Source organism: Elongatibacter sediminis, assembly GCF_037892215.1.
Taxonomy (GTDB): Bacteria; Pseudomonadota; Gammaproteobacteria; order Xanthomonadales; family SZUA-36; genus Elongatibacter; species Elongatibacter sediminis.
The window spans coordinates 57,672-112,687 of the sequence record NZ_JAZHOG010000004.1 but is presented as its reverse complement, the minus strand read 5'-3'; the positions used below and the strand labels follow the sequence as shown (position 1 = coordinate 112,687).

Sequence of the window (55,016 nt, the reverse complement as noted above, 5' to 3'; positions counted from 1 at the left end):
GCTGCTGGACGAAGGCATCTACGTGATCGGGTTTTTCTTTCCGGTAGTACCTCAGGGGGAGGCCCGAATCCGGGTGCAATTGTCGGCTGCGCATCAACGCGAGCATCTGGACCGGGCGGTCGAAGCGTTCACCCGGGTCGGGCAGGCACTGGGCGTTATCTGAACGGCCCGGTCAGCCCTGCAGTTCCTGTTTCACGGTATCCGCCAGTTCCCGGGCCAGCCGTTCGACTTCTCCGGAATCACTGCCTTCCAGTGTGACCCGGATCAGCGGCTCGGTCCCCGAAGGACGCAGGATGACCCGGCCCTTGCCATTCAGCCGCGCCTCGACATCCCGCACCGCGTCGCGAATCCGGCCGGACTCCTCGAAACGGCCCCGGGCTTCCGGCGCAACCGGTACGTTGATCATGGTCTGTGGAAACTTCTCGAAACCATCGGCCAGCTCCGCCAGCGATTTGCCACTGCGCACCATCACTTCCAGTACCTGTAGCGCACTGATGATCCCGTCACCGGTGCTGGTGCGATCCAGGCACAGGATGTGACCCGAGGCCTCACCACCCAGTTTCCAGCCATTTGCAGTCAAGGCGCGATGGATATGGCGATCGCCCACCGGCGTGCGCTCAAACGGAATACCGCACTCACGCAGAGCCAGCTCCAGTCCGAAATTCGACATCACCGTGCCGACCACTCCGCCGTCGAGCTGCCCCGCGTTCTGGCGCGCGACCGCCATGATGTACAGCAACTGATCACCATCGACCAGATTTCCGTCCGCATCGGCCATGACGACACGGTCACCGTCGCCGTCCAGCGCGATGCCGACATCCGCCCCGGTATCGCTGACGCCCTTGAGCATGGCGGCCGGATGGGTCGAGCCGCAATCGCGATTGATGTTCATGCCATCCGGGTCGTCGCCCAGAGTCCGGACATCGGCTCCGAGCTCTTCCAGCACGGCCGGCGCGACCCGGTAGGTGGCGCCGTTGGCGCAGTCCAGAACGATTCGCATGCCCCCGAGCGACGTACCGAACGGGGTCGTACCCTTGCAGAATTCAATGTAGCGCCCGGCCGCATCGTCCACCCGTGACGCCTTGCCGAGCCTGGATGACTCCACCGTCGTGAACGGACGTTCGAGTTCCTCCTCGATGGCCCGTTCCTGCTCGTCGGAGAATTTCTCGCCATCGGCCGAGAAAAACTTGATGCCGTTATCCTGATACGGGTTGTGCGAGGCTGAAATCACGATGCCCGCGCAGGCATACAGGGTGCGGGTCAGGTAGGCGATGGCCGGGGTGGGCATCGGACCCAGCAACAGGACATTCGCGCCTGCTGCCGCCAGCCCCGCTTCAAGCGCGGATTCGAACATGTAACCCGAAATTCGCGTGTCCTTGCCGATGACGACCGAGCGGCGCTCGTTGCGGGCGAGCACCACGCCAGCGGCCCGACCCAGGCGCAGCATGAAGTCGGCGGTGATCGGCGGCTCCCCAACCCTGCCGCGAACCCCGTCGGTGCCGAAATAGGTTCTGCTCATGGGGAGATTCTAACTCCAACTGGACCAAAACCGTTCATTGGGAGCCCGTGGCAGCGAGGAATTTGAGCGCGTCGACCGTCTCCGGCACGTCGTGTACGCGCACGATGGACGCACCGGCCTGTGCCGCGAGCACGGCGCCGGCGACCGATGCCGCCAGGCGGTCGCCCACGGCCCGGCCGGTGATCGCACCCAGCATGGATTTGCGTGAAATGCCGATCAACAGCGGGTAGCCGAGGCCGGACAGGCGGGGGATCGCCCGAAACAGTTCGATGTTGTGCTGCAGGGTCTTGCCGAAGCCGAATCCCGGATCGAGCACAATGCGCCCGGAGGGGATACCGGTGGATTCACATTCTCGTGCGCGGTCGAGCAGGAAGGACTCCACTTCGCCAACAACATCCTGATACCTTGGCTGCGTCTGCATGCTGCGCGGTTCCCCGAGCATGTGCATCAGACACACCGGCACACCCAGTCCGGCCGCCGCCCCGAGCGCACCCTCGTCACGCAGCCCGCGGACGTCATTGATCATGGATGCACCGGCGGCCACCGCCTCGCGCATCACTTCGGGTTTGCTGGTATCGATGGAAATCGGGGTGGGGACGCGGGCGCGAATCTGATCGATCAGCGGCACCACGCGTTGAAGTTCCTGGTCGTCGGACACGGGACCGGCCCCCGGACGCGTGGATTCACCCCCCAGATCGAGGATGTCCGCGCCGGCCGCCGCCATGGACAGCGCGTGATCCAGCGCCGTCGCCGGATTCGTCCACAAACCACCGTCGGAGAAGGAATCCGGAGTCAGGTTCAGAATACCCATGACCAGGGGCGGCCGGATTGGCCGGTCATTTCCCGGCAAGCCTGGAATGGCGATGCTCATGCGCGAACCTGACCTGCGATGCGAACGTACCGGCGTCCTCCGCCGGTACGGTCAGACCTGCTCGGCGGGCCCACCGATCGTTGAGCGCCCTTCCTCGTCATCGTCGACGTCCGGCTTGGTACCCGTGTCGGAATCGGTCCAGTCCTCGGGTGGATCGGGTTCCCGGCCTTCCATGATCTGGTCGATCTGCCGGCCGTCGATGGTTTCGTACTTCATCAGGGCGTCGGCCATCAGGTGCAGCTGGTCCATGTGGCTGTCGAGCAGTCTGTGGGCCAGATCGTGGGCATTCTCGACGATGCGGCGAACCTCTTCGTCGATCAGGCGGGCGGTTTCATCCGACATGTGCTTGTGCTGCGTTACCGAGCGGCCGAGGAACACCTCGTCCTCGTCCTCGGAATACGCCAGCGGGCCCAGCTTGTCCGTCAGCCCCCAGCGAGTCACCATGTTGCGCGCGATACTGGTGGCCCGCTCGATGTCGTTGGATGCGCCGGTGGTCACATTCTCCGGCCCGAAGATGATCTCCTCGGCGACGCGGCCACCGAACAGGCTGGCCAGCTGGCTTTCGAGCTGTTTGCGCGACACGCTGTACTTGTCCTGTTCGGGCAGGAACATCGTGACACCCAGCGCCCGACCGCGCGGAATGATGGAAACCTTGTAGACCGGATCGTGCTCCGGCACCAAACGACCGACGATGGCGTGCCCGGCTTCGTGGTAGGCGGTCAGACGCTTTTCCTTCTCCGACATCACCATCGAGCGACGCTCGGAGCCCATCATGATCTTGTCCTTGGCCCGGTCGAGGTGATCCATGGTCACCTGCCTGGCGTTGTCACGCGCCGCGAACAGGGCCGCCTCATTGACCAGGTTGGCCAGATCGGCACCGGAAAATCCGGGCGTGCCGCGGGCGATGACCTTGGCCTTGACGTCGTCACCCAGCGGTATCTTGCGCATGTGTACTTTGAGGATGGCTTCCCGGCCGCGAATGTCGGGCAGGGGCACCACCACCTGACGGTCGAAGCGGCCCGGACGCAACAACGCCGGATCGAGCACGTCTGGACGGTTGGTCGCGGCGATCACGATCACGCCCTCACCGCCCTCGAATCCGTCCATTTCCACCAGCAGCTGATTCAGGGTCTGCTCACGTTCATCGTGGCCGCCGCCGAGGCCGGCGCCGCGATGGCGGCCCACCGCGTCGATCTCGTCGATGAATATGATGCACGGAGCGTGCTTTTTGGCCTGCTCGAACATGTCGCGCACCCGGGACGCACCCACGCCGACGAACATCTCGACGAAGTCCGATCCGGAAATCGAAAAGAACGGCACCTTGGCTTCACCGGCAATGGCCTTGGCCAGCAGGGTTTTGCCGGTACCTGGCGAACCCACCATCAGCACACCGCGCGGTATATGGCCGCCCAGTTTCTGGAATTTGGAGGGGTTGCGCAGAAATTCGACCAGTTCGCTGACCTCTTCCTTGGCCTCTTCGACCCCGGCGACATCGGCGAATGTCACTTTCACCTGGTCCTCACCCTGCAGCTTGGCCCGGCTCTTGCCGAATGACATGGCGCCGCGGCCCGCGCCACCGCCCTGCATCTGGCGCATGAAATACACCCACACCCCGATCAGCAGCAGAATCGGCGCCACGCCCAGAATCAGATCCACCAGTACGGAACGCTCAGCCGGCGGCTCGGCGGTGATCTCCACCCGGTTCTCGACCAGGTCGTCGATCAATTTCGGATCGGGCGGGCCGAACGTACGGAAATCGTTGCCGTCGCTGGTTCGCCCGGAAATCTGGTTGCCGTTGAGGCTGCTCTCGATGTGCACCTCGGCCACCTGACCGTTACGCACATCGGCCAGGAACTCCGAATACGCCAACGAGTCCGGCACATTGCTGACGTTGGCGTAGTGATTGAATATGGACACCAGAACGATCGCGATAATCGCCCAGGTCAACAGGTTTTTGGCAAGATCGTTCAAATCCCGTTCCTCGTTTCAGCGGGCCTCGCTTCCCCGGACCCGTGCACCCCGCATACCGGCGTGCCTGCGTTCAATAACTGACCAATTTACTCGACCCGATGCCCCAGGGCCAGCAGGTACACTTCCCGGCTGCGCGGGCGTGAAGCTTCCGGCTTCCGCACGCTGACCTTGTCGAATGAGCCGCGAACGTCCCGCACGAAGGCATCGAAGCCCTCACCCTGAAACAGTTTGACCAGGAATCCGCCGCCCGTCTTGAGATGGTTGCGGGCGAAATCCAGCGCCAATTCAGCGAGGTACATCGACCGCGCCTGATCCGTTGCCGCCATACCGCTCATATTGGGGGCCATGTCCGACAAAACAAGATCGACGGAAGCGCTCTCCAGCGCTTCCTCCAGCGCCTGTAACGGCTCGTCTTCGGTAAAATCGCCCTGGATGAATCGAACCCCGTCCAGCGGCTCCATGGCCAGCAGGTCGAGCCCGATGACCTTCCCGTTGGATCCGACATCGGATAGCGCCACCTGGCACCATCCACCGGGCGCGCAGCCCAGGTCGACCACGGTCATGCCGGACCGGATGAAACCGTACTTTTCCTGCAACTGCAGTAACTTGAATGCCGATCGCGAACGCAAACCGAGTTGCTGCGATTTCTTGACGTACGGATCATCGAAATGTTCGGCCAGCCAACGCTTGCTGCTCTTGCTGCGGGACATCGTCAGATAGTGCCTCGTGTTAGAATGCGGCGCCTTGGCGGCGTACACGACCCATCGGGTCGCCTGCGCTGGTCAGTTTGCCACACACGGAACTTCCGCATGCCCCTCACCAACCCGCAAATCCGCTACCTTCGAGGCCTCAGTCACCCGCTGCAGCCGGTTGTCACGGTCGCGGCGAAAGGCCTCACTGAAAACGTGATGGCCGAACTCGACTCCGCATTGAGACACCACGAGCTCATCAAGGTTCGCCTGCGGGCGGCACGTGAGCAGCGCCAGAAATGGATCGGGGAGATCGAACAGGCCTGCGGGGCCGAAATCGTGCACACCATTGGCCAGGTCGCCTGCTATTTTCGCCGCAACCCCAAAAAACCCGTGATCGCGCTGCCGGAGGGCGGCGGTCGCTCCGCCTGATGGTGGACCTGACCCTCGAGCGGCCTGGCGACCACCTGTTTATCCGCTCCGTCGGCGAGGAGGGCATCCAGGTGGTCGATGACTGGCATACGCGCTCGATCGTGGTGGGCGTTCAGCGATTGATCGCAGACTGGGCTCCCGGTAGCGCGAGCGACATCGAGGCAGAGCACCTGGGGATCATCTTTGAACTCCAGCCCGAAGTCGTGATCGTCGGTACCGGACAGCGCCAGCATTTTCTCGCACCGGAGTTGCAGATGGCTTTTCTCGGTCGGGGCATCGGGGTGGAATTCATGGCCACCCGGGCCGCATGCCGTACCTTCAACATTCTGGTATCCGAGGGCCGCAACGCGGCCGCAGCACTGATCCCGCCCAACGCCTGAAGCTGAGTCCGGGCCGGCACGACAGCTGCTAGTCCATGAACGGCGTTTCCGCGAATCCCTCGCGATTCGAAATGTCACGCAACTGCTCCAACGCACCCATCTGGATCTGACGTACGCGCTCACGGGTCACACCCATAAGACGGCCGACTTCCTCCAGGGTGCGACGACCGTGCCCGTGCAATCCGTAGCGGTGTTCGACCACTTCCCTCTGTTGCTCGGTCAACTGCTCCAGCCAGTGATCGAGCAGCCGGCCGGCCGCCGTGTCGGAATACTGCACTTCGGGAGTGCGATAGCAATCGTCGGCAATCGAATCCAGCAACATGCGATCGGACCCCCGGCTCACCGGCTCATCGGCCGACGAGGTCGGTTCGTTGAGTTCCCACAGGGCCATTACAGTTTGAGGGTCAACGTCGAGTTCGGCCGCCATTTCATTCGGGGTGGGCTTGCGACTGAGCTTTTGCTCGAGGTTGCGCGACGCGCGCAGGTGCGTCGTCAACTCACGAATGACGTGAATGGGCAGGCGAACGGTACGGCATTGGTTCATGATCGCGCGCTCGACAGACTGTCGAATCCACCACGTGGCATAGGTGGAAAAACGGCAACCGCGTTCGGGGTCGAATTTCTCCACCGCGCGAATCAGACCGAGATTACCCTCCTCGATCAGATCCAGCAGCGGCAGTCCACGGTTGGTGTAGGCGCGGGCCACCTTGACCACCAACCGAAGATTGGATTCGATCATGCGCTGCCGGCTGGCCGCACAACCTTTCTGGGCAGCCGTCGACAGATCGATTTCTTCCTGCGCGGTCAGCAGGCGGGCGCGGCCAATCTCGCTGAGGTAGAGGTAGGTGACATCGCCATGGTGGCTGGCGGCGCGCGGCCGGGACCTGCCCTTGGACAGGGACTGCGGTTTCTTGCCGGCATCTTGCCGATCTAAAGCGGGAACGTCCTTGTGACCCGTGCGGGCCTCGCGCATCCCCCCCTCCCGGCGCCAAACGGCGCGCGACGATCGGACCACCCTGCCGAGCTTCCGTATTTCCGATCGCCGCAATGATCAGTCTGCGGCAGAGTGGACGTACCAAGGTATCACAACTTTTCCTGCGTGTCAGTGCCGTACTGACTCCGCCCCCCGGAACCGGAACATGGCTAACGCGACGGCAGATAGTCCAGCGGATCGCGGGGCGTGCCATTCACCCGGATTTCGAAATGCAACACTTCCTGGTTGCGATCGTTCGTTCCCATTTCCGCGATTTTGGCGCCGGCGGCCACCTGCTGCCCTTCGCTCACCAGCCTCCGGCTGTTGTGCGCGTATGCACTGAGCATGCGGTCACTGTGCTTGATGATGATCAATTCACCGTAGCCAATCAGTCCGCTGCCGCTGTACACCACCTGCCCTCCGGCCGCCGCGGTCACCGGCTGTCCCGCCTTGCCAGCGATGTCGATACCCTTGCGCGATGGATCACCCGCGATGAAACGGCCAAGCACCCGGCCTTCGGTGGGCCACAGCCATTGGCTCGGGTCCGCGCCGGAAACCGGGGCGGCCTGCGGCGGCGGTGGCCGGGTCTCGGTCCGGGTAGCCGTGCTCTGCGTCGCGGGCGGAGGCGGCTGCGCTGGTGCCTCGACCGCCTTCGGAGCGGTGTCGACGGTACTCGCTCTGGGTGTATCCAGTGCCCGCGTCGTTGCCCTGCCCGTGCCGGCGGCGGGCCGCGTCACCACACCTGAAGTCGATGCCTGACGGGTTTCGGACACGGTGGAAGCGGTGCTTCCCCGCTGTGGCGACAAGCGCAGAAGCTGATCGGGAAGTATCACGTAGGGCGCCCGGACCTGGTTCCAATGGGCCAGTTCACGCCAGTCCAGCCCGTACCGGAAGGCGATCGCATACAGGGTGTCGCCACGACGGACCCGGTAATGACCATCCGGAGTGGAGCCCGCGTATGACTGCCCGGCGCTGCGGTCCACGACCGGCGCTGGCGGCGGGCCTGCACAGGCCGAAACGATGAGTGCAATCAGAAAAGCGGAGACGATTCCGGTTCGGTTCATGCGGATCCCCCCAGTAGCTTCCATGCCAGCAACCCGATGACAGCCAGGGCCAGCGTCACCCAGCCGATGGTGTCGACCCAGTTACGCAGGCGGTCCGCTGCACCCGCACCGAGCGCCCGGATCAACCCGGCGACCAGAAAGAACCGGCCGCCCCGGCCCAGCGCGGAACCGAAAACAAAGGGCAGAAACGGCATCCCCACCACGCCGGCGCTGATGGTGAAAATCTTGTAGGGAATCGGTGTAAATCCAGCCAGCAGAATGTATGCAAACCCCCATTTGTCAAACGCGGCCACTGCCTGATTGAACAATTCCGCGTAGGGCGACGCAAGCAACCAGGGCTCGATGGCGGCAAACGCCCAGCGCCCTATCAGGTATCCGAACAGCCCCCCCAGTACCGAACTGACCGTGCAGATCAGCGCGAAACGAACTGATTGCACCGGGCGCGCCAGGCACATCGGTGCGAGCATCACATCCGGCGGCACAGGAAATACGCTGGACTCCGCGAAGCTCAACCCGGCCAGTATCGCCGGTGCCCGCGGGTGGGCGGACCAGCCCAGCACCCGGTCGTACAGTTTCCGCCAGGGCTGCCAGCCAGGCCGGGCTTCCGAAGCCGGGTCAGCGGACATGGCGAATTCCAATCCCTGGAAACCGGGGCTTCACGTGATCAGCTCAATCCGCCCAGCATGGGCACGAAAATGACACCACCGAGATTCTCCTCCTCGAAATCGTCCTCGGTCCGTCGGATGGACAGCAATTGCTGCATACCGTTCCGCTCCACCGGAACGATCATGACGGCCCCGACTTTGAGTTGGTGCAGCAACTCCTCTGGCACCGCGGAAGCCGCCGCGGTGACGATGATGCCATCGAACGGCGCCTGGCTGGGCCAGCCTTCATGGCCATCCGCGTGCCGCGTGTAAACATTATGCAGCCGCAAGCGGTGAAAGCGGCGACGGGCCTGCCGCAGCAGTTCCTCGATGCGCTCGACGGTAAACACCTGATCGACGAGTTGCGCGAGCACGGCTGCCTGATATCCGGAGCCGGTGCCGACTTCGAGGACTTTTTTGGGTTTGCCACCCTCCAGCAGCGCTTCGGTCATTCGCGCCACGATGTAGGGCTGGGAGATGGTCTGACTCTGGCCAATGGGCAACGCGGTATCTTCGTAAGCCCGGCTGGACAGCGCTTCATCGACGAATTCGTGCCTGGGCGTGGCTCCGATCACGCGCAGCACGCGCTCGTCACGTATTCCGTGCTCGCGCAGCCGCCGCACCAGGCGGTCCCGCGTTCGTTGGGATGTCATGCCGATGCCGCTGGGCTCGGGAGACGGTTTACGTTGCCGGATCACGACCCCGTATTCCTGCGGTCCGGTTCGCCCAGTTCGATATCCGCGACCCAGCCGGCGACCTGTTCGAGCGCCTGGTAACGAGTCAGGTCGATGTGAATCGGCGTGATCGAGACATACCCGCGGCGCACCGCATCGAAATCCGTGCCCGGCCCGGCGTCCTGTTCGGCGCCCGCCGGCCCGATCCAGTACATCGGGTTGCCGCGCGGATCCATCATGCGCACCGTCGGCTCGGCCCGGTGGCGGTGACCCAGCCGTGTGACTTCGAAGCCCTTGATGTCTTCCCAGGGAAGATCGGGCACGTTGATATTCAGAATGGTGTCCGCAGGCAGTGGGTCGCTTCGCAATCGCTCCACGACCCGTGCGACCGCGCGGCCGGCGGTTTCGTAATACGCCGGTTTCTCATTGAACACCAGCGATACCGCGATGGCCGGAAGCCCCAGGAAGCGGCCCTCCATCGCCGCCGCCACCGTACCCGAGTAAATCACGTCGTCGCCCAGATTGGCGCCCGCATTGATCCCCGAAACCACCATGTCGGGATCCTGCTCGAGCAAACCCGTCAACGCGATGTGCACACAATCGGTGGGTGTGCCACTGACCCGGTACATCCGGTCGCCGACTTCACGGATGCGTACCGGCGAATCCAGGGTCAGGGAGTTGCTCGCGCCGCTGCGATTCTGATCCGGCGCCACGATGGTGACGGCCCCCAGGTCCCGCATCCAGTCCGACAGGACTTGAATACCGGGTGCGGTAATCCCATCGTCATTGCTGATCAGAAATTGCATGCCCTGTATCGCTGCTGGCGCCAGCGTACCGACCCGGTGCGGCTTGCATTCCGGGCCCGAAACGGCGGCAAAGAAGAGCTGCTATTGTACGGGCTATCGCGGGGTACGGAAATGGAGTCGAAGAAAAAGCCCAGAACGGACAGGGAACTTTTCCGGGAAGCCATGTCGGATGTGCGCCCGTTGAAGCCCGACAACCGCCATGCAGCGCCGGTCAAGCGGCCGGCGCCGACACCGACTCAGCGCCGGCGCGACGAAGCGCGAGTGCTCGAAGAACTGCTCGATCCCGTCACCGACCCCGCCGATCTCGAAACCGGAGAAGAACTTCTGTTCCTGCGGGAGGGCTCGCCGCCCCGCCTGTTGCGGCGCTTACGCCGCGGCTACTTCAGCATCGAGGATTCCATCGATCTCCACCATATGGACCAGCAAACCGCACGCACTGTTCTGGCTCACTTCCTCACCGGCGCCCTGCGCCGGGGTCTGGGCTGTGTGCGGATCGTCCATGGCAAGGGATTGCGCTCGCGGGATTTGCCGGTGCTCAAACTCCTGACCGGCCGGATGCTGCGCAAGCACCCGGCGGTGGTGGCCTACGCCTCCTGCCGGCCCGCCGACGGCGGCACGGGCGCGGTCGCCGTCCTGCTCAACGGTCAACGGCGCGGGACCCGATGACCGGCCTGATCCTGCTGCTGCTCGCCCTGCTGGCCGGCACGGTCTGGTGGCAGTTTCTCAAGGGCCGTGAAATGGCACGGCGGGTCGCCGGACTGGCCTGCCGCGACCACGGATTGCTGTTGATGGACGACACGGTGATACTCGACGGCGTCAAACGGGACCGACGGGCCGGCCTGCCGCGTTTCGGCCTGCGTTATCGCTTCGACTACGCCCTGCAGGGCCGGTTGCATCGGGGGAGCAGCGTATTGATTACCCCGCAGGGACGGGCGACGGTTGTCATCGACACCGAGAGCGGCCAGGTCATCGAGGAATTCTGAGCCGGCCACCGCCGGATGCTAATGAGCCTACTTGACCAGCTTCAGGTGGGGGCGCTTCGATCCGTCGTCTTCCGGAGCCGGTCCGGGCCCGGAATCGGGATCCGTCGGCGGTGGGGTTTCGTCGTCCTGGGCGAACATCATGCCCTGACCGTTCTCCTTGGCGTAAATCGCCAGCACGGCCTCAACCGGAACGCTGACCTCATGGCTGCGTCCGGAAAAACGGGCGTTGAAGGACAGCCAGTCGTTGGCCAGGTTCAGGTCGCGGACGGCTGCGCCGTCAATGTTGAGAATGACCTTGCCCTTCTGCACCGCCTGCTCGGGAACGTTCACGCCTTCGACAGCCGCATCCACCAGGATGTGCGGAGTCATGTGGTTATCACTGATCCACTCGTACAGGGCCCTGAGCAGATAGGGACGGTTGGATGTCATGTCACCGGGCATGGCCGTGGTTCCTGACGGCCTCAACCGGCGTTGAGAAGCATGTCACGCTCGGCCTGGGTCAGGCTGGCCTTGAACGAATTGCGCGAAAACAGTCGCTGCGCATAGGCTTCGACAGCCGCCCCGGCCTTGCCGAGCTTGATCCCGTAGAACGGCAGGCGCCACATCAATGGAGCGAGCGTGCAATCGACCAGGGTCAATTCGGCGCTGAGGACGTAATCGTCCATTTTGAACAGCTCATTGCCGGCAATCAGGCTTTCGCGCAGTTGTTTGCGCGGTTTTTCCCCTTTCTTGCCGGACGTGGCTTCAACCTCATGCGCCAGTACGTACCAGTCACGCTGGACCCGGTGGTGCACCAGACGCAGTTGTGCGCGGGATACGGGGTCGACGGGCATCAATGGCGGATGCGGGTAGCGCTCATCGAGGTAGTCGTTGATAACGCCGGCGTCGTACAGCACCAGGTCACGATCGACCAGGGTTGGCGTTTCGTTGTAAGGATTGAGCTCGGCGAGGTCTTCAGCGGCCGACTCATCTTCGCTGACATTGACAATGTCGACGTTGATGCCCTTTTCCGCCAGGACAAACCTGACCCGGTGACATTCGATGCAGGTTTCGGACGAATAAAGCGCCATCGTGGAACGTCCGCGAGCTGAAATGGCCAATGTGTTCTCCCTGTAATCCGGTTTCGTGCGGGCGCGCCGGCCGAAGGTCGATGCGCAATCAGTGAACGTCGCGCCAGTATTCAGCCTTCAAGGCGTACGCCACGAGGGCGAAGGCCGCCAGGAACAGCATGACCCAGATGCCGATGCTCTTGCGCTGTAATTTCGCCGGCTCGCTCAGGTAATCCAGAAACGTGGCGATGTCCCGTGCAGTCTGCGCGTATTCCTCGGGTGTCTGCAAGCCGGGCGTGTCGACCACCAGGTGATCGACCACCGCCTCATCTCCGTGTTCAGCGTAGACGGGCTTCTGTATCCCCTGCAATTGCCACAGCACGTGCGGCATGGACGCATTGGGCAGCATCAGGTTGTTCCAGCCGCCGGATTCGTCCTGGTAAAAGGTCAGAAGATAGGTGTACAGCCAGTCGGTTCCGCGTGAGCGCGCACTCAGCGACAGATCCGGCGGCGCCTTGCCCAGCCAGGCTGTGGCCTGTTCCGGTCGCATGGCGATATCCATGGTTTCACCGATCTTGGCATCGGAGAAAACCAGGTTGTTCATCACCTGATCCTCGCTCAGGCCGAGATCTTCGACGAGGCGGTTGTACCGCATGTACTGGGCGCTGTGGCACGACAGGCAGTAGTTGACGAACCACTTGGCGCCGCGCTGAACGGCCGCCACGTCACGAGCATTGACGCCGGCGTGCTGGAGGTGGCCGCCACCTTCGCTCGCGGCCGAGGCCGTCTGGGCGATCAGGCCGACCGCGAGGGCGAAAACCGTAGTCGCAAGCTTCCTTTTCATCAGTGTGTCACCCGTTCGGGAACCGGCTTGGTTCGCTCTTTGGGGCTGAAAAAGTACAGCACCACGAAATAGCCGAAGTAGACGAAGGTCCAGATGCGCATTTCGATGGTCTGCGCCGGCGTGCCTTCGGACATGCCAAGAATTCCAAGCCGGATGAACGCGACCACGAACACACCGAGCAACAGCTTGAATTGCCAGCTGCGGTAGCGAATCGATTTCACCGGCGAGCGATCCACCCAGGGCATGAAGAAGAGAATCATCACCGAAGCCCCCATCAGCAACACGCCCATGAGCTTGTCCGGAACCGCTTTGAGAATGGCGTAGAACGGCGTGAAATACCAGACCGGCTTGATGTGGGTGGGTGTCACCAATGGATCGGCAGGAACAAAATTATCGTGCTCCAGGAACAATCCGCCCGCCTCCGGCCAGAAAAATATCACAAACGCGAATACCAGCAGGAACATCGCCACACCGAAAATGTCCTTGACGGTGTAGTAAGGGTGGAACGGTATGCCGTCTTTGGGAATACCGTTCTCGTCCTTGTTCTTCTTGATCTCGATGCCGTCGGGGTTGTTGGATCCGGTCTGGTGCAATGCGGCAAGGTGAAGCACGACCAGCACCAGCAGAGCCAACGGAATCGCGATGACGTGCAATGCGAAAAAGCGATTGAGCGTTGCGTCCGAGATGAAATAGTCACCGCGGATCCACTCGGTGAGCGGCTCGCCGATGGCGGGTATGGCTCCGAACAGGTTGATGATCACCTGCGCGCCCCAGTACGACATCTGGCCCCAGGGCAACACGTAGCCCATGAAGGCCTCGGCCATCAGGGCGACATAGATCAGCATGCCGAGAATCCACAGTAACTCGCGCGGCTGCCGGTGCGAGCCGTACAGCAGGGCGCGGAACATGTGCAGGTAGACGACGATGAAGAAGAACGATGCGCCGGTGGAGTGCATGTAGCGAATCAGCCAGCCCCATTCCACGTCGCGCATGATGTACTCGACCGATGCGAACGCTTCCTGGGCCGACGGCTTGTAGTTCATCGTCAGAAAGATGCCGGTGACGATCTGCATCACCAGTATCAGCAGGGCCAGCGAGCCCATGTAATACCAGAAATTGAAATTCTTCGGCGCGTAGTACTTCGCCAGGTGATCATTGTAGAACTGGGTGACGGGCAGACGCTCGTCGATCCAGTTCATGAATGCGGTCGCCCGCTTGGACATCGTGCTTGCAGGCTTGGCCATCAGGCGACTCCCTCCGGATTGACCCCGATCAGCAGGGTTCGGTCATCGACAAACCGGTACGGTGGAATTCTCAGGTTGGTCGGCGCCGGAACCCCTTTGTAAACCCGCCCGGACAGGTCGAACTTCGACTTGTGGCAGGGGCAGAAAAACCCGCCCTTCCAGTCGTCGTCGAAGGGCTGCGCGCCCACCGTCGGCACCATCTCAGGCACACAACCGAGGTGGGTACAATGCATATTGACCACGAGGTATTCCGGTTTCAGGGCACGGGGCTCGTTCTGGGCGAAACCGGGCTGCTCGGATTCCTGCGATTCGGGATCACGCAGGCGGTCATCGAGTTCGGAAAGTATGTTCAGGCTCGCCTCGGTTCGGCGTAAAACGCCGATGGTCTGTCCTCGCCACTGTACCTTGAGTAACTGGCCCGGCTCCAACGGCTCCAGGTCGACCTGGACCGGTGCGCCGATGGCCTTGGCCTTGGCACTGGGCTTCCACGATTCAATGAACGGCACGGCGGCGAAGCCGGCTCCGGTTGCTCCGACCACCGAAGTGGTGGCGATCAGAAACCGGCGTCGTCCATTGTTCACGCCATCGGTTGGCATCTGCGTCTCCAGCTGAAAGATGTCCCTGCGGGGTCAGTTTCGATTGTATTCCGGCCTGGCGGCGGGACCATGCCCGAACCGGGCAACTGCTCCCCATTCCGGCGCAACCCGATTTCCGGGGCGATCCGGTCAAGCCATTATCCTGCAAGCCGAAACGCCTATTTTATCCGAAACGCCACATGCGAAACAACGGATATGGCGATAGAATGGCGGATTCCGACCTGTGCCGGCGCCTTGCGTGCCGGCCAAGCGCAACGCCCGGACCGAACCCGATGAAAAATGCCAAGGAAATACTGGGTTTCCTCTTCCGTGCGCTGGTCGCCGGACTGGCCCTGGCCTTCGTCGCCGTGTACCTGTGGCCAGCCATCACCGAACCCGAGGCAGCCGACGCAGCACCCGTGGAAAACCCGGCCGCGCAGGCCAACGGGGGTGAGCTGTCGGGCCCGTTCAGTTACGCCGACGCGGTGGACCGCGCCGCGCCCGCGGTAGTCAGTATCTATACCATGTCCCTGGAGCCCCAGGGCCTGCCGCCATCGATCGAGCGTGAGACGGGGCGCCGGTTTCTGTACCGCATGCGCCGCGACATGGGTTCCGGCGTGCTGATCAGCGAGGACGGTTACATCCTCACCAACCACCACGTGATCAGCAAGGCGCAGAACATCCGGGTGGCGCTCTGGGACGGCCGGCTGGCTGGCGCCCAGGTGGTCGGTTCCGACCTGGAAACCGACCTCGCGGTGCTCAAGGTCAATCTGACCGGCCTGCCGACCGCGCCGATCGGCGAGGACACTTCGCCGCGGGTCGGTGACGTCGTTCTGGCCATCGGTAACGCATTGGGCCTGAGCCACACCGTCACCCTGGGCATCATCTCGGCGACCGGTCGCGAAACGGCAGGTTCATCGGTTTACGAGGGATTCCTGCAGACCGACGCCGCCATCAACGCCGGCAACAGCGGCGGCGCGCTGGTCAATGCACGCGGGGAACTGATCGGCATCAACACACGCAACCTGTCCGGCGTGACCGGCGCGCAGAACATCGGCTTCGCCATCCCCATCGCCACGGCGCGTGCGGTCATGCGTCAGATCATCGAATACGGCTCAGTGCGGCGCGGCTGGCTCGGCGCCCTGTTTTCGGATCTGCCACCCACCACTGCGGCCGACGGATCGTCGGTTCTGCGGGGCATCTTCGTGCGCGACGTGACCCGCAGCGGTCCCGCCTGGGAGGCGGGCATCCGCGACGGCGACCAGATCGTGACCCTCAACGGCGAACCGGTTGAGGACGTCGCATCCTTCAATCTGGAAATTGCATCCACCGCGCCGGGCACCCAGGTGGAACTGGAAGTGCGGCGGCGGGGTGAGGAATTTCAGACCTACGCGACCCTGATCCAGCAGCCCCCCATGCGCTGAGATCAACCGGCGCGGAACGAGTGTGATCCGGGTTCAGGCCCTGGGCAGCGTAACGCCGCGCTGGCCCTGGTACTTGCCCGCCCGGTCGGCATACGAAACTTCGCAGGCCTCGTCCGATTCGAAGAACAGAAATTGCGCCACGCCCTCGTTGGCGTAGATTTTCGCCGGCAGGGGTGTCGTGTTGGAAAACTCCAGGGTGACGTGCCCCTCCCACTCGGGCTCGAGCGGCGTGACATTGACGATGATGCCGCAGCGTGCGTACGTGGACTTGCCCAGACAGATGGTCAACACGTTTCGCGGAATGCGGAAATATTCCACGGTATGCGCCAGCGCGAAAGAATTGGGCGGGATGATGCAGACGTCGCCGGTGAAATCGACGAAGCTGTTGGCGTCGAAATGTTTGGGATCGACCACCGCGCTGTTGATGTTGGTGAAAATCTTGAATTCCCGGGCGCAACGGACGTCGTAACCGTAGCTGGATGTGCCGTGGGAAATCTGCTGTTCGCCTGACTCACCTCGGCGCACCTGGCCGGACTCGTACGGCTCGATCATGCCATGGCGCTCCGCCATGCGGCGGATCCAGCGATCGGACTTGATGCTCACTTTGAACTCCGTGTCGGGTAGGGGGCCGTCAGGCAGACCGTCTTCAGCGATTCTGCACCTGAATCTTCGGCAGATTCAGCTGCAGGCTGCGCGGCCGCCGGGCCAGGAGCGCCGCCGTGCGGCGGGCGAACTCGCGATAACTGGCCGCGATGTCCGACTCCGGATCCGCGTGCACGGTGGGGTCGCCCGCATCGAGGTCGGAACGTATGCGCAACGCCAGCGGCAGCTGACCCAGCAGGGGAATGTCATATTCCGAAGCCATGCGCGCTCCGCCGCCGGTACCGAAAATCGGCTCCTCGTGTCCGCATTGGCTGCACACGTGGGTACTCATGTTCTCGACCACCCCGAGGACGTGGGTGTCGACGCGCCGAAACATCTGCACCGCCTTGCGCGCGTCCAGCAGAGCGATGTCCTGTGGCGTGGTCACGATCACACAACCGCTGACCGGCACCTTCTGAGCCAGGGTCAGCTGGATGTCGCCGGTGCCGGGAGGCAGATCCACGATCAGGTAATCGAGATCATCCCAGTCCGATTCGCCCAGCAATTGCTGCAGTGCCGAGGTCACCATCGGGCCGCGCCAGATCATCGGCGTATCTTCCTCGACCAGGAAACCGATCGACATGACCTGCATGCCGTAGGCTTTCTTGGGCACGATCCGCTTGCCCGTCGTTTCCGGCCGGCCTGCGATATTCAGCATCCGCGGAATGCTCGGGCCGTAGATGTCGGCATCCAGCACGCCGACCCGGGCGCCGTCGGCCTGCAGCGCCATGGCCAGGTTGACAGCGGTGGCGGATTTGCCCACGCCACCCTTGCCGGAACCCACCGCGACGATGTTGCGCACCTGTTCCATGGGCTTGAGTTCACCCTGAACCTGGTGCGCGAATACACGCCAGTCCAGGGTCACTGTGGCCCGGCTGATGCCGGGATCGGCTTCGAGGCGGTCGCGAACGGCGGTAATCAGTGAGTCGCGCGTGCCGTCCACCGGATATCCGGCGCGCAGATCCACCGCGACGGCATCGCCGTCGACGCCGATGCCACGCACCCAGCCCAGCGAAACGATGTCATCGTCGCTGTACTCGTCTACGACCTCCGAGAGCAGGGTCTTGATGTGTTCTTCGTTGAGTGCAGTCATGTGCCTAGCGGATCAGATGGTCCGTCGTTCTGAAGTTAGCGGCATTGTATCGATTTCTCCGCGCCGCGACAGCCCGGGCAGTGCAGGGCATGGGGCGGCCGTGACATAATTCGCCCTTGCCGAATCACGATCACGAGTAATGACACAGAACAAGCGCCAGATACTGCTCACCAGCGCCCTGCCCTATGCCAACGGCGCCATCCATATCGGGCACATGCTCGAATACGTTCAGACCGATATCTGGGCCCGGTTCCAGCGGTCGCGGGGACACGAATGCTATTTCGCCTGGGCAGACGATGCCCACGGCACTCCGGTGATGCTGTGGGCCCGCTCCGAAGGAAAAAGCCCCGAAGAGCTGATCGACCGGATGAACGAAGAACACCGGCAGGACTTCCGTGACTTCGGCGTCAGTTTCGATAATTACTCGTCCACCCACAGCGACGCCAACCGGGAACTGGTCGAGCGCATCTACACGGCGCTGGACCAGGCCGGACACATCGAACGGCGGACAATCGAACAGCTGTACGACGAAAAAGAAGGCATGTTCCTGCCCGACCGGTTCATTCGCGGCACCTGTCCCAAGTGCGGCACCGAGGACCAGTACGGCGACAGCTGCGAGTCCTGTGGCAGCACCTACGCCCCAACCGACCTGGTCAATCCGAAATCCGCGGTCAGTGGTTCGGTCCCGGTGATGAAACAGTCGGAGCACTTCTTCTTCCGTCTGTCCGACTTCGAGAAGCCGCTGCGCAAGTGGATGGCCTCGGGTTCCCTGCAACCCGAAGTCGCCAACAAACTCAAGGAATGGTTCGAGGACGGCCTGCGCGACTGGGACATCACCCGGGATGCCCCGTACTTCGGCTTCTGCGTTCCCGGAACCACCGACAAGTATTTTTACGTGTGGGTCGATGCACCGATCGGCTACATGGCCAGCTTCAAGGAACTGTGCGACCGCGAGGGGCTGGATTTCGACGCCTGGTGGGGCCCCGATTCCACGGCCGAGGTCCACCACTTCATCGGCAAGGACATCGTTTATTTCCACACGCTGTTCTGGCCTGCGATGCTGATGGGCTCCGGGTTTCGCACGCCCACCGCGGTACACGCGCACGGATTCCTCACCGTCGACGGCGCCAAGATGTCCAAGTCACGCGGCACCTTCATACGTGCGCGCACCTATCTCGACCACCTGGCCCCGGACTACCTGCGCTATTACTTCGCCGCCAAGCTCGGATCCGGCATGGCCGACATCGACCTGAACCTGGACGATTTCGTCCAGCGGGTCAATTCCGACGTGGTCGGCAAGGTCGTCAACATCGCCAGCCGCTGCGCCGGCTTCATTCAGAAGCGATTCGACAACCGCCTGGCCGATTCGCTGCCGGAACCCGACCTGTATCAATCCTTCGTGGACGCCGGCGACGCCATCGCCACGGATTTCGAGCAACGCAATTACCAGTCCGCCATCCGCCGCATCATGGCGCTGGCCGACGAGGCCAACCGGTATATCGACGAGCACAAGCCGTGGCAACTGGCCAAGCAGGAAGGTACGGAAGCCGCCGTGCACGGCATCTGCACCCAGGGCATCAACCTGTTTCGCGTGCTCATCACCTGGCTCGCTCCGGTGATGCCCTTCACCGCGCAGCGAGCCGGCGACTTCCTCGGCGTGGATGTCACCCGCTGGGACGCGATTGCCGAACCGCTGTGCGGATGCGAGGTGAACACCTTCCAGGCCCTGCTGACCCGGATCGATCCGGAACGGGTCGAGGCCATGGTCGAGGACTCGCGGCAGACCCTGGCCGAATCCGCCCCGGACGCCGGCGCAGACGAATCCGCCGGGCAATCCGACATCGAACCCGTCGCCGAGACCATTGGCATCGATACCTTTTCCCGGGTGGATCTGCGCATCGCCGCCATCGTCGAAGCGCGCGAGGTTCCCGGGGCCGACAAACTGCTGCAGCTGACACTCGACATCGGGGACGGGACCCGCACGGTGTTTGCCGGCATCAAGTCCGCTTACCGGCCGGAGGATCTGAATGGCCGCCTGACCGTCATGGTCGCCAACCTGCAGCCGCGCAAGATGCGATTCGGAGTTTCGGAAGGCATGGTTCTCGCCGCCGGCCCGGGTGGCGATGATTTGTTCCTGCTCGCTCCCGACAGCGGTGCGCGCCCCGGCATGCGGGTGACATGAAGCCGTCGGCCACACGATGAGTGACTACCTGCTGATCCTGGTCAGCACGGTACTGGCCAACAATTTCGTCCTGGTCCGCTTCCTCGGGCTGTGCCCGTTCATGGGCGTATCGAACAAGCTGGAGGGCGCCATCGGCATGGCGGTCGCGACCTTGTTCGTACTCACCCTGTCGTCGGTCGCCAGTTACCTGCTCAGTCGTTATCTGCTGCAGCCGCTCGGCCTGGAATACCTGTCGACCCTGAGTTTCATCCTGGTGATTGCCGTCACGGTGCAACTCACCGAGATGATCATGCGCAAGTCGAGTCCCCTGCTGTACCGGATTCTCGGCATTTTCCTGCCGTTGATCACAACCAATTGCGCCGTGCTCGGCGTGGCCCTGCTCAACGTCCAGGAACAGCATGACCTGCTGCAATCCGCGCTGTACGGATTCGGCGCGGCGGCCGGGTTCGGCATCGTGCTCGTGACTTTTTCCGCGGTGCGTGAGCGGCTCGCGCTGGCGGATGTGCCCGTGCATTTCCGCGGCGCCCCGATCGGCCTGATCACGGCCGGGCTCATGGCGCTCGCCTTCATGGGCTTCACCGGCCTGGCCCGGCTCTGACGGAGCGGGCGGCATGCTCTGGGCCATCGTCTCCATCACCCTGCTGGGTCTCGCCTTCGGTTTTGGCCTCGGCTGGGCCGCCCGCATCTTCCGGGTCGAATCGGACCCGGTGGTGGATCAAATCGACGCCATTCTCCCGCAAACCCAGTGTGGCCAGTGTAATTTTCCGGGCTGTCGGCCGTATGCCGAAGCCATCGCCGCGGGCGAGGCGGAGATCAACCAGTGCCCCCCGGGTGGCGAAGCCGGCGTGCGCGCACTGGCCGACCTGCTTGGTACCGAGGTCCTGCCGCTCAATCCGGAGAACGGAGCCGAAGCGCCGCCGGAAGTAGCCGTCATCGACGAGGCGCGCTGCATCGGTTGCACGCTGTGCATCCAGGCCTGTCCGGTGGATGCGATTCTGGGTGCGGCCAAGCGCATGCACACGGTGATCGGTCCGGAGTGTACAGGTTGTGAGCTTTGCCTCCCCCCCTGCCCGGTGGACTGCATCGACATGGTGCCGGCGCCACCGCTGACGTCGTGGCGCAGACCTCGCCCGGGCACCTCTCGCGAAGCATCGGCTTTCGGCCCGGCCGGAATCCCTGCGACCGGCGGCCGCTGATGCACACCGACCCCATGGAACGTGCCCGTAATGCGGGCAACACCCTGCACCCGTTTTACGGCGGGCTGAGATTACGTCATCACAAGCGCATCTCGTGCACGCTGCCGCTGGCGCATGCGCGCCTTCCCACGCGCCTGTTCGTGCCGTTGCAGCAACATGCCGGACCGCCGGCGGAAGCCCTGGTCGTTCCCGGACAGAAAGTCCTCAAGGGCGAACCCATCGGGCGTCACGAACAACCCTCTCGCGGATGGGTGCATGCACCCACCTCGGGCACGGTCACCGCACTCGCGCGCCGTCCGGTCACGAATCCCTCCGGCGATGACGGTCCCTGCGTGCTGCTCAGGCCCGACCGGTTGGATACCTGGACCGATCTCCATCCGATCGACGACTGGGAGACCGCGACGCCGGAACGGCTGCGCCGCGCCATCGGCGAAGCCGGCATCGTCGGCCTGGGCGGCGCCACGTTCCAGACCAGCCACAAGGTGGCGGACGCCCGGCAGCAGACCGTCCATACGGTGATACTCAACGGCGCGGAATGCGAACCCTATATCAGCTGCGACGAAATCCTGATGCGCATGCAGCCGGAACGGGTGATTGCCGGCGCCCGCGTACTGCAGCGCGCGACCGGCGCCGAACGCACGGTCATCGCCATCGAGGACCAGATGGGCGCCGTCGAAGGCGCACTGCGCGATGCACTGTCGCGCAGCGGTGCAACGGAGGCCGGCGAAGTCATCGATATCGTCAAGGTCACCACCCTCTATCCCGAGGGCGGTGAGCGTCAGTTGATCCAGGTCCTGACCGGCCTGGAAGTACCGCGTGGTGGCCGGCCGACCGATATCGGCCTGTTGTGCCAGAACGTCGGCACGGCCGCTGCCGCGGCGGACGCGGTCATCGAGGGGAAACCCCTGATCGAGCGCATCGTCACCGTGACCGGTGGCGGTGTCCGGACCCCGCGAAATCTCATCGCGCTGCTCGGCACGCCGGTGGCCGATCTGATTGACCAGAGCGGTGGCTACACCGCCCAGGCGGCACGGCTCGTGATCGGAGGTCCGTTGATGGGCTACGCGGTCCGCTCCGACGACAACCCCGTGGTCAAAGGCGTCAATTGCGTCCTTGTTCTGACCGGGGACGACGTCCGTCCCGAACAGCCGGAAATGCCCTGCATTCGATGTGGGGAATGCGCCCGGGTCTGCCCGGCGCGATTGCTGCCGCAGCAGCTGCATGCGCAGGTGTGTCACGACCTGTTGGACGAAGCCGCCGATTTCGGGCTGGACGCGTGCATCGAATGTGGCTGCTGTGACTATGTCTGCCCCAGTCACATTCCGCTGTCGGAGTGGTTCCGCTTTGGCAAGAGCGAGTGGCGGCTGCTGCAGAAAGAGCGGGCACGTGCCGACGCGGCCCGCCAACGCTTCGAGGCCCGTGAGTCGCGACTGGCGAGAATCAGGGACGAGCGGCAAAGGCGCATGGACGAGAAAAAGCAGGCCTTGCGCGACGACGCCCGCCGCAAACGGCGTATCGCCGATGCCGTGGAGCGGGTGAAATCACGCCAAACGGCTCCGGGCGGCGATTCGTGACCCGTCGATTCGCCACCGGGCCCGCCCCGCACCTGCCGGCGCCGCCAACGGTCGGCCGGGTGATGCGCGATGTCTTGCTGGCCCTGATCCCCGGCCTGCTGGCGCACGCGTGGTTTTTCGGTCCCGGCATTGTCGTGCAGGTTGTGCTGGCCACCGCCTTCGCGGTCGGCTTTGAGAGCGCCATGCTGTATCTGCGTGGCAAGCCCCAGGCACTGTACCTCGGTGACGGCAGCGCCGTCGTCACCGCCGTGCTGTTCGCGTTGTGCATTCCACCCCTGGCCCCGTGGTGGATTGCCGCCGTCGGCATGGGGTTCGCCATCGTACTGGCCAAGCACCTCTATGGCGGGCTGGGCTACAACGTGTTCAATCCGGCGATGGTGGGTTACGTCGTCGTGTTGATCAGTTTTCCGGCCGAACTCACACGCTGGCTGCCACCGGGCGCCATTGCCGAAATCCGGCCGGATCTGACCGCAAGCCTGCACGCCATATTTCTGGGTTCGCTGCCAGCCGACCTGGGCTGGGATGCGATTACCCAGGCCACACCCCTGGACTCCGTGCGCACCGGAATCGCGGAAGGCAGGACCGTCGCGGAAATCCGCAGTCAGGACGTCTTCGGCGACTTCGGCGGGCTCGGCTGGGAGTGGATCGCCAACTGGTTCGCGATCGGTGGTCTGTGGTTGTTGTGGCGCCGGGTCATCTCCTGGCATGTGCCGGTGGCCATGATCGGAACCATCGCCGCGTTGGGGTTGGCGGGCTACCTGATCGATCCCGGCAGCAATCCGTCGCCGCTGCAGCACGTGTTTTCCGGCGCGATCATGCTGGGCGCCTTTTTCATCGCCACCGATCCGGTCAGCGGCTGCACCAGTACCCGCGGGCGGCTGATTTTCGGCGCCGGGGTCGGGATCTTCACCCTGGTGATCCGGCGCTGGGGTGGCTATCCCGACGGGGTCGCCTTCGCCGTGTTGCTGATGAACATGGCCGCACCCCTGATCGATGTCTACACGCGACCTCGTTTCTATGGCGAATAAACCCTCACAACCGCCGTCACCGGGACCGGATAACGGGACCGGAATCTGGCGCAGCGCGGCCGCGTTGGGCCTGATTGCCGTACTCGGCACCGGCGTGCTGGCACTGGTGCATGAAGTAACCCGGGAACGCATCGCCGAACAGGAACAGCGTACGATGTCTCGCCAGCTCAATGAAATCCTCGACCGGCGAAGCTACGACAACTCCTTGCACGAGGACGTCGTCACCGTGCGCGACGCCACGGCTTTTCCCGGCGGACAGACCGTGCGGGTGTACCGCGCCCGGCGTGACGGTGAACCGGTCGCAGCCGTCCTGTGGCTGGGCGCGCCGGACGGTTACAACGGCTGGATCGACTTGCTGGTGGGCGTAACCTGGGACGGCGTGGTCACCGGCGTTCGCGTGACCTGGCATAACGAAACGCCCGGCCTGGGCGACGGCATCGAAACCGCCAGGAGCGACTGGGTGCACGCGTTCGCCGGACGGTCACTTTCCGATCCGCCACCCGCACGCTGGAAAGTGCGCAAGGAGGGCGGCGACTTCGACCAGTTCACCGGTGCTACCATCACCCCACGCGCGGTCGTCAATGCCGTGGCTCGCGCACTGGCCTGGTTCGGGGAGCACCGGGACACGCTGTTCGCCCGCCCGGCCGAGGAATCCGCGGAATCCGCATCATGAACGGAACGTCACTGCAGAATATTTTCCTGGACGGTGTCTGGCGCCAGAACACCGGTCTGGTCGTTCTGCTCGGCCTGTGCCCGTTGCTGGCGGTCACCAACACGGTGATCAACGGCCTGGGTCTCGGGCTGGCCACGATACTCACCCTGGTTTGTTCCAACCTGGCGGTGTCACTTTCACGCGGGATACTGCGGCCGGAAATCCGCATACCGGCCTACGTGATCATCATCGCTTCGGTCGTGACCGTGATCCAGATGACGATGCAGGCCTGGTGGCACGACCTGTACCTCGCTCTGGGCATATTCATTCCGCTGATTGTGACCAACTGCGCCATCATCGGCCGTGCGGAGGCATTCGCCGCGCGCAACCCGCCCCTGGCGTCGATGGTCGACGGACTGGCGACCGGTCTCGGCTTCTGTCTCACCCTGGTCGCGCTGGGCGCGCTGCGAGAGTTGGCCGGCCGCGGCACCCTGATGAGCCAGGCATCGCTGTTGTTTGGCGATGCCGCCGAACACTGGCGCATCGATGTGATTCCAGGACACCCCGGTTTTCTGCTCGCGCTGCTTCCCCCCGGCGCGTTTATCGGACTCGGCCTGCTGGTTGCTGCGCGCAACGCACTGAACGGCCGGCTCGAACGACGTGGAGCCCGGACAGCCTCGCCAGACGCCCTGTCGACCATGCCGGGAGAGTCCGCTTGAACCGCGCGAACCGGGAGGAGTTCTTCCGCCGGCTGCAATCGGTCAACCCGGAGCCGCGGACCGAACTGGAATACGACAGTCCCTTCGAACTGCTGGTGGCGGTGATCCTGTCCGCCCAGGCGACGGACGTGGGTGTCAACAAGGCCACGCGAAGACTGTATCCGGTGGCCAATACGCCACAGGCAATTCTGGAACTCGGCGAAGAGGGCCTGAAACGGCACATCCGCACGATCGGCCTGTTCAATTCCAAGGCCCACAACATTATTCTGACCTGCCGCAAATTGCTGGAGGAGCACGGTGGTGAAGTGCCCGCCAACCGCGCGGCACTGGAAGCCCTGCCCGGCGTCGGCCGCAAGACGGCCAATGTGGTGCTCAACACCGCCTTCGGCGAACCCACCATTGCCGTCGACACCCATATTTTCCGGGTGGCGAACCGAACCGGGCTGGCGCACGGCAAGACACCGCTGGAGGTCGAACGAAAACTGCTGAAGGCCGTTCCCGAGCCTTTTCGCAAGGACGCCCACCACTGGCTGATACTGCACGGCCGGTACACCTGCAAGGCGCGCAAACCGGACTGTCCGCGGTGCATCGTTCGCGACCTGTGCGCATACCGGAACAAGACCGAAGCCGAGTGATTTCGGCTTCGTTGCGCCGTATTCGGCGTTCGCTGCGGCGCGAATGTCCCCATCGATGTCAAACGACTTGCAATAATCCGCGACGGTTACCGGTCTTCTGCCCCGAAATCCGCAGTAACGCATTTTTTGCAATTGATTGCGCTGCTGCTAGGCTTTTCAGATCGCTTCGGAGCGCGGACTACCATCCGGTGCCGGGAAGTGAGTCCGAAGGTTTCAGCGTTTCCCGACGCATCGGGATTGCTGGATGATACGTGGGTCACGCGACCCCAATAAATCTATCGTGGAGGTTTTATCCTATGTCCGACAAGAACATGATCATCAAGCCCGTTGCCGCCGCTGTTGGCGTGGCATTCATTTCATCCGTTGCGTTCTCGACGACGGCTGTTGCCGCCGACAATCCGTTCGCGGCCGCCGACCTGGACAGCGGTTACCTGCTGGCCGGCGGTGACGGCGAAGAAGGCAAATGCGGTGAAGGCAAGTGCGGCGACGACAAAGGCGACGACGGCAAGTGCGGTGAAGGCAAGTGCGGCGAAGGCAAGTGCGGCGACGACAAAGGCGAGGAAGGGTCGTGCGGCGAAGACAAAGGTGACGAAGGCAAGTGTGGCGAAGGCAAGTGCGGTGGCAGCGTTTAATACGCCACTGAACGCTGAACCGACCACAGCAAATGTCTGAAGCATTGACACACCCCTACCCGGTCGACGGTGCCGGACTGGGATTGAGGCGGGCCCTGCTGGGCCCGCTTCGCTCCCATGCCATGGATGAAGTCTCGTTCATGGAAGTGGCTCCCGAAAACTGGATCAATGTCGGCGGCCGGCTGGGCCGCGACTTTCGCAGCTTCACCGAGCGCTTCCCCTTCGTCACTCATGGCCTGTCCCTGTCGCTGGGTGGACCCTCACCGCTCGATGAGCCCTTCCTGCGCCGGGTGCGCCAGTTTCTCGACGAGCATGAAATCCGTTCGTACAGCGAACATCTCAGCTACTGCAGCGACGACGGGCACCTGTATGACCTGATGCCGATTCCGTTCACCGCCGAAGCCGTGCACTACGTGGCCGGACGCATCCGGCACGTCCAGGACGTGCTCGACCGGCGTATCGCCATCGAAAACGTGTCCTACTATGCCGCGCCAGGCGCCGAACTGAGCGAAATCGAGTTCATCAACGCGGTCATCAGCGAGGCGGATTGTGACCTGTTGCTGGACATCAACAATATCTATGTCAACAGCGTGAATCACGGCTACGACCCGGTGGAGTTTCTGCACGGCCTGCCCGGCGATCGAATTGCCTACGGTCATATCGCCGGCCACTACAACGAAGCGGAAGACCTGATCATCGATACCCATGGCGCCGGGGTCATCCCGGATGTCTGGAAACTGCTCGAAGAGGCTTACCGCGTCTACGGCGTGTTTCCCACCCTGCTCGAACGGGATTTCAATTTTCCTCCCGTCGACGAACTGATGGCTGAAGTCGGGCGCATCACCACCATCCAGAACCGCTTTCGGGACGAGGACCGGCCGGATGAACTCCGACAGCGCGCCTGAACGCCTGGCCCGGCTGCAATCCGGATTCGCGGGACATATCCGTGATCCGGAGGGCGTCGCAGCGCCAGCGGACATCGAAGACCGGCGTATGGAGGTCTATCGCGACCTGTTCTTCAGGAACATATCCGGCCTGCTGGCCAGCAACTTCCCGGTCACCCGGAAGCTGTACGATGATGATGGATGGAAGCGGCTGGTCCGCGAATTTTTCATCGAACATCGGGCACATACTCCGTTGTTTCCGGAACTGCCAAAGGAATTTCTGCGCTACCTGCAGGATTTCCGTAACGCGAAGGACGGCGATCCGCCCTTCCTTCTCGAGCTGGCACACTACGAATGGATCGAACTGGCGCTGTCGCTGGATACGCGGGAACTGGACGAAGTCACCGCCGACCCGCAGGGTGACCTGATCGCGGGTGTACCGGTACTCTCGCCGTTGGCCTGGCCACTCAGTTACCGATATCCGGTGCATCGTATCGCCCCAGATTTCCGTCCTGACAGGCCGGGCGATCAGATCACGCAGTTACTGGTCTACCGCAATCGCCGGGACCAGGTGCGCTTCATGCAGCTCAATGACGTCACTCAACTGCTGCTGCACCTGATGTCCGAAGACCCGCAACGCACGGGCCACGAATTACTGCTGCAGGTCGCCGAACGCATCGCACACCCGGACCCTGCAGCCCTGGTGGGGCATGGAAAAAGTCTGCTCGACGACCTCAAAACACGGGACGTGATACTCGGCACCCAGCCGGTCCCGAATTCGGATTGAATCCGCAAACCCGCTGCGGCTTGCCCAGGAGAATCCCCAATGTTCGATATCTATGACTCGCTGACCGCCCGGCTGCGCGCATCCGGCGACTACGTCTGGCCGCTGGCGCTACGCGCCATCATGTTCTGGGAGTTCTGGGAATCGGGAATCACCAAGCTGAACGGCTCGAACTGGTTCGCCGACATCCCCTGGGCCGACTGGCAAAAGGGTTTTCCATGGCCGTTCAGTACGCTTTCACAGGAACTCAACTGGCTTGCCGCCACCTGGGGGGAACTGGCGTTCGCGGTGCTGATCCTGTTCGGCCTGTTCACGCGATTCGCGGCCGTATCCCTGATCGTCATCACGGCTGTCGCCACCGCGGCGGTGCACTGGCCCGCGCAGTGGGACAGCTTCGAAACCCTGTGGAACGGTTACGTCATCACTTCCAAGGGGGCTGGCAATTTCAAACTGCCGTTGCTGTTCATCCTGATCCTGCTGCCGCTGGTATTCCACGGTGGAGGGCGACTGAGCCTGGACCATCTGCTGCTGAAACTGAGCGGGCGGGAAGCTGGCGTCGACGACAGGCTGGGTGATGCCAACGCGGCCGCCCTGGCGTTCCTGGTGTTGGGTGTGACCACCGTATTCCTGGAACCCTCGTGGGGTATCGTGTTCTTCGTACTGGCGCTGGCGACCAGCCTCATCCCCCGCCTGCTGCGGTAACCGGCGCGGGGGATTCCGCAACAAACGGACTCGGCAGCGCATCCAGCCGGTAGCCCGCGGCCCGCAACAGAGCGATCAGCCCCTGCTCGCCGGGCAGGTGGAGTGCCCCGACGGCAACAAATACCCGTGACTCCCCCAACAGGGGGTCCAGGTTTTCCATCATCCGCTGGTTGCGCGCGTCGATCCCCTGCGTGGTGAAATAGGCCCGAACAGGTTCCTCCAACTGTTCGAATTGCTGATCCGAGAGCGATTCGAGCCGCTCCAGGCTGCCGGTCAGATAGGCATCGACCATCATGCGATGAATCTCGCCCACATCGTGGTACTCAGCCAGCGCCTGATCCAGTAACCGGATCTGAAAATCCAGCGGCATGTTTTCGAGAAAAGACAGCTGCTCATCCAGGGTTTCCAGTCCGGTCACCCGCATGCCGGAGCCGGCGGCACGCAGCGACAGCGACAGGTCCATGAAAAACCCGGTCTGTGGCGGTGGCACGCTCAAGGTGAGCAGCACCGCCCAGGCCTTCATCCGGGCTTTCCACGGGTCCGGCACCTGATACCCGCTGAGCGCCTGCATCACCCGCGCATAACGTTCCGCGCCGAGCTGGTCTTCCAGCACACCTGTCTCGGCGTGATGCATGTAATCGGTGAGCCGGCTCAGGGTGGGCAGATCCGGCACCATCTCCATCGCGAATACCTCGCACGAGGTCAGCTGCTTCACCAGGCTTTCGGGAAAGTCGACCACACGGGCATCTTCGCTGTGAATGGTGCCGAGCAGGTAACCGGCCAGACCCCGTTCCGTGCTGATGCGCCAGTACACCGAGTCGGCATTCCCCTGCTCCGGTGCCGCCCCGGCTGGCGCATTGGCACCCAACAGCATCATGACCAGCAGAACGAGTCCCGGCGCGCGGCGCCAGCGGGCCACGGTCCGCGGCCGCACCGGCCGCTGATGGGTCCGGTTCGGGGTACGTTCCACAGGCTTCAAGACGCGCATGGCAATTCCCTAGTCAATCCCGTATCCTCGGCGGTTCGTTTGCCAGGGTTCAACACCCGGAGTTGATCACATTATGCCGCGCATTGCAGATCGGTTCAGGGGCTTTCTGCCCGTGGTCATCGATGTCGAGACGGGGGGGTTCAATTCCCGGACCGACGCGCTGCTCGAAATCGCCGCCTGCATCCTGCGCATGGATGACTTCGGCCGCATCAACATCGCCGAAACGATCTCGACCCATGTCGAACCGTTCCAGGGTTCGAACATCGACCCGAAGTCGCTGGAAATCACCGGGATCAAACTCGATAGCCCGCTGCGAAACGCCCTGCCCGAAAAAGAGGCCTTGCGCCGCATTGCGCAACCCGTTCGCAAGGAACTGCGGGCCACCGGGTGTCAGCGAGCCATCCTGGTCGGGCACAACTCGTTTTTCGACCTGTCGTTTCTGAATGCGGCCATTGAGCGTACGAATTTCAAACGCAGCCCTTTCCACCCGTTCAGTTCGTTCGACACCGCGACCCTGGCCGGTCTCGCCTTCGGACAGACCGTGCTGTCGCGCGCGGTGCAATCCGCCGGGCTCGACTGGAACGAGGCGGAGGCACATTCGGCGGTGTACGACACCGAACGCACGGCCGCGCTGTTCTGCGCGATCGTCAACCGCTGGAAAATCCTGACCGGGTTCTGACCCGTGCCGGTTCGGCTATCGCGCAACCCATTGAACGGCAGCCACGGAGAACCGGACAGCCCACGCGCCCGCATTCCTGGCAAAAACCCTCTTCCACATGATTCTGACTGACTGGGATACACGATCGAAATGAGCGAACACCTGATGAACACCTATGCCCGCATGCCGGTGGCCATGGAGCGGGGCGAAGGCGCCTGGTTGTGGGACAGCGAAGGCAATCGCTACCTGGATGCGGTCAGCGGACTGGGCGTGACCGCCCTGGGCCATGCGCACCCCCGGGTCACGGAAACCATCGCGGACCAGGCCGGAAAACTCATCCACACCGCCAACCTGTTTCAAATCCCTTGGCAGGAAGCCCTGGCCGACCGGCTGGCGGACGTCAGTGGACTGGACCGTGCTTTCGTCTGCAATTCCGGCACGGAGGCAGTGGAATGCGCGTTGAAAATCATTCGTCTCGCCGGGCACGAACGCGGTATCGACACACCGGGCGTCATCGTGATGGACGGCAGTTTTCACGGCCGTACGCTGGCGGCACTGTCCGCGACGGGAAGCCGCAAGGCCCAGGCCGGCTTCGAACCGCTGGTCAGCGGCTTCGTTCGCGTTCCATTCAACGATATCGATGCCATCGAGAAAGTCGCCGACCGTGATCCGTCCATCACGGCGGTGCTGGTGGAACCCATCCAGGGCGAGGCAGGGATCCAGGTTCCGGATGCCGATTACCTGGGCCGGCTACGGTCCATCTGCAATCGCCGTGGCTGGCTGCTCGCCTGCGATGAGATTCAGAGCGGGCTGTGCCGCAGCGGGCACTGGTACGCGCACCAGCACGAAGACGTGGTGCCGGATATCCTCACCACGGCCAAGGCGCTGGCCAACGGACTGCCGATTGGCGCCTGCCTGGCGCGCGGCGCGGCCGCGGAATTGCTCAGCCCGGGCCGCCACGGATCGACCTTCGGCGGCAATCCACTGGTTTGTCGCACGGCATGCACGGTGCTGGACGTCATGCGGGAGGAGGGTCTGGCTGACCGCGCGGCCCAATTGGGCGAGCGGATCCTGACCGGATTCCGGGAAGCCCTCGGCGGACTCCCGCTGGTAACCGACATTCGAGGCCGCGGCCTGATGATCGGCATCGAACTGGACCGACCGGCCACCGCGCTGAAGGATCAGGCGCTGGAACAAGGCCTGGTGATCAATGTGACCCGGGAAAAAGTGATTCGGCTTCTGCCGCCGCTGATCCTGGAAGAGCCGGAGGCCGACCGCATTGTCGAAACCGTTTCCGGGCTGGTGCGCGGACTCGCGGACTGACCGGACGGCTGTCCGAAGACCGCGGCGCTCAGTCGCCAGCCAGGCGGCCGCGGGCCGTGCTGAACCGGCTCCAGCGATCCGGCCAGGCGCCTCCGAGACGGGCGGCCAGCGCTTGAGCCTGTTTGCCGAGTTGCTGCTCATCCGGCAGAACCAGGGTCGCGTGTCCGACCTTGCGCCCGGGGCGGGCCTTCTTCCCGTAATCATGCCAGTGCAGACCTTCGAGCCCGAGTAATTCACCCGCATCCGGCATCGCGCCAATCCAGTTGAACATGACCGATGGCCGGTCCAGCGCGGTGCTGCCCAGCGGCAGCCCGCTGATCGCCCGCAGGTGGTTTTCGAACTGCGATGTCACCGCGCCGTCGATGGTCCAGTGGCCGGAATTGTGCACTCGTGGCGCAATCTCGTTCACCGACAGGCGGCCGTCGGTCACGAAAAATTCCACCGCGATCACGCCCACATAATCGAAGTGCTCGATGAGCCGGTTGCCGATGTCCTCGGCCTGAGCCTGCAAATCACCACCCGCAATGCACGCCTCGCTGAGTACCAGCATGCCGGCGTCATGCAGATTGTGGGACAGGGGCCAGAAACCGGTGCGGCCATCACGGGCGCGCACGGCAATCAGCGAACACTCGGCATCGAACGCGACGAAGGCTTCGGCGATCAACGGGTGGTCTCCCAGCTCCTGCCAGGCGTGCTCCAGATCCTCCGGCCCGCGCAGCACGGCCTGGCCCTTGCCGTCGTATCCAAAACGCCGGGTTTTCAGCACGCACGGATAGCCGAACCGGTCGACGGCCTCCAGCAGATCGGTGCGCCCATCGACGGCGTGAAAAGGTGGGACCGGAATACCGAGCCGGGTCAGCAGATTCTTCTCGGCCAGCCGGTCCTGGCAGGCATCGAGCGCCGTGACACACGGGTGGAACGAAACCCGCCCGGCCGCGGCACCAGCCGTGGTCGCCGGTACGTTTTCGAAATCGTAGGTCATGACATCGACCTGACCGGCCAGTTCGGCGGCCGCGTCCGCGTCATCGAAACCCGCGCGGACAAGACGGCCCGCAGCCCCGGCGCAAGCGTCTTCAGCCGGATCCAGGATGTCGAAGTGAAAACCCAGCGGCACGCCAGCCAGCGCCATCATGCGCGCGAGCTGCCCCCCACCGAGAATGCCGATGCGCCGGACGGGGTGCCCGGGGCCGGAATCGCTCATCGCCTTACTCCGCCGCCGGGTCAGGCCGCGCAAGCACGGCCTCGCGGCGCTTTTCCCGATAGCGGACCAGGGTTTCGGTCAACGCCGGCCGGCCGGCCGCCAGAATGGAAGCGGCCAGCAACGCCGCATTGGTCGCACCGGCCTTGCCGATGGCCAGCGTCCCGACCGGCACTCCGGCCGGCATCTGCACGATGGACAGCAGGGAATCCATGCCGCTCAACGCCTGCGAACGCACGGGCACGCCCAGCACGGGAAGGACGCACTTGGCGGCGACCATTCCCGGCAGGTGGGCCGCGCCGCCAGCGCCCGCGATGATCACGCGGATACCGCGTTCAGCCGCGGTTTCGGCGTATTCGAACATGCGGTCCGGCGTGCGGTGCGCGGACACCACCCGGGTTTCGTGTGCTATCCCCAGTTGTTCCAGGGTTTCGGCGGCATGCCGCATCGTTTCCCAGTCCGACTGGGAGCCCATGATGATTCCGACTTCAGGGTTGTTGTCCATGACTCTTCAGGCCGTCGCGACGCGGCGTCAGCAAAGCGGCGTATTGTAACAGCCCCGACCCCCAATCGGGTCACACCGGGGTCACTCCCGGGGCCGCTACTCGGTTAGAATGGAGCGTCGCCAACAGCGGAACGAAACATGACGGTCGACGGTAAGCTTCTGGAAATTCTCTGCTGCCCGGTCAGCAAAGTGCCCCTGGCCCGGCTGGAGAAGTCACGCCTGAAAAAACTGAACGCGGCGATCGACGCCGGCGCGGTGGATTATGTCAGCGGCGAGCGCGTCGCCGAGCCGCTGACGGATGCGCTGATCACCGAGGACGGCAAAGTCATCTACGCCGTGGCCGACGGCATTCCCATTTTGCTGGGGAACCAGGGGATCGGCACCACCCAACTGCAGGACTTCTGAAACACCACCTCAGCCGTCGTTGGGAAACAACTTGCCTGGATTGAGAATTCCAGCCGGATCGAACACCCGTTTGATCGCCCGCATGGCCTCGATCTCCGCTGCCGAACGGGCGCGGCCCAGCCAGGGACTCTTCAGCAGCCCCAGGCCGTGTTCGGCCGAGATACTGCCACCCATTTCCTCGGTGAGCGCATAGGTGCGGTTGCTGATTTCATGGCAACGCGCCTCGAACTCGTCCGGCCCCAGTCCTTCGGGACCGATGATGTTCATGTGCAGGTTGCCATCACCAATGTGGCCGTACCACACGACTTCGTAATCGGATGCGATTTCCGCCACCAGCGCATCCATGCGTTGGAGAAATTCGGGTACCCGGGAGATGCGTACCGAGAGATCATTCTTGTACGGCCTCAGCGCGGTGATCGATTCCGATATCCCCTCGCGGTAACGCCACAACTCCGCGTTCTGCGCCGCGCTCTGGGCGATGATGCCATCCGCCAGCCAACCCCGTTCCACGCCACGTTCAAAGCTCGCCAGAGCCGCTTCCTCCGCCTCGTCGCCCGGACAGTCGAATTCGGCGACCACGTATAGCGGACACTCGGTTTCCAGCGGCCGGGACAGTTCGTGGCCGGCGCAGACGTGGGCCAGTGCCTTGTCGGTGAGAAACTCGAATGCCGACAGCGCCACGGTGCGGCGCAGATCGGAAAATACGTTCATCAACGCATCGAGGCCGGTCAGACCGAGCAGCATGACCTTGCCCGGCGGAGGCCGGCGTTCCAGCCGCAGGGTCGCCTCGACGATGAGCCCAAGCGTTCCCTCGCTGCCGATGAACAAGTGCCTGAGGTCGTAACCGCTGGCGTTCTTGATCAGGCCGCGGTTGCACTCGAGCACCGCACCGGTGCCGGTCACGACCTTCAGACCGGTGACCCGCTCCCGGGTCAGGCCGTGACGCAGCACGCGGATTCCCCCCGCATTGGTCGCGATGTTTCCGCCAATCTGGCTGGTGCCTTCGGAAGCGAATGAAACCGGGTAGTAAAGGTCATTCGCCGCCGCGAATTCCTGCACCGCACCCGTCGTCATCCCCGCCTCCACGCGGATCGATGCATCGACGGGGTCGAATTCGAGCATTTGGCGCATCCGGTCGAATGACACGACCAGTTCGCCACCCGCCGCCACCGCACCGCCGGACAAGCCGGTTCGCCCGCCCGACGGCACGATCGCCAGGCCGGCACCGCAAGCGTGCCGCACCAGGGCCTGCACGTCTTCGAGCTTACGCGGGAACGCCACCGCGAGCGGCGCCGGGTCGCGGAAGCGGGTCCAGTCCAGACCGTGGGATTCGAGCACTGCAGGCTCGGTCGAAATTTCGACATCGGGGCAGGCCGACTGCAATTCGCGCAGAGCGCCAGGGGCGTTACGGGTGTTCATTTCAACTCCTGGTTGCGCGGACCGGCCGGATTCCTCAGAATGCGGCCTTCGCGCGGGTTCCTGGTGGATAGGCAATGACGACGGAAGCGAGAAACTACTCCCTCGACAAGGACAAAATCAAGTTCGTATTGCTGGAGGGGATTCACCCCATGGCCGCCGAGGTGATCCGGCAGCATGGCTATTCGCGGATCGAAACGCTGGATCACGCGCTGACGGGGGCCGAACTCGCGGCAAAACTCGCCGGCGTTCATTTCGTCGGCATTCGTTCACGTACCCAGCTCGATACCGAAGCAATCGCGGCTGCGGACCGCTTGACGGCGGTTGGCTGCTTCTGCATCGGCACCAACCAGGTGGATACGGAAAGCGCCCAGTTGCGGGGCGTCCCGGTGTTCAACGCCCCCTTTTCCAATACGCGCAGCGTGGCCGAACTCGCACTGGCCGAAGTGATCATGCTGATGCGCGGGATTCCACAACGCAATGCCGCCGCCCATCGCGGCGAATGGCTCAAGTCGGCGTCCCGCGCCCACGAGATTCGAGGCAAGACCCTGGGCATCGTCGGCTACGGTCACATCGGCACGCAACTGGGGATTCTGGCCGAGGGACTCGGCATGCGCGTGCTCTACTACGACATCGAACACAAACTGCCGCTGGGCAATGCAGTGATGCGTGCCGGGCTCGAAGAGCTGCTCGGCGAAGCACATGTGGTGAGCCTGCACGTCCCGGAAACGGCGCAGACACGGCGCATGGTCGATGCGGCATTCCTGCGCGCCATGCGCCCCGGCGCCTTCCTGATCAACGCCAGCCGCGGGACCGTGGTCGATATCGAGGCGCTGGCCGGGGCCTTGCGTGAGAATCACCTCGGTGGCGCCGCCATCGACGTTTTTCCCACTGAACCGGGTTCCAACAGCGAACCTTTCGAGTCGCCACTGCGAGAATTCGACAACGTCCTGCTCACCCCCCACATCGGTGGCAGCACCATGGAAGCGCAGGAGAACATCGCCGTGGAAGTCGCTGGCAAGCTGGTACGTTACAGCGATAACGGCTCCACCGTCTCGGCAGTCAATTTTCCGCAGGTTTCCCTGCCCGACCACGCGAGTGCGAGCCGGATCCTGCACATACACCGCAATGAACCCGGAGTTCTGCAGCGCATCAACCGTGTGTTTTCCGATAACGACGTGAACATCGCATCCCAGTATCTGGACACCCACGGCGGGATTGGCTACGTGGTGATGGATCTGGAGACCGGTGACCCTTCAGGCCTCCTGAAAGCGCTTCGGGCCATACCCTCCACCATCCGGGCACGCATCCTGCACTGAAACAACCGGCTTCCGCGCAGTTCCCCGGACCGGCGCCAACGGACGGGAGGCCGGGCTGTACCGGCCGGCGGATGACTATAATGGGGTGAACGCCGCAGGAGTCCGCCCATGCCTTCTTCAAGTGCAGCACCACGCCGACACGGGACCCGCTCGTCCCCTCTGCCGGTGCGCCTGATCATCGCCCTCTTTCTGCTGTTCATCGGTTTCCACGCCTCCGCGCAGGAGGAAACCCAACCCGCTGGCGACGCCAAGCCGCTGAAGTTGTTCGAGTCCGAAACCGAACTCGCGCTTGAAATCGAAGCACCCTGGAGGCGCCTGATCCGCGACCGCAGCAACGAGGATCCCTACCCTGCCACCCTGACCTGGACCGACGAAACGGGCCGCACGCAATCCGTACCCGCCACCGTCGAACGGCGCGGACTGACGCGCCAGCGAGTCTGCGACTTTCCGCCAATCCGGCTGCGCATCGACAAGACCGACGTCAAGGGCACGACGTTCCGCGGCCAGAAATCCCTGAAAATGGTCACGCACTGCGATAAGGGCAAACGCTGGGAACAGTACTACGTCAAGGAATATCTGGCCTACGTGTTGTACAACCAGGTCACTGATTTGAGCTTCCGGGCGCGCCCGCTGGAGGTACGCTACGTCGAAGCCGAGGGCGGATCCAGCCAATCGGGAAAATTCGCATTCCTGATCGAGGACGACAGCGATGTCGCCAAGCGGAACGACCTGAAGAAAATCGACCTGTTCGAAATCGACCCGGAACAGCTCGAGCCCGTCACGGCGAGCGAATACGCCCTGTTTCAGTTAATGATCGGCAATGTCGACTGGTCCAGCCTCGGCGGACCGGGATCGGAGAAGTGCTGCCACAACGCCAAGCTGATCGGCACCGACACGCAGGCTGATCTCGTCGCGATCCCGTACGACTTCGATTCCTCGGGCATCGTGGATGCACATTACGCGGCCCCCAACGATAATCTGCCGATCCGTTACGTGACGCAGCGGCTGTTTCGTGGCTTCTGCGTGCACAATCCGACCCTGCCGGCCGCGCGGGAAAAATTCCTCGGCCTGGAGACGCAGATGTTGGAAGCCGTGCAGAACCTGCCGCAACTCAGTGGCCGCAGCGTCAAGGTCGTGAGCCGCTATCTCGAAGACTTTTTCGATATCCTCAAGAACGATCGGAGTTTCGAAAAGAACGTTATTCGTAAATGCCGCAAGTAGGCTGTTCGGACTCCGTCACCGACGCGGGGGCGCCCACGGCCGCGGCGCTGGTTTCAGTCGCCGCGGACTCCGCATCCGGGACCGATTCCCCATCCGCACCGGACTCCACCGCGGGTGCCTGCAACCTGGCGAGCCGCTGCTGCAAGTGGGGGTTGTCCGGCGCCAGGGCGATCACTTTCTGCAGGTAGGCGATGCGCTCATCATCGGTCCCCGGCAGCGGGACGCGGCCCCCGGGATAACCCGCAAACAGTCCTTCCGGTGTCACTTCCAGGTAAGCCACATAGCCACCGTAAGCGGCGGCGATCCCCGTATCGATCTGGATAACCCGGGCGTCGTAACGCGGCCAGATGACGCCACTGGTCGGCGTGTGGCCAACCACGATGTGTCGCGCGCCGTGGTGGTCCAGGATGGCCTGAACGACCTCCTCGGTCGCTTCGGGGGGATGACCCGACAGCCCGCGGTACCACAACGGTCCGAACTCGTCTTCCAGCGGCCCCGTGTCCGCCGGATTGAATTCGCGCAGGTGCCCGACCACCTCTTCGGTCAGTGAAGCCAACGAATTGCGGCAATAGCGATGGCTGATCCCGCCGTGCACGAACAGCAGATCGTTGATCTGGACGGCGACCTTGAGGCCCAGCGCGCGTTTGGCGAATTCGCCTTCGGGATTCCAGCGCGGGTCCCAGGCCTGCCGGTGTTCCACCCAGCCCAGCGGATGCTCCTGGTCCCATTGCACGCGGTAATTTTCCGGCAGATTGGCGAAAGCCTCGGGATCGCGCTGCTGCAGGTCGCGCATGACGACCTCGAAATAGCGGTCACGCAACTTTGATGAATTGCGGTCCACGAATGCCTCGTACTCACCGGGCGACACATAGCGCAAATCGCCGTAGACGTTCATGGCCTCGTGGTTTCCGATCAGGCGGTGCACGGCGCCCCCTTTGCGCCGGGCGGCACGAACCAGGCCGTCGAGATGCTCCATGATGCGCTGCGTGTCGGGTCCGCGATCCGGGATGTCCCCGGTCTGCACCAGATGCGTGGCACCGCCCGACCAGCGATCCCTGCGATTGATCAAACCGGCGGCCCGCAGGGTGGCGAGGTAGTTCTCGTAATCTCCGTGCAGGTCACCAATCGCGATAATCCGCTCCACGCCGGTCCAGTGAAAATCATCGACCTGCGCGGGATCGGCACTGACCAGGGATGTCCAGGCCAGCAGCCCCACCATCAATTTGTGTACCGGTAACCGCGTCATCATCGCTCACTCCTGTCATTTGGACCGCGGCATGCGCGCTGGATTCCCTGCCGGATTTGAAAGGTACACACTGGCCCCGTCGCGCTGTCCGGTATGTTCTGGTGCCCGGCCATCAAATCAGATGGCCGGACGAAGTGTCAACGTCGCCCGCCGGATTTCCGGGACCCGGGACCCGGCACCCGACCCCGACGCATGAACCCGGCCGGCGGGACAGGAACTAATCCGCGAGTTCAACGTCTATCCGTAGCAGGTGGCCTGGCAGGGAGCTATCCTGTTCACGTCCGGCCCCTCATTTTTCACACCCATAACCCGCGGGAGTACTGAATGAACAGTCTGATTCGCACACTGATGGTCGCCACCATGATCACTGGTTCAGCTTCGATTTGGGCGGAAGACGCCGCCAGCGGCATCGTCGTGACCTCTGATGATCAATCCCAACGCTGCATCCTTCCGCTCGTGGTCACCGCGGTCGATGGCCAGGAAGTCGAAGACGGTGCACCGACGGACCGCTTCGAATTCGAAGCCGGTACGCATTCCATCAGTGGCTACGGAGCCGGTGATCCCGCCCTGTGCAAGACCTTCGCCGCCGAAGGCGGACTGCCGGTGCCTGAAGGGCCCATTGGACAAAGCACTCTGAAGTTCAACGTGGAGGCCGGCAAGGCTTATTACCTGGGCGTCGATGTGCGTTCGGACAACACCGACCGCTGGAAAATCGTCACGTGGAAAATCAAGCATTGATGGCGTAAACCCTGCCGCGCCGGGGCCGAATTGCCCTCCCGGCAGACGAACGGCAGGTTTTGGCCGACGAACGGTCATGGCCCGGCACCCGTTACGGGGGTCGGGCCATATATACTGATGAAGCCGGTTTAAGCGCGGTCCGCAAGGGGCGGTTCCGCCACCGGCAGGACGAAAAAGGGGCCCGTACGAAACGCATCCGCCAGGCGGGTGTGAGGTACGGAATCAGAACGTTTTGCGAATGCCTGCATTCAAGTTGGATGCGAAAAGCATCCGCTCCCACCCCGACCCTCGTCCTGCTGCCCGCACGTAACGGCAGCACTGCGAATTCAATTGCGCAAAGGACGCGCTCAACGATGACTCCGCTCGCCGGGCTCACGTTTACGGACAGGGACGATCCCAGGGGACGGTCGGCGAAGAGCCGGCCGGATCGAATCAGTTCAGATCAGGAGCGGTTACAGTATGCATCGTCCAGCCAGCGCACCGCAGGACCGTCGCGGACAGCGACCCGAACGATTTCAAGCCATGACCCGTCAGGCCGGCATCACCGTGCTGGAGGTGCTGATCGCAGTCGGCTTGCTCGCGGTTCTCATTTCCTTCGCTTCACCGTCACTGAGCGGCGCCGCGGCCCGGGCGGAATTCAAGGCGTCCGTCGAGCACATGGATCTCAATCTGCGCATCGCGCGCAATACGGCTCGACAGAACAACACGACGGTCACCATGCACCTGAACAACGCCGACCAGCAGGCTCACCATTCGGTCACCTACTCGATGGAAGGCCAGGCCGAGGATTCCGCGGAAGCCTCCGCCCTGTTGGCCTACGAGTTTCCGGAAAGCGTACGCATCGTTTCCAGTGCACCTGAAGTGCGGTTCGATTTTAGGGGCGTCGCCGAGGATTCGGTACAACTCGAACTGGTTTCACTGCACGATGACGATCTCAACCACCGCTTTCTGATCGACTGAGCCGGGCGGCCGCAACACCGCGGCCATCAGGGCCCCGTGCCGGCGACAACGGTCCCGGCACTACGACGGTTTCAGTTCCCGCAGCTTCGCTTCCAGGTAGTCCAGCAACTGTTCCTTGTTGTCTTCGCGGGCATGTGTCAGGTAGCTGATGGCCATACCCTCCATCAGTTGCTGGGTAAGGTTCAGGGCCAGATCGAAGGCCTTCGGATCGGATTGCCATTCGGGAAACAGGTCACGCGCCGTGACATACCACTCCTGATCGAATGCGCGCTGCGCCGGACGCAGGATTTCGCGCAGTTCCGGATCGGTACGCGCGGCCACCGACAGTTCGAAGAAGGCCACGTAGATCGGATGATTGACGTGCGCCCAGTAAGACTGGACCGCGAGGCGGACCCGGTCGGCATCCGCTGGGAGTTCACGAATCGAGCGCCGAAACGCCTGCAGCCGCTTTTCGTGAAGGTAATCGACCGCCGCGCGAATGATGTCCATTTTCGACGGGAAGTGATGCAGCGTCGCTCCGCGGGACAAACCGGCCTTTGCAGCGATTTTCATGGTCGTCGTCTTCGAATAACTCGACTCGACGATGCAGCGGATGGCCGCCGAGATGATCTGATCCCGGGTGGCCGCACTTTTGCGGGCCTGCCAGCCACTTTCCCCAGGCCCTTGTGGTTCCGTGGCGGATTCAGAGGCCGAAACGGAAGATTTCACGGATTTCTTGTTGGCGGTCATGGTTATCATCCCGGCGGACCGGTCTCCTGATCGCTGCACTACCCAGGGCTGAATGTACGCAGTGTACCGCACTGCGGTATAAAAAAATCAGGCTTGATTGTAACAAGCATGGGTGCTTGTTAGGATGTCGCGACTTCGTTTTCGAGGAACAAGCCATGGGCCGCGTCACCGGTAAAGTCGTCGTCATCACGGGGGCCGCTTCCGGTCTGGGCAAGGCTGATGCACTGCGCCTGGCCAAGGAAGGCGCCACGGTCATACTGACCGACGTCGACGACGCCGGTCGCGAGGTTGCCGCCGATATCGCCCGCGCCACGGGCGGGCAGACGCGATTCGAACATCACGACGTCACCGACGAGGCGGCCTGGGGAGATATCATCGCCCGGGTCGAAAAGGATTTCGGCGGACTGGATGTTTTGGTCAACAATGCGGGAATCGTCGTCGTGGCCAACCCGGAAGAGACCACGCTCGAGCAGTTCCGGCGCGCCAATGCGGTCATGAGCGAAGGCGTGTTCCTGGGCTGCCAGGCCGCCATACCCGTCATGAAGCGGCGCGGCGGCGGGTCCATCATCAATATGTCGTCCGTGGCCTCCCACCTGGGCTACCCGGTGTTTTTCGCCTACACCGCAGCCAAGGGTGCCGTGCGCAGCATGACCAAGTCACTGGCGGTGCATTGCCAGATGAATGGCTACAACATCCGCTGCAATTCCATCCACGCGGGCGCCATCGACACCCCGATGGTGCGCACGTCGTTCGCCCAGCTCGGCATGGATGTCCCCGAGCCGGGCACCAGCAACCCGCAAGACCCCATCGGCATCGGCCGGCCGGAGGACGTGGCCAATCTCGTGCTGTACCTCGCCAGCGACGAATCGCACTTCATGAACGGCGCCGAGCTGCTGCTCGACAACGCACTCACCATTCAGTGACGGCGAACGGGTGCCCTATTCTTCGGGCGCCAGGGTGACCTTGAGTCCGTCATGTTTTTCGCGCAGTTCCAGCTGACAGCTCAATCTTGAATTCGGCTTGAAGTGGTCGAGAAATTCAAGCAACTCCTCCTCGTCCATCTCGCGTTGCGGGAAAGTCTCGAGCCATTCGTCCTCCACGAAGATGTGACAGGTCGCGCACGAACACATGCCACCGCAGATGGCGGCCACGCCCCAGTCGAACTCGCGCAGCACTTCCATCAACTTGTCGTTGGGTTGACCTTCCACGGTATGGGTTTGACCTTCACGGTCGGTAACGTTAATCGAAATCAAAGCAGTTCCTTCAGATTGAAATGGTGATCGGCAAGCGGAGCATCCTGCACTGTTGTGCGGTTGGAAATCAACTGTCGCCCGACCATGTAGTCACGTGGAGAATCGATACACTGCACCGCGGACACGTAATCACCGGCGACGCAGAACACGCTCATGCCCCCTGTGTCGGGGTTTGCGCGGAATACGTGACGGTCGGAAGTGCGTGGAATACCCGCCATCTGCAGCCGGCTGTCGTACTGCTCCGACCAGAACCACGGAACCTCGCTGTAGGTTTCGTCCCGGCCGAGCATGTTGGCCGCGACGATTTTGCCCTGGCTGACCGCGTTCTGAACCGATTCCAGCACGTGCCAGCCATCGAGCAGAGGGTGCGCCGATTCCGCCACGTCTCCCGCCGCGAAAACATTTTCGACATTGGTACGGCAGCCACCGTCAACGCGCACCCCGCGCGCGGTCTCCACACCACTGCCCTCGACCAGCCGCAAGTCGGGCCGCACCCCCACGCCCACCATCACCACGTCGGCCGGAATCTGCCGACCGTCCTCGAGTTCCACTGCTTCGACCCTGCCATCTCCCACGATGTGGCTGACCCTGGCGCCCATGACGAAGCTCACACCGGCATCCTCGTGCCGGCGCCGCAGGAAGGCCGCGATTTCTGGTAGCGCCGAACGCTGCATCACCTGGTCGAGCGCTTCGATCACGGTGACATCAGCGCCGAGTCCGCGTGCCGCCGCGGCCACCTCGAGACCGATGTAGCCACCGCCGATCACCACCAGCCGGCTATCGGGCTGCAGTCGGCCTGAAAGGTCCAGCGCGTCGTCCACTGTCCGCAGGTATCGCACTTCCGGCAGGTCCCCGCCGTCCATGTTGAGCCGATTCAGACGGCTGCCCGTGCACAAGGCCAGCGCGTCGTAATGCCAGACACTGCCGTCATCGAGTTCCAGGTTGCTACCGCCGGTGTCGAGCCGGGTTGCACGCGTGCCCTGCAGCAATTCGATGTCGTGGTCCTGGTAGAACTCCAGGTGCCGCAACTGGCAGCGTTCGGCTGCCCACTCCTTTTTGAGCACCTGCTTGGACAGTGGCGGGCGCTGATACGGCACGTGCGTCTCCGCACCCACCATGACGATTTCCTCGTCGAACCCTCCCTGCCTCAGGCTGACCGCCACCTGCACGCCGGCCTGTCCGGTTCCGACAATCATGATTCTCTTGCTCATCCGCTTACGTTTCTCCACCGTTCCCAAATCCGATTATGATCCCCGCCAGAAGCTATAAAAAAACAATCATGACTGTTTTTTTAGAGAAGGGCATGAAGTATACTCGCTGATATCAATCAATCCGCCCATTGTGCAATACGGGCAGCCGGAAATCAGCAGGAGTCGGGCAACATGGATCTGGGTCTGAAGGGTCGCAAGGCGGTCATCACGGGTTCGACACGCGGCATCGGACGCGCCATCGCCGAACAACTGGCCGCCGAAGGTGCGGACATCGCGGTGGGCGCACGGGACGACGAGGCGACCGCCAAGGCTGGCAAGGCTCTGCGGGAGGAATACGGTGTCAACGTGTTCGCGGAGCCGGTCAACGTCAAGGATGCGGACGCCTACAAGGCCTGGCTCGAGTCAGCCGCCGACTCCCTGGGCGGTGTCGACATCTTCGTACCCAATGTCAGCGGCGGCGGCGGAATGGATTCGGAGAAGAACTGGTGGCGCAATTTCGAGATCGATGTTCTGCACACCGTGAGGGGAGCCGAAACGCTGCTGCCCCTGCTGAAGAAATCCGATGCGGGTTCGATCGTCATCATCGGGTCGACCAACGCCGTCGAGACGTTCATGGGACCGATGGCTTACAACGCGATGAAGGCGGCGCTGATCACCTACGGCAAACAGCTCTCGCAGTTCGTGGCCAAACGGGGCGTACGCGTCAATGTCGTGTCCCCGGGACCCATTTATTTCGAGGGCGGCGCCTGGGAAATGATCAAGGGCGCGGTTCCAAAAATGTACGAAAGCACCATGGAGCAGATTCCGGCCGGCCGCATGGGCACCCCCGAAGAAGTCGCGCGCGTCGTTACATTTCTGGCCAGCCCGGCGGCAAGCCTGGTGACCGGCATCAATCTCGTGGCGGACAATGGGTTCACCAAGCGCGTGCAGTTCTGACGCCCGCATGATGGGTTGATGCAGGGCACGGCGCGCAAGGACGTTCATTTCGTCTGTGGTGGCCGCTACCACGACTTCGACTTCGCACGGCTGGAAGTTCTCAAGCTGCTGGCCGAACTGCCGCACGTGCGCGCGACGGTCGCCAGCGACTACCGCGACCAGGACAATCTGCACCACGCCAACGCCCTGATCACGTACACCAGTGACGTGGTTCCGGCCGAAGCCGAGATCGACAGCCTGGCGCAGTTTTTGCGCGAGGGCGGCCGCTGGTTCGCCCTGCACGGCACCAACTCGAGCCTGCGCTACAACCGGGAAACGCGGTTGTGGGAAGCCCCCCGGACGGCTCCGCGGTTCTTCGACATGTTGGGCAGCCAGTTCGAAGCCCATCCGCCGATCCGCCCGTTCACGGTCAGGCCGTCCCGAACGCACCCGCTGGTCGACGGTATCGAGCCATTCGAGGCGGACGATGAACTCTATCTGAGCCGGTTCACCGGAGCCTGCGAGTGCCTGCTCGAAACGGAATTTGACGGAACGGCGCCCGGGTTCGCGCGTCACGACTGGCGCGGCACCGGCCGGGTTCCGGTCATGTATCTGCACCCCTGGGAAGACGCCGAAATCCTGTATCTGAACCTGGGGCACGCCCGCGGCCCGCTGGACATGCAGCCGCTGATGGAGCATTACCCGGACATCGAGCGCGGCAGCTGGAAACAGCCGGCGTTTTACGAGTTGATGCGCCGCGGCATCCGCTGGGCACTGAGCGAACTGGAATGAGCACCATGCTTGACGAAACAACCGAAAACGCGCGCATGACGCCGCTGGACAAGGCGCCGGACCCGGATATTCCGGATACCATCATTGCGAAGGAACGTTACACGGACCCGGATTTCATGCGCCTGGAATGGGACCGCCTCTGGAGCCGGGTCTGGCTGCTGGGGTGCATGGAACAGGACCTGCCGGAGCCCGGCGATTACGTGGTGACCGAGATCGGGCGCGAGTCCATTCTGATCGTCCGACAGCCCGACCGCGGGCTGCGTGCCTTCTACAATGTCTGTCAGCACCGCGGCAATCTGCTGCGGCCCAGCGGGGCCGGTCACGCAGCATCGTTCCAGTGTGCCTACCACCATTGGGAATACCACCTGGACGGACGTTTCAAGCACATCCCGGATGCCGAAACCTTTCCCCAGGGCACGCCATGCACCGGCCTCGAGGAACTGCCCTGCGAAGCCTGGGCCGGCCTGGTTTTTTTCAGCCTCAACCCGGACGTGGGGCCACTGGCCGAATATCTGGGCGAGATTCCGGAGCACCTGGACCCGTACAACCTGCCACGCATGGCACGCGAGCGGAATGTCACGGTGGAATGGGACTGCAACTGGAAGACATCGGTCGATGCCTTCAATGAAAGCTACCATGTTCAGGGCATCCATCCTCAACTGCTGTGGCATCTGGACGATCTGAACATCCAGATCGACTGCTACGAACGGCACAACCGCTACCTGATCAAATTCGCCAAACTCAGCCCGCGGGTCAATCAACCGCCGGACATCCCCCCCGGAATCAAGGGCCTGATGAAGGACGCAGGCATGGATCCCGCCGATTACTACGGCCGGGTGAAGGACGTGCGGGCCGATCTTCAGGCATGGAAACGTCAGAACGGCACCGCACATGGCAAAGACTATTCGCGGCTGCACGACGCGCAACTGACGGACGATTTCCACTACCTGATCTTTCCCAACATCACCCTGAACATGCACGCGGACGACTACTGGCTGTTCCGCCAGCGGCCCCACGCCACCGACCCCAACCGCATGTATTTCGACATCTGGACCTTCAAGCTCATTCCCGAGGGCGAGGAGTGGCCGGAACCACCGGAACATCAGCAATTCCACCACGGCGAGAAAAGTATCGGACTGGTCCTCGACCAGGATGCGGCCAACCTGCCCGGCGTGCAGCGCGGCATGAACTCGGCAGGCTACCGGGGGCTGTGGCTGGGCAAGCAGGAACTGCGTATCCGCCACTTTCACAAGGTGATCGACGATTACATCTACGGCCCCGAAGGCAAACCCGACGGCGCCCTATAGGAGCACTCCATGACGGAACTGTCCCGCGACGCTTTGCTGCACGCCTACCGGCGGATGAAAACGATCCGCGAATTCGAGGAGCGGCTGAATCTCGAGATCCAGAAGGGCGGCATTCCCGGCTTCACTCATCTTTACGCAGGCCAGGAGGCCGTGGCCGTCGGCGTCTGTGCTCACCTGGATGCCGGCGACTACATTGCCAGCACGCACCGGGGACACGGCCACTGCATCGCCAAGGGCTGCGATGTCACCGGCATGATGAAGGAGATTTATGGCCGGCATGACGGCCTGTGCAAGGGCAAGGGTGGCTCGATGCACATCGCGGATGTCGACCAGGGCATGCTGGGCGCCAACGCCATCGTCGGCGGTGGGCCGCCGCTGGCGGTGGGTGCGGCCATCGCCACCCGGTTGCAGGGCGAAGGCCGGGTCACCGCGTCGTTCACCGGCGACGGTGGTTCCAACCAGGGTACCGTTTTCGAGGCCATGAACCTGGCGGTGGTGCTGAAACTTCCCACGGTTTTCGTATTCGAGGACAACGGCTACAGCGAACACACCGGTGCCGGCTACGCGGTGGGTTCCGATGACATCGCCAGCCGCGCGGCCGGTTTCGGCATGCCGGCGGAAAAGGCCGACGGCTGTGACTTTTTCGCCGTATACGAAGCGGCCGGACGCGCCATCCGGCGCGCCCGGGAGGGCGGCGGGCCCAGCGCGGTGGAATTTTCGACCACCCGTTTCTTCGGCCACTTCGTTGGCGATCCGCAGAACTACCGGGCCAAAGACGAAGTCGCCCACCACCGCGAAACCCGCGACTGCCTGAAGAATTTCCGGGAGCAGGTCATCGCCGGAAACCGGCTCGCGGGAGACGACCTGGACGCGATCGACGAGGAGGTTCTGCAATTAATCGACCAATCGGTCGCCGAGGCGCAGGCATCCGCCCCGCCCGATGTTGGTGACGTAATCACCGACGTCTACAGCCACTACTGAGGGTTGGCAAAGGCATGAGCATCAAATCCTACCGTGAAGCATTGAACGAGGCGCTGTTCGAGGAAATGCGCCGCGACCCCTCGGTGATCGTCCTGGGCGAGGACGTTTCCGGCGGCGCCGGCGGCACCTCGGGAACGCGTGACGCCGCCGGCGGCATTTTCGGCGTGACCAAGGGCCTGATCGGGGAATTCGGTGACGAACGGGTGATCGACACGCCCATCTCCGAATCAGCCATCATCGGCGCCGGGGCCGGTGCTGCGGCCGCCGGGCTGCGACCCGTGGCCGAACTCATGTTCGCCGACTTCGTCGGCGTCTGCCTCGACCAGATTTACAACCAGGCCGCCAAGTTTCGCTACATGTTCGGCGGCAAGATGCAGTGCCCGCTGGTCATCCGCACCGCCATGGGCGCCGGCATGAACATGGGTGCGCAGCACTCGCAGACCATCTACCCGATGCTGACCGCCGTGCCCGGACTGAAAATCGTCGTTCCGTCCAATGCAGCGGACGCCAAGGGCCTGCTCAAGACCGCAATTCGCGATGACGATCCGGTGGTTTTCTTCGAGCACAAGGCGCTGTACAACAAGAAAGGCGAAGTACCGGACGGCGACCACGCCATTCCGTTCGGCGAGGCGGACATGCCGCGCGAAGGCGACGATTGCACGGTGGTGGCCATCGGCCGCATGGTGCCATTCAGCGAGAAAGCCATCGACTCGCTGGCCGACCAGGGCATCAGCTGCGACCTGGTGGACCCACGTACGGTCTCGCCGCTCGATACCGACCTGATTTTCGAAAGCCTGGAGCACACCGGCCGGCTTGTCGTCGTCGATGAGTCTCCGCCCCGTTGCAGCCTCGCATCCGACATCGCCGGTATCGTGGCCTCGGAAGCCTTCGGCAGCCTGCGCGGCCCGATCCGGCTGGTCACGGCGCCCCACGCACCGGTTCCATTCGCGCGCGAACTGGAACGCGCCTACGTGCCGGGGCCGGATCGCATCGCGCAGGCCATTCTCGAAGCGGTCAAGGGCTGAACCCATGGCAGAACGCATCTATCCCGTCACGGTCCCCAAGTGGGGCATTGAAATGCAGGAAGGAACGATTACCGAGTGGCGCGTCGCGCAGGGGGAACCCGTCGAGAAAGACCAGGAACTGGTCGACATCGAGACCGACAAAATCGTGAACACGCTGGAAGCACCGGTCAGCGGCATCCTGCGGCGCTGCCTGGTACCCGACGGTGAAACCCTGAACGTCGGCGCACTGCTCGGTGTCATCGCCGACGCAACGGCGAGCGACGAGGAAATCGACGCGTTCATCGAATCCTTCGTGCCGGCCGACGCGAGTTTCGGTGTCGGTGGCGACGACGAACCCGCGGTGGCGAAAGAGCCGGCGCCGCGCCCGAAGTCGCCGGACCCGGTACCCGCCGCCGGTCCGGCCCGGATATCGCCGGTCGCCCGGCGCCTGGCGGAAAAACTGGGCGTCGATCTGTCCGGGGTGACCGGCACCGGTCGTAACGGCCGAATTTCCCGCGAGGATGTCGAGGCCGCGGCGAAAGCCCGCCCCTCCGCACCGGGTACGGCATCCGGCCGGACCGCCGGAACGCCGCTTTCCGGCCGCGCCCGGTCCCAGGCCCGCCGCATGGTGGAGGCGAAACAGACCGTACCCCATTTCTATCTGAGCCGGGAACTCGACATGAGCCGGGCCGTGCAGCGCCAGAGCGACGAGAAACTGCCGCTGACCGCCCTGATTCTCGAAGCGATGGTGCGGGCCATGCAGGCGGAACCGGCCATCAACGCGCATTTTTCAGAGGATCGCATCCTCGTGCCGGAGCACATCGGCATCAACATCGCCGTCGACACGCCGGACGGCCTGGTCGCGCCCCTGCTGCCGGCACTGGACGGACTCGCGGCCGACCGCATTGCGGAACCCCTGGCCGCGCTCGCCGCCCGCGCCCGTGACCGCAAACTGGAAGCGGCCGATCTCGAGCCCGGCGGAACCACGCTGAGCAATCTTGGCATGTTCGGCATCACAGCCTTCAGCGCCATCATCACCCCGCCCCAGGTCGCCATCCTCGCGGTAGGCGCCGTGCGTCCGGTGCTCCTGTCCGCCGATGCGGCCGCGGTGCCGGCCATGAATGCCACCCTGTCGTGTGACCACCGGGTACTGGACGGCGCCACCGGTGCGCGCTTCCTGGCGGCCCTGAACGAGGCGCTCGCTCGATGACCGCCCCATTGCGTGCAAGCTGGCCGATCTCATGATCCGGATACTGGTCCGACTGATTTCCGTGCTGCTGATCGGTGGCGTTCCCGCCTGCACCTCGACGTCCGGCTCCGATTCCGCCGCACCCGCGCAGGAGCCACCGCCGGGCGAAGTCGCATACCTGGAACATTGCGCCGCGTGCCACGACCAGGCCGTCTACAAGGCCCCGAGCCGGCTGTTTCTCGGCATGCTCGGCCCCGACAACATCCTCAAGGCCATGGACGACGGCGTGATGCGCGAGCAGGCTCGCGCGGTCGGTCCCGCGACGCGCCGCGACATCGCGGAATTTCTCAGTGGACGCAGCCTCGACGACGTCGCCGACCGCCGGCTTCCGCCCTCGTGCAGCGAAACCGGCGCACCCGCATTCGACACCCTCAAGCCACCCGGCTCGCACGGCTGGGGCGTCGACCGTGCCAACTCCCGCTTCTACCCGGAAGCCGTCGGCGGGCTGACGGTGGCCGATGCGCCGGATCTGGAATTGAAATGGGCCTTCGCCTATCCGAACGCCATCCAGGCCCGCTCACAACCGGTGGTGGGAGCCGGCGCCGTCCATGTCGGCGGGCCGGACGGCACAGTGTGGGCACTGGACGCGAAGACCGGCTGTCTGCGCTGGACCTTCCGGGCCACGGCCGAAGTCCGCACCGGCATCGTGATGTCCTCCTGGGACGAGAACGACGCGGGCTCGGCGACGCTCTACTTTGGCGACATCCTCGCCCGCGCCTACGCCGTCGACGCGGTCAGCGGCCGGCTCAAGTGGATGACCAAGGTGGATGGTCATCCGAATGCGACCATTACCGGCACGCCCACGCTCTACGGGGATCGGCTGTATGTGCCGGTTTCTTCCCTCGAGGTCACGCTGGCGGCGGACCCGCGCTATGCCTGCTGCACTTTCCGCGGCTCGGTGGTGGCCCTGGACATTGCGACCGGCGAGCCCGTCTGGCAATCACATTCCATCGACCAGGAGCCGCAACCGGCAGGAACCACCCGGGCCGGTACCCCGATCATGGCCCCATCGGGAGCACCGATCTGGAACAGCCCGACCATCGATGTCGGCCGACAACGTCTATACGTGGGCACGGGCGAGAATTACTCCTCCCCGGCCGGACCCACATCGGACGCCATCATCGCGATGAACCTGAGATCAGGGCGGAAGATCTGGGTCAGCCAGCAAACCGAGGGCGATGCCTGGAACGTGGGATGCCTGACGCAGTACACCTCCGACGACGCCAACTGTCCCGAGGAGAACGGCCCCGACTTCGATTTTGCCGCTTCACCGATACTGGTCGCACTGGATTCCGGGACGGACATCCTCGTCGCCGGCCAGAAATCCGGCGCGGTCATGGGCATCGACCCGGTCACGGGACGCACGATGTGGCGCACCCACGTGGGGCGCGGTGGCGTACAGGGCGGTGTGCACTTCGGCATGGCGGCGGAAGGATCGCGGATTTACGTGCCCATCAGCGACATGTTCTATCCCGAAGACCTCACACGCTACCGATTCGAGACGCCGGCCCGGCCCGGGATGTACGCCCTCGACGCGCGGACTGGCGAACTGCTCTGGGCGACGCCCGCCAGCGATGTCTGCGACGGCCGCGAGTTTTGCAATCCGGGCATTTCACAGGCCGTGTCGGCCATACCCGGAGCGGTGATCGCCGGGCACATGGACGGACGTCTGCGGATTTATGATGGAACCGACGGGGGGGTACTGTGGGAGATGGACACACTCCGGGAGTTCGACACCGTATCAGGTGAGATCGCCCGCGGCGGTTCCTTCGGTGGCGGCGGCCCGGTGGTCGCCGACGGCATGATGTACGTGAACTCCGGCTACGGGCTGTATTTCCACATGCCCGGCAATGTGCTGCTTGCCTTCGGCCGCCGGGACTCCGCGGACCGCCGGGACCCTTAAGCGATCCAGTCGTAGAACTGCAGGTCCATCTCGCCTTCCACGCAATCCAGGATGGGCGGCACCAGGCGATGGTGGAAGTCGGCTTCCTGGTGGTAGTCGAAGGCTTCCCGGTCCCGAAAACGCGCATACACCACATAGGTCTGCCGGTTCTCGGCATGCCGGATCACGTCGTACACCAGCAGGCCCGGCTCATTCTCGTGCGCGATTTCCGACAACTCGGTCTGCAGCCGCTCGAATTCTTCCTCTCGCCCGGCGGCCACCCGCAGGGTTGCAATGAATACCACCATGTCGCTTCTCCTTGAAACGCCGAGCGAGTCCTCGTCAGATGCCCAGCTCGGCGCGAATCTGATCCTGTAACCTGAATTTCTGAATCTTGGTGGACGAGATCGGCCACTCGTCCACGAACCGCACATGGCGGGGCACCTTGAAACCGGCGATGCGCTCGCGGCAGAAGGCGATCAAATCGTCGGCCTGTGCCGCCTGGCCCGGCTGCAGTTCGATGAACGCCGCCGGAATTTCCACCAGCCGCTCGTCGGGGACGCCAACCACCTGGGCCAGTTTCACCGCCGGATGCTGTTGCAGGCAACTTTCGATTTCGGCGGCGGCCACATTCTCGCCGCCGACTTTCAGCATGTCGCGAAGACGGCCGTGAAACATCAACTGGCCATCCGGGTCGATCGAAATCAAATCGCCGGAATGAAACCAGCCGGCGCCATCCAGGGCCTCGGCGGTTTTTTCCGGCGCCTTGTAATAGCGGCTGAACGTGCTGTAGCCACGAATCCAGGCTTCGCCTTTCTCACCGGCGGGAACGTCCTCACCGGTTTCCGGATCGACTGCCCGGACTTCCATGCCAGCCAGGGGCGTACCCAAGCGGGTGAAGCGCTTTTCCTCGGCATCGTCCAACTGGCTCGTTGTCACCGTGCCCGCGGTCTCGGTCATGCCGAAGGTGCCGACGAACACGGCATTCGGCAAAGCCGCCTTCATTTTCTCGGCGATGCCGCCCGGTTGCACCGCGAAGTTCGCGTTCATCAGTTTGATGCGGCTGAGGTCCGTTTTCTCGAAATCCGGATGGCTGACCAGATCCGACATGATGGTCCAGAAACACGGGTAAGTGGCGGTGACCCGCTCTGCCTCCATCATGCGCAGCGCTTCTCCGGCTTCGAAATACGGCGTGGTCACATAGGTGCCACCCTTGGCGAATATCGCGGTCAACGGCAGGATGGCTGCGATGTGGAACAACGGCAGCGGCGACCAGAAGCTGTCATCGGCCGTCAGCTCATAACGGTCGGCCAGCGCCGCCGAGTTCCGCACGATGGCCTCGTGCGAAATCATGCAGCCCTTGGGATTGGCCGTGGTGCCGGACGTATAAAGGATCAGTGCCGTGCTGCCCAGGCGGACCTGGAGCCGGCGCAAGTGGATCTCGGCCAGGTTGCCTTGGCGGGCAGCGGCCTCGAATTCTTCCTGTGACCAGGTGCCGGGCGGCCGGGAACTCCCGAATACGACGATATGACGCAGACCCGGAGCCCCGTCCAGACTCAGGTTCCGCGCCTCACTGTTCCGCAGATCCGGAAACGCCTGATTGAGCCGCTCGACGAAATCGACGGCTTCGGCGATTTTGTCCGTGGTCAACAGGACCTTGAGGTCTGCGTTGTCAACCACGTACGCCAGTTCCGGCGGCTGGTAGCGTGCATTGACCGGTACCGCGACGGCGCCCAGCAGAGCGATACCGAACAGGGTTTCAATGAAATCCATGCTCGTGGGCAGCAACAACCCGACGTGGTCACCGGGGCCGACTCCCAGCGCTTGCAGGCTCAAGGCTTTTTGCAGCGCGCGGTCGCGAACGTCGGCATAGCTGCAGCGCCGGTGCGGCAACACGACGGCGGCATGATCCGGCGCCTGATCGGCCGCCGACAACAGCAGATCGCCAAGCGTGGTCGCCTGCAGGCGAACCGGTTCGAGTTGCCGGGTCATCGGTGCCGACCCTCAGTCCAGTGAGTCCAGAAATTCACGCTCATACCCGCCGTCCAGGCATTCAATGAGGTCCGGCGCGATTTCGTGGAAATGCGGCGTATCACGATGCGCTTCCTCGGCGGCCTCATCGGTGAATTGTTCCAACACGGCGTAGCCCAGCGGTTCATCCCTGAGCTTGAAGAATTCGTATCGAAGGGTATCCGGCTCGTTGGCATGAACGGCGGCCGTCAGGCGCCGCGCCAGCGCGACGAACTCCTCTTCCCGGCCCGGCTTGATTTTCATGCGGGCAATGAACGTCATCATGATCTGACCTCCAGGCGGTTTACCCCTTGGCGGTACGCGGGGTTTCGATCGCCTGGCTGCAATCGGGGCCCCGCCGGCCGCTGCGTTGGCATGGTAGCACCCGACATCAATAAAATAAACAATCGTGACTGTTTTTTATTTTCATTTGGATGCTAGACTGCGTGAGCAGCCAACCAGGAGCCTATTGTGCCTGACGAATGCACCGAAACCGATCGATTCGTTGCCGTAGCGGCGGAAACAGAAGTACCGGAAAAAGGATTGGCCTGCTTCGACGTCGAAGGTGTCGGCATCGTCCTGTGCCGATTCCGCGACCAAGTGTTCGCGCTGGAGAACCAGTGCTCGCATGCGTTGGCTAGTTTCGACGAAGGCCGCCTGCGCGGCAACCGGATCATGTGCCCCCTGCACGGAGCCACTTTCGACATTCGCGACGGCAGCTGCACCGGCGCACCGGCCAGCCGGCCGATCCGCTCATTCCCGGTGCGCGTCCGGAACGGCCTGATCGAAATCGGTCTGCCCACCGGGCACTGAAGCGATATTCGGGCTAACCCCGGATCGG

The 55,016-nt window shown here is 63.4% G+C and carries 62 protein-coding genes (2 of these 62 cut by a window edge); 34 read left to right on the top strand and 28 right to left on the bottom strand.

Annotated features, from left to right (window positions below):
* Positions 1–163, top strand: the end of a protein-coding gene (gene kbl / locus V3330_RS07265) for a glycine C-acetyltransferase (RefSeq protein ID WP_354694741.1). 1,037 nt of this gene lie to the left of the window's left edge; 163 of the gene's 1,200 nt are visible here — the last part of the coding sequence; its start codon lies beyond the left edge, outside the window; it ends in the stop codon at positions 161–163.
* A 9-nt stretch (positions 164–172) separates the two neighbouring features.
* Here kbl and glmM read toward each other — a convergent pair whose 3' ends face one another.
* The 4 genes from glmM to rlmE all read right to left on the bottom strand — a co-directional run bounded on the left by glmM (position 173) and on the right by rlmE (position 5,071).
* Entirely contained in the window at positions 173–1,519 is a 1,347-nt protein-coding gene (gene glmM, locus V3330_RS07260; protein ID WP_354694740.1) for a phosphoglucosamine mutase, read from the bottom strand.
* Between the two features lie 34 nt (positions 1,520–1,553).
* Entirely contained in the window at positions 1,554–2,390 is an 837-nt protein-coding gene (gene folP, locus V3330_RS07255) for a dihydropteroate synthase (protein ID WP_354694739.1), read from the bottom strand.
* A gap of 51 nt (positions 2,391–2,441) precedes the next feature.
* Positions 2,442–4,361, bottom strand: a complete 1,920-nt coding sequence (gene ftsH / locus V3330_RS07250) for an ATP-dependent zinc metalloprotease FtsH (RefSeq protein WP_354694738.1) — start codon at positions 4,359–4,361, stop codon at positions 2,442–2,444.
* Between the two features lie 86 nt (positions 4,362–4,447).
* Positions 4,448–5,071 carry a 23S rRNA (uridine(2552)-2'-O)-methyltransferase RlmE gene (gene rlmE, locus V3330_RS07245; protein WP_354694737.1) on the bottom strand — a complete coding sequence of 208 codons (624 nt, stop codon included), beginning with the start codon at positions 5,069–5,071 and terminating at the stop codon, positions 4,448–4,450.
* 99 nt (positions 5,072–5,170) lie between these two features.
* Here rlmE and V3330_RS07240 point away from each other — a divergent pair, with 99 nt between their 5' ends.
* Positions 5,171–5,482: a YhbY family RNA-binding protein gene (locus V3330_RS07240; RefSeq protein WP_354694736.1), complete on the top strand. Its 312-nt coding sequence runs from the start codon at positions 5,171–5,173 to the stop codon at positions 5,480–5,482.
* Entirely contained in the window at positions 5,482–5,862 is a 381-nt protein-coding gene (locus V3330_RS07235) for an Mth938-like domain-containing protein (RefSeq protein ID WP_354694735.1), read from the top strand. The genes V3330_RS07240 and V3330_RS07235 overlap by 1 nt, the downstream gene beginning before the upstream one ends.
* 28 nt (positions 5,863–5,890) lie before the next feature.
* On the opposite strand, the gene V3330_RS07230 is transcribed toward V3330_RS07235, so the two are convergent.
* The 5 genes from V3330_RS07230 to surE all read right to left on the bottom strand — a co-directional run bounded on the left by V3330_RS07230 (position 5,891) and on the right by surE (position 10,023).
* Entirely contained in the window at positions 5,891–6,835 is a 945-nt protein-coding gene (locus V3330_RS07230) for a sigma-70 family RNA polymerase sigma factor (RefSeq protein ID WP_354694734.1), read from the bottom strand.
* Positions 6,836–7,005: 170 nt separating this feature from the next.
* Positions 7,006–7,899 (bottom strand): peptidoglycan DD-metalloendopeptidase family protein, encoded by an 894-nt coding sequence (locus V3330_RS07225; RefSeq protein WP_354694733.1) that lies wholly within the window; start codon positions 7,897–7,899, stop codon positions 7,006–7,008.
* Positions 7,896–8,525 (bottom strand): YqaA family protein, encoded by a 630-nt coding sequence (locus V3330_RS07220; protein WP_354694732.1) that lies wholly within the window; start codon positions 8,523–8,525, stop codon positions 7,896–7,898. Before V3330_RS07220 ends, V3330_RS07225 begins: the two co-directional genes overlap by 4 nt.
* Before the next feature lie 38 nt (positions 8,526–8,563).
* Positions 8,564–9,202 carry a protein-L-isoaspartate(D-aspartate) O-methyltransferase gene (locus tag V3330_RS07215; protein ID WP_435791642.1) on the bottom strand — a complete coding sequence of 213 codons (639 nt, stop codon included), beginning with the start codon at positions 9,200–9,202 and terminating at the stop codon, positions 8,564–8,566.
* A 35-nt stretch (positions 9,203–9,237) separates the two neighbouring features.
* Positions 9,238–10,023, bottom strand: a complete 786-nt coding sequence (gene surE, locus V3330_RS07210; protein ID WP_354694730.1) for a 5'/3'-nucleotidase SurE — start codon at positions 10,021–10,023, stop codon at positions 9,238–9,240.
* A 111-nt stretch (positions 10,024–10,134) separates the two neighbouring features.
* Between surE and V3330_RS07205 the strand changes: the two genes are divergently transcribed.
* Together V3330_RS07205 and V3330_RS07200 are read left to right on the top strand one after the other, a co-directional pair.
* The gene (locus tag V3330_RS07205; RefSeq protein ID WP_354694729.1) at positions 10,135–10,689 is read left to right on the top strand and encodes a Smr/MutS family protein; all 555 of its coding nucleotides are present in this window, start codon (positions 10,135–10,137) and stop codon (positions 10,687–10,689) included.
* Positions 10,686–11,006: a DUF3301 domain-containing protein gene (locus tag V3330_RS07200; RefSeq protein ID WP_354694728.1), complete on the top strand. Its 321-nt coding sequence runs from the start codon at positions 10,686–10,688 to the stop codon at positions 11,004–11,006. Before V3330_RS07205 ends, V3330_RS07200 begins: the two co-directional genes overlap by 4 nt.
* A gap of 27 nt (positions 11,007–11,033) precedes the next feature.
* On the opposite strand, the gene V3330_RS07195 is transcribed toward V3330_RS07200, so the two are convergent.
* The 5 genes from V3330_RS07195 to petA are packed head-to-tail and all read right to left on the bottom strand — an operon-like array spanning position 11,034 to position 14,739.
* Entirely contained in the window at positions 11,034–11,435 is a 402-nt protein-coding gene (locus V3330_RS07195) for a ClpXP protease specificity-enhancing factor (protein WP_354694978.1), read from the bottom strand.
* A 32-nt stretch (positions 11,436–11,467) separates the two neighbouring features.
* Positions 11,468–12,106 carry a glutathione S-transferase N-terminal domain-containing protein gene (locus tag V3330_RS07190; protein WP_354694727.1) on the bottom strand — a complete coding sequence of 213 codons (639 nt, stop codon included), beginning with the start codon at positions 12,104–12,106 and terminating at the stop codon, positions 11,468–11,470.
* A gap of 58 nt (positions 12,107–12,164) precedes the next feature.
* Positions 12,165–12,899 carry a cytochrome c1 gene (locus V3330_RS07185; protein ID WP_354694726.1) on the bottom strand — a complete coding sequence of 245 codons (735 nt, stop codon included), beginning with the start codon at positions 12,897–12,899 and terminating at the stop codon, positions 12,165–12,167.
* Positions 12,899–14,122: a cytochrome b gene (locus tag V3330_RS07180; protein WP_354694977.1), complete on the bottom strand. Its 1,224-nt coding sequence runs from the start codon at positions 14,120–14,122 to the stop codon at positions 12,899–12,901. Before V3330_RS07180 ends, V3330_RS07185 begins: the two co-directional genes overlap by 1 nt.
* 20 nt (positions 14,123–14,142) lie before the next feature.
* Positions 14,143–14,739, bottom strand: a complete 597-nt coding sequence (petA, locus tag V3330_RS07175; RefSeq protein ID WP_354694725.1) for a ubiquinol-cytochrome c reductase iron-sulfur subunit — start codon at positions 14,737–14,739, stop codon at positions 14,143–14,145.
* Between the two features lie 272 nt (positions 14,740–15,011).
* Between petA and V3330_RS07170 the strand changes: the two genes are divergently transcribed.
* Positions 15,012–16,142 carry a S1C family serine protease gene (locus tag V3330_RS07170; RefSeq protein WP_354694724.1) on the top strand — a complete coding sequence of 377 codons (1,131 nt, stop codon included), beginning with the start codon at positions 15,012–15,014 and terminating at the stop codon, positions 16,140–16,142.
* Between the two features lie 33 nt (positions 16,143–16,175).
* On the opposite strand, the gene dcd is transcribed toward V3330_RS07170, so the two are convergent.
* Positions 16,176–16,745 (bottom strand): dCTP deaminase, encoded by a 570-nt coding sequence (gene dcd, locus V3330_RS07165; protein ID WP_354694723.1) that lies wholly within the window; start codon positions 16,743–16,745, stop codon positions 16,176–16,178.
* A gap of 43 nt (positions 16,746–16,788) precedes the next feature.
* On the bottom strand, positions 16,789–17,877 hold the full coding sequence (gene apbC / locus V3330_RS07160; RefSeq protein ID WP_354694722.1) for an iron-sulfur cluster carrier protein ApbC: 1,089 nt from the start codon (positions 17,875–17,877) through the stop codon (positions 16,789–16,791).
* 139 nt (positions 17,878–18,016) lie between these two features.
* Here apbC and metG point away from each other — a divergent pair, with 139 nt between their 5' ends.
* The 12 genes from metG to V3330_RS07100 all read left to right on the top strand — a co-directional run bounded on the left by metG (position 18,017) and on the right by V3330_RS07100 (position 28,865).
* The gene (metG, locus tag V3330_RS07155) at positions 18,017–20,059 is read left to right on the top strand and encodes a methionine--tRNA ligase (protein WP_354694721.1); all 2,043 of its coding nucleotides are present in this window, start codon (positions 18,017–18,019) and stop codon (positions 20,057–20,059) included.
* Positions 20,060–20,075: 16 nt separating this feature from the next.
* Positions 20,076–20,657, top strand: a complete 582-nt coding sequence (gene rsxA, locus V3330_RS07150; protein ID WP_354694720.1) for an electron transport complex subunit RsxA — start codon at positions 20,076–20,078, stop codon at positions 20,655–20,657.
* Positions 20,658–20,670: 13 nt separating this feature from the next.
* The gene (gene rsxB, locus V3330_RS07145) at positions 20,671–21,255 is read left to right on the top strand and encodes an electron transport complex subunit RsxB (protein WP_354694719.1); all 585 of its coding nucleotides are present in this window, start codon (positions 20,671–20,673) and stop codon (positions 21,253–21,255) included.
* A complete protein-coding gene (rsxC, locus tag V3330_RS07140; protein WP_354694718.1) occupies positions 21,255–22,829 on the top strand; it encodes an electron transport complex subunit RsxC in 1,575 nt (524 codons plus the stop codon). The genes rsxB and rsxC overlap by 1 nt, the downstream gene beginning before the upstream one ends.
* A 62-nt stretch (positions 22,830–22,891) precedes the next feature.
* Positions 22,892–23,857, top strand: a complete 966-nt coding sequence (locus V3330_RS07135; RefSeq protein WP_354694976.1) for an RnfABCDGE type electron transport complex subunit D — start codon at positions 22,892–22,894, stop codon at positions 23,855–23,857.
* Positions 23,847–24,530: an electron transport complex subunit RsxG gene (gene rsxG / locus V3330_RS07130; RefSeq protein ID WP_354694717.1), complete on the top strand. Its 684-nt coding sequence runs from the start codon at positions 23,847–23,849 to the stop codon at positions 24,528–24,530. The genes V3330_RS07135 and rsxG overlap by 11 nt, the downstream gene beginning before the upstream one ends.
* Complete coding sequence (locus V3330_RS07125; RefSeq protein ID WP_354694716.1) at positions 24,527–25,228, top strand: electron transport complex subunit E; 702 nt, start codon at positions 24,527–24,529, stop codon at positions 25,226–25,228. The genes rsxG and V3330_RS07125 overlap by 4 nt, the downstream gene beginning before the upstream one ends.
* Complete coding sequence (gene nth, locus V3330_RS07120) at positions 25,225–25,863, top strand: endonuclease III (RefSeq protein WP_354694715.1); 639 nt, start codon at positions 25,225–25,227, stop codon at positions 25,861–25,863. The genes V3330_RS07125 and nth overlap by 4 nt, the downstream gene beginning before the upstream one ends.
* 296 nt (positions 25,864–26,159) lie before the next feature.
* Complete coding sequence (locus V3330_RS07115) at positions 26,160–26,495, top strand: HvfA family oxazolone/thioamide-modified RiPP metallophore (RefSeq protein WP_354694714.1); 336 nt, start codon at positions 26,160–26,162, stop codon at positions 26,493–26,495.
* Between the two features lie 32 nt (positions 26,496–26,527).
* Positions 26,528–27,400: an HvfB family MNIO-type RiPP peptide maturase gene (locus V3330_RS07110; RefSeq protein WP_354694713.1), complete on the top strand. Its 873-nt coding sequence runs from the start codon at positions 26,528–26,530 to the stop codon at positions 27,398–27,400.
* Entirely contained in the window at positions 27,378–28,166 is a 789-nt protein-coding gene (locus V3330_RS07105; protein ID WP_354694712.1) for an HvfC family RiPP maturation protein, read from the top strand. The genes V3330_RS07110 and V3330_RS07105 overlap by 23 nt, the downstream gene beginning before the upstream one ends.
* Positions 28,167–28,205: 39 nt before the next feature.
* Positions 28,206–28,865 (top strand): HvfX family Cu-binding RiPP maturation protein, encoded by a 660-nt coding sequence (locus V3330_RS07100; RefSeq protein ID WP_354694711.1) that lies wholly within the window; start codon positions 28,206–28,208, stop codon positions 28,863–28,865.
* Here the strand turns inward: V3330_RS07100 and V3330_RS07095 are convergent.
* Positions 28,843–29,853 carry a TraB/GumN family protein gene (locus tag V3330_RS07095; RefSeq protein ID WP_354694710.1) on the bottom strand — a complete coding sequence of 337 codons (1,011 nt, stop codon included), beginning with the start codon at positions 29,851–29,853 and terminating at the stop codon, positions 28,843–28,845. The genes V3330_RS07100 and V3330_RS07095 overlap by 23 nt on opposite strands.
* Before the next feature lie 73 nt (positions 29,854–29,926).
* Here V3330_RS07095 and rnt point away from each other — a divergent pair, with 73 nt between their 5' ends.
* Entirely contained in the window at positions 29,927–30,532 is a 606-nt protein-coding gene (gene rnt, locus V3330_RS07090; RefSeq protein ID WP_354694709.1) for a ribonuclease T, read from the top strand.
* A gap of 129 nt (positions 30,533–30,661) precedes the next feature.
* The gene (locus tag V3330_RS07085; protein WP_354694708.1) at positions 30,662–31,834 is read left to right on the top strand and encodes an aspartate aminotransferase family protein; all 1,173 of its coding nucleotides are present in this window, start codon (positions 30,662–30,664) and stop codon (positions 31,832–31,834) included.
* 28 nt (positions 31,835–31,862) lie between these two features.
* Here V3330_RS07085 and V3330_RS07080 read toward each other — a convergent pair whose 3' ends face one another.
* Both V3330_RS07080 and purE read right to left on the bottom strand, forming a co-directional pair.
* Positions 31,863–33,035 carry a 5-(carboxyamino)imidazole ribonucleotide synthase gene (locus V3330_RS07080; protein WP_354694707.1) on the bottom strand — a complete coding sequence of 391 codons (1,173 nt, stop codon included), beginning with the start codon at positions 33,033–33,035 and terminating at the stop codon, positions 31,863–31,865.
* A 4-nt stretch (positions 33,036–33,039) separates the two neighbouring features.
* On the bottom strand, positions 33,040–33,537 hold the full coding sequence (gene purE, locus V3330_RS07075) for a 5-(carboxyamino)imidazole ribonucleotide mutase (protein WP_354694706.1): 498 nt from the start codon (positions 33,535–33,537) through the stop codon (positions 33,040–33,042).
* 138 nt (positions 33,538–33,675) lie between these two features.
* Here purE and V3330_RS07070 point away from each other — a divergent pair, with 138 nt between their 5' ends.
* On the top strand, positions 33,676–33,942 hold the full coding sequence (locus V3330_RS07070; protein WP_354694705.1) for a Trm112 family protein: 267 nt from the start codon (positions 33,676–33,678) through the stop codon (positions 33,940–33,942).
* A 9-nt stretch (positions 33,943–33,951) separates the two neighbouring features.
* Here the strand turns inward: V3330_RS07070 and V3330_RS07065 are convergent, their stop codons facing one another.
* Positions 33,952–35,361, bottom strand: a complete 1,410-nt coding sequence (locus tag V3330_RS07065) for an FAD-binding oxidoreductase (protein ID WP_354694704.1) — start codon at positions 35,359–35,361, stop codon at positions 33,952–33,954.
* A 74-nt stretch (positions 35,362–35,435) separates the two neighbouring features.
* On the opposite strand from V3330_RS07065, the gene serA reads away from it, so the two are divergent.
* Positions 35,436–36,677 (top strand): phosphoglycerate dehydrogenase, encoded by a 1,242-nt coding sequence (serA, locus tag V3330_RS07060; RefSeq protein WP_354694703.1) that lies wholly within the window; start codon positions 35,436–35,438, stop codon positions 36,675–36,677.
* A gap of 108 nt (positions 36,678–36,785) precedes the next feature.
* Positions 36,786–37,898 carry a hypothetical protein gene (locus tag V3330_RS07055; protein WP_354694702.1) on the top strand — a complete coding sequence of 371 codons (1,113 nt, stop codon included), beginning with the start codon at positions 36,786–36,788 and terminating at the stop codon, positions 37,896–37,898.
* On the opposite strand, the gene V3330_RS07050 is transcribed toward V3330_RS07055, so the two are convergent.
* Positions 37,876–39,144: a metallophosphoesterase gene (locus tag V3330_RS07050; protein ID WP_354694701.1), complete on the bottom strand. Its 1,269-nt coding sequence runs from the start codon at positions 39,142–39,144 to the stop codon at positions 37,876–37,878. The genes V3330_RS07055 and V3330_RS07050 overlap by 23 nt on opposite strands.
* Positions 39,145–39,468: 324 nt before the next feature.
* Here V3330_RS07050 and V3330_RS07045 point away from each other — a divergent pair, with 324 nt between their 5' ends.
* A complete protein-coding gene (locus V3330_RS07045) occupies positions 39,469–39,882 on the top strand; it encodes a hypothetical protein (RefSeq protein ID WP_354694700.1) in 414 nt (137 codons plus the stop codon).
* Positions 39,883–40,341: 459 nt separating this feature from the next.
* Positions 40,342–40,842 carry a pilus assembly FimT family protein gene (locus V3330_RS07040; RefSeq protein WP_354694699.1) on the top strand — a complete coding sequence of 167 codons (501 nt, stop codon included), beginning with the start codon at positions 40,342–40,344 and terminating at the stop codon, positions 40,840–40,842.
* 60 nt (positions 40,843–40,902) lie between these two features.
* Here V3330_RS07040 and V3330_RS07035 read toward each other — a convergent pair whose 3' ends face one another.
* Positions 40,903–41,550 (bottom strand): TetR/AcrR family transcriptional regulator, encoded by a 648-nt coding sequence (locus tag V3330_RS07035; RefSeq protein ID WP_354694698.1) that lies wholly within the window; start codon positions 41,548–41,550, stop codon positions 40,903–40,905.
* A gap of 176 nt (positions 41,551–41,726) precedes the next feature.
* On the opposite strand from V3330_RS07035, the gene V3330_RS07030 reads away from it, so the two are divergent.
* Positions 41,727–42,494, top strand: a complete 768-nt coding sequence (locus V3330_RS07030) for an SDR family oxidoreductase (protein WP_354694697.1) — start codon at positions 41,727–41,729, stop codon at positions 42,492–42,494.
* Between the two features lie 15 nt (positions 42,495–42,509).
* Here the strand turns inward: V3330_RS07030 and V3330_RS07025 are convergent, their stop codons facing one another.
* Positions 42,510–42,824 (bottom strand): 2Fe-2S iron-sulfur cluster-binding protein, encoded by a 315-nt coding sequence (locus V3330_RS07025; RefSeq protein WP_354694696.1) that lies wholly within the window; start codon positions 42,822–42,824, stop codon positions 42,510–42,512.
* A complete protein-coding gene (locus V3330_RS07020) occupies positions 42,821–44,035 on the bottom strand; it encodes an NAD(P)/FAD-dependent oxidoreductase (protein ID WP_354694695.1) in 1,215 nt (404 codons plus the stop codon). The genes V3330_RS07025 and V3330_RS07020 overlap by 4 nt, the downstream gene beginning before the upstream one ends.
* 171 nt (positions 44,036–44,206) lie before the next feature.
* Here V3330_RS07020 and V3330_RS07015 point away from each other — a divergent pair, with 171 nt between their 5' ends.
* Genes V3330_RS07015 through V3330_RS06985 form a run of 7 tightly spaced genes read left to right on the top strand, consistent with a single transcriptional unit; the run spans position 44,207 to position 52,186 of the window.
* Positions 44,207–44,971, top strand: coding sequence for an SDR family NAD(P)-dependent oxidoreductase (locus tag V3330_RS07015; protein WP_354694694.1), 765 nt, complete (start codon positions 44,207–44,209; stop codon positions 44,969–44,971).
* Between the two features lie 18 nt (positions 44,972–44,989).
* Positions 44,990–45,742, top strand: a complete 753-nt coding sequence (locus V3330_RS07010) for a ThuA domain-containing protein (RefSeq protein WP_354694693.1) — start codon at positions 44,990–44,992, stop codon at positions 45,740–45,742.
* A 5-nt stretch (positions 45,743–45,747) separates the two neighbouring features.
* Positions 45,748–47,049 carry an aromatic ring-hydroxylating oxygenase subunit alpha gene (locus V3330_RS07005; protein ID WP_354694692.1) on the top strand — a complete coding sequence of 434 codons (1,302 nt, stop codon included), beginning with the start codon at positions 45,748–45,750 and terminating at the stop codon, positions 47,047–47,049.
* A gap of 9 nt (positions 47,050–47,058) precedes the next feature.
* Entirely contained in the window at positions 47,059–48,030 is a 972-nt protein-coding gene (locus V3330_RS07000; RefSeq protein WP_354694691.1) for a thiamine pyrophosphate-dependent dehydrogenase E1 component subunit alpha, read from the top strand.
* A gap of 14 nt (positions 48,031–48,044) precedes the next feature.
* Positions 48,045–49,055 carry an alpha-ketoacid dehydrogenase subunit beta gene (locus V3330_RS06995; RefSeq protein WP_354694690.1) on the top strand — a complete coding sequence of 337 codons (1,011 nt, stop codon included), beginning with the start codon at positions 48,045–48,047 and terminating at the stop codon, positions 49,053–49,055.
* A 4-nt stretch (positions 49,056–49,059) separates the two neighbouring features.
* Complete coding sequence (locus V3330_RS06990) at positions 49,060–50,244, top strand: dihydrolipoamide acetyltransferase family protein (RefSeq protein ID WP_354694689.1); 1,185 nt, start codon at positions 49,060–49,062, stop codon at positions 50,242–50,244.
* 31 nt (positions 50,245–50,275) lie between these two features.
* A complete protein-coding gene (locus V3330_RS06985; RefSeq protein WP_354694688.1) occupies positions 50,276–52,186 on the top strand; it encodes an outer membrane protein assembly factor BamB family protein in 1,911 nt (636 codons plus the stop codon).
* Here the strand turns inward: V3330_RS06985 and V3330_RS06980 are convergent.
* The 3 genes from V3330_RS06980 to V3330_RS06970 are packed head-to-tail and all read right to left on the bottom strand — an operon-like array spanning position 52,183 to position 54,460.
* Positions 52,183–52,473, bottom strand: coding sequence for a putative quinol monooxygenase (locus V3330_RS06980; RefSeq protein ID WP_354694687.1), 291 nt, complete (start codon positions 52,471–52,473; stop codon positions 52,183–52,185). The two genes, V3330_RS06985 and V3330_RS06980, sit on opposite strands and share 4 nt — an antisense overlap.
* A 34-nt stretch (positions 52,474–52,507) precedes the next feature.
* Positions 52,508–54,157, bottom strand: coding sequence for a class I adenylate-forming enzyme family protein (locus V3330_RS06975; protein ID WP_354694686.1), 1,650 nt, complete (start codon positions 54,155–54,157; stop codon positions 52,508–52,510).
* Between the two features lie 12 nt (positions 54,158–54,169).
* The gene (locus V3330_RS06970) at positions 54,170–54,460 is read right to left on the bottom strand and encodes a putative quinol monooxygenase (RefSeq protein WP_354694685.1); all 291 of its coding nucleotides are present in this window, start codon (positions 54,458–54,460) and stop codon (positions 54,170–54,172) included.
* Between the two features lie 186 nt (positions 54,461–54,646).
* Here V3330_RS06970 and V3330_RS06965 point away from each other — a divergent pair, with 186 nt between their 5' ends.
* A complete protein-coding gene (locus tag V3330_RS06965) occupies positions 54,647–54,988 on the top strand; it encodes a Rieske (2Fe-2S) protein (protein ID WP_354694684.1) in 342 nt (113 codons plus the stop codon).
* A 13-nt stretch (positions 54,989–55,001) separates the two neighbouring features.
* On the opposite strand, the gene V3330_RS06960 is transcribed toward V3330_RS06965, so the two are convergent.
* Positions 55,002–55,016, bottom strand: partial view of a VOC family protein gene (locus V3330_RS06960; RefSeq protein ID WP_354694683.1) — the end only. It continues 501 nt past the right edge of the window; 15 of the gene's 516 nt are visible here — the last part of the coding sequence; its start codon lies beyond the right edge, outside the window; it ends in the stop codon at positions 55,002–55,004.

Bases quoted from the DNA above. Each gene is read 5' to 3' on its own strand.
- V3330_RS07070 (WP_354694705.1), top strand. From the start codon at position 33,676: ATGACGGTCGACGGTAAGCTTCTGGAAATTCTCTGCTGCCCGGTCAGC.
- V3330_RS07015 (WP_354694694.1), top strand. From the start codon at position 44,207: ATGGATCTGGGTCTGAAGGGTCGCAAGGCGGTCATCACGGGTTCGACA.
- rsxC (WP_354694718.1), top strand. From the start codon at position 21,255: ATGCACACCGACCCCATGGAACGTGCCCGTAATGCGGGCAACACCCTG.
- V3330_RS07185 (WP_354694726.1), bottom strand. From the start codon at position 12,899: ATGAAAAGGAAGCTTGCGACTACGGTTTTCGCCCTCGCGGTCGGCCTG.
- V3330_RS07095 (WP_354694710.1), bottom strand. From the start codon at position 29,853: ATGCGCGTCTTGAAGCCTGTGGAACGTACCCCGAACCGGACCCATCAG.
- V3330_RS07110 (WP_354694713.1), top strand. From the start codon at position 26,528: ATGTCTGAAGCATTGACACACCCCTACCCGGTCGACGGTGCCGGACTG.
- rnt (WP_354694709.1), top strand. From the start codon at position 29,927: ATGCCGCGCATTGCAGATCGGTTCAGGGGCTTTCTGCCCGTGGTCATC.
- rlmE (WP_354694737.1), bottom strand. From the start codon at position 5,071: ATGTCCCGCAGCAAGAGCAGCAAGCGTTGGCTGGCCGAACATTTCGAT.
- purE (WP_354694706.1), bottom strand. From the start codon at position 33,537: ATGGACAACAACCCTGAAGTCGGAATCATCATGGGCTCCCAGTCGGAC.
- V3330_RS07230 (WP_354694734.1), bottom strand. From the start codon at position 6,835: ATGCGCGAGGCCCGCACGGGTCACAAGGACGTTCCCGCTTTAGATCGG.
- serA (WP_354694703.1), top strand. From the start codon at position 35,436: ATGACGACGGAAGCGAGAAACTACTCCCTCGACAAGGACAAAATCAAG.
- surE (WP_354694730.1), bottom strand. From the start codon at position 10,023: ATGCAATTTCTGATCAGCAATGACGATGGGATTACCGCACCCGGTATT.
- V3330_RS06970 (WP_354694685.1), bottom strand. From the start codon at position 54,460: ATGATGACGTTCATTGCCCGCATGAAAATCAAGCCGGGCCGGGAAGAG.
- V3330_RS07020 (WP_354694695.1), bottom strand. From the start codon at position 44,035: ATGAGCAAGAGAATCATGATTGTCGGAACCGGACAGGCCGGCGTGCAG.
- V3330_RS07105 (WP_354694712.1), top strand. From the start codon at position 27,378: ATGAACTCCGACAGCGCGCCTGAACGCCTGGCCCGGCTGCAATCCGGA.
- V3330_RS07125 (WP_354694716.1), top strand. From the start codon at position 24,527: ATGAACGGAACGTCACTGCAGAATATTTTCCTGGACGGTGTCTGGCGC.
- V3330_RS07220 (WP_354694732.1), bottom strand. From the start codon at position 8,525: ATGTCCGCTGACCCGGCTTCGGAAGCCCGGCCTGGCTGGCAGCCCTGG.
- V3330_RS07240 (WP_354694736.1), top strand. From the start codon at position 5,171: ATGCCCCTCACCAACCCGCAAATCCGCTACCTTCGAGGCCTCAGTCAC.
- V3330_RS07065 (WP_354694704.1), bottom strand. From the start codon at position 35,361: ATGAACACCCGTAACGCCCCTGGCGCTCTGCGCGAATTGCAGTCGGCC.
- V3330_RS07100 (WP_354694711.1), top strand. From the start codon at position 28,206: ATGTTCGATATCTATGACTCGCTGACCGCCCGGCTGCGCGCATCCGGC.
- V3330_RS07080 (WP_354694707.1), bottom strand. From the start codon at position 33,035: ATGAGCGATTCCGGCCCCGGGCACCCCGTCCGGCGCATCGGCATTCTC.
- V3330_RS07085 (WP_354694708.1), top strand. From the start codon at position 30,662: ATGAGCGAACACCTGATGAACACCTATGCCCGCATGCCGGTGGCCATG.
- V3330_RS07195 (WP_354694978.1), bottom strand. From the start codon at position 11,435: ATGACATCCAACCGTCCCTATCTGCTCAGGGCCCTGTACGAGTGGATC.
- V3330_RS07180 (WP_354694977.1), bottom strand. From the start codon at position 14,122: ATGTCCAAGCGGGCGACCGCATTCATGAACTGGATCGACGAGCGTCTG.
- V3330_RS07040 (WP_354694699.1), top strand. From the start codon at position 40,342: ATGCATCGTCCAGCCAGCGCACCGCAGGACCGTCGCGGACAGCGACCC.
- V3330_RS07225 (WP_354694733.1), bottom strand. From the start codon at position 7,899: ATGAACCGAACCGGAATCGTCTCCGCTTTTCTGATTGCACTCATCGTT.
- V3330_RS06985 (WP_354694688.1), top strand. From the start codon at position 50,276: ATGATCCGGATACTGGTCCGACTGATTTCCGTGCTGCTGATCGGTGGC.
- folP (WP_354694739.1), bottom strand. From the start codon at position 2,390: ATGAGCATCGCCATTCCAGGCTTGCCGGGAAATGACCGGCCAATCCGG.
- rsxA (WP_354694720.1), top strand. From the start codon at position 20,076: ATGAGTGACTACCTGCTGATCCTGGTCAGCACGGTACTGGCCAACAAT.
- V3330_RS07115 (WP_354694714.1), top strand. From the start codon at position 26,160: ATGTCCGACAAGAACATGATCATCAAGCCCGTTGCCGCCGCTGTTGGC.
- V3330_RS07135 (WP_354694976.1), top strand. From the start codon at position 22,892: ATGCGCGATGTCTTGCTGGCCCTGATCCCCGGCCTGCTGGCGCACGCG.
- V3330_RS07000 (WP_354694691.1), top strand. From the start codon at position 47,059: ATGACGGAACTGTCCCGCGACGCTTTGCTGCACGCCTACCGGCGGATG.
- V3330_RS06975 (WP_354694686.1), bottom strand. From the start codon at position 54,157: ATGACCCGGCAACTCGAACCGGTTCGCCTGCAGGCGACCACGCTTGGC.
- rsxB (WP_354694719.1), top strand. From the start codon at position 20,671: ATGCTCTGGGCCATCGTCTCCATCACCCTGCTGGGTCTCGCCTTCGGT.
- V3330_RS07200 (WP_354694728.1), top strand. From the start codon at position 10,686: ATGACCGGCCTGATCCTGCTGCTGCTCGCCCTGCTGGCCGGCACGGTC.
- apbC (WP_354694722.1), bottom strand. From the start codon at position 17,877: ATGACTGCACTCAACGAAGAACACATCAAGACCCTGCTCTCGGAGGTC.
- V3330_RS07045 (WP_354694700.1), top strand. From the start codon at position 39,469: ATGAACAGTCTGATTCGCACACTGATGGTCGCCACCATGATCACTGGT.
- V3330_RS07205 (WP_354694729.1), top strand. From the start codon at position 10,135: ATGGAGTCGAAGAAAAAGCCCAGAACGGACAGGGAACTTTTCCGGGAA.
- V3330_RS06990 (WP_354694689.1), top strand. From the start codon at position 49,060: ATGGCAGAACGCATCTATCCCGTCACGGTCCCCAAGTGGGGCATTGAA.
- V3330_RS07010 (WP_354694693.1), top strand. From the start codon at position 44,990: ATGCAGGGCACGGCGCGCAAGGACGTTCATTTCGTCTGTGGTGGCCGC.
- V3330_RS07170 (WP_354694724.1), top strand. From the start codon at position 15,012: ATGAAAAATGCCAAGGAAATACTGGGTTTCCTCTTCCGTGCGCTGGTC.
- metG (WP_354694721.1), top strand. From the start codon at position 18,017: ATGACACAGAACAAGCGCCAGATACTGCTCACCAGCGCCCTGCCCTAT.
- V3330_RS06980 (WP_354694687.1), bottom strand. From the start codon at position 52,473: ATGGTGGTATTCATTGCAACCCTGCGGGTGGCCGCCGGGCGAGAGGAA.
- V3330_RS07055 (WP_354694702.1), top strand. From the start codon at position 36,786: ATGCCTTCTTCAAGTGCAGCACCACGCCGACACGGGACCCGCTCGTCC.
- V3330_RS07050 (WP_354694701.1), bottom strand. From the start codon at position 39,144: ATGACGCGGTTACCGGTACACAAATTGATGGTGGGGCTGCTGGCCTGG.
- V3330_RS07030 (WP_354694697.1), top strand. From the start codon at position 41,727: ATGGGCCGCGTCACCGGTAAAGTCGTCGTCATCACGGGGGCCGCTTCC.
- glmM (WP_354694740.1), bottom strand. From the start codon at position 1,519: ATGAGCAGAACCTATTTCGGCACCGACGGGGTTCGCGGCAGGGTTGGG.
- V3330_RS07005 (WP_354694692.1), top strand. From the start codon at position 45,748: ATGCTTGACGAAACAACCGAAAACGCGCGCATGACGCCGCTGGACAAG.
- petA (WP_354694725.1), bottom strand. From the start codon at position 14,739: ATGCCAACCGATGGCGTGAACAATGGACGACGCCGGTTTCTGATCGCC.
- V3330_RS06995 (WP_354694690.1), top strand. From the start codon at position 48,045: ATGAGCATCAAATCCTACCGTGAAGCATTGAACGAGGCGCTGTTCGAG.
- V3330_RS07235 (WP_354694735.1), top strand. From the start codon at position 5,482: ATGGTGGACCTGACCCTCGAGCGGCCTGGCGACCACCTGTTTATCCGC.
- rsxG (WP_354694717.1), top strand. From the start codon at position 23,847: ATGGCGAATAAACCCTCACAACCGCCGTCACCGGGACCGGATAACGGG.